The 56,177-nt window shown below is 69.5% G+C and carries 53 protein-coding genes and 4 pseudogenes (1 of these 57 running past the window's edge); 32 read left to right on the forward strand and 25 right to left on the reverse strand.

Going from position 1 to position 56,177, the window contains the following annotated elements; genetic code table 11:
* The first annotated feature begins 209 nt into the window (after positions 1-209).
* The gene (locus ACZ68L_RS27420; protein WP_469581568.1) at positions 210-836 is read left to right on the forward strand and encodes a PadR family transcriptional regulator; all 627 of its coding nucleotides are present in this window, start codon (positions 210-212) and stop codon (positions 834-836) included.
* Between the two features lie 66 nt (positions 837-902).
* On the opposite strand, the gene ACZ68L_RS27425 is transcribed toward ACZ68L_RS27420, so the two are convergent.
* Complete coding sequence (locus ACZ68L_RS27425) at positions 903-1,334, reverse strand: type II toxin-antitoxin system Rv0910 family toxin (RefSeq protein ID WP_469581572.1); 432 nt, start codon at positions 1,332-1,334, stop codon at positions 903-905.
* Positions 1,335-1,418: 84 nt separating this feature from the next.
* Positions 1,419-1,622, reverse strand: coding sequence for a hypothetical protein (locus ACZ68L_RS27430; protein ID WP_469581574.1), 204 nt, complete (start codon positions 1,620-1,622; stop codon positions 1,419-1,421).
* A 240-nt stretch (positions 1,623-1,862) separates the two neighbouring features.
* Here ACZ68L_RS27430 and ACZ68L_RS27435 point away from each other — a divergent pair, with 240 nt between their 5' ends.
* The 3 genes and pseudogenes from ACZ68L_RS27435 to ACZ68L_RS27445 all read left to right on the forward strand — a co-directional run bounded on the left by ACZ68L_RS27435 (position 1,863) and on the right by ACZ68L_RS27445 (position 4,775).
* Positions 1,863-2,432, forward strand: a complete 570-nt coding sequence (locus ACZ68L_RS27435) for a peptidase (protein ID WP_469581577.1) — start codon at positions 1,863-1,865, stop codon at positions 2,430-2,432.
* A 202-nt stretch (positions 2,433-2,634) separates the two neighbouring features.
* The gene (locus ACZ68L_RS27440; RefSeq protein ID WP_469581579.1) at positions 2,635-3,663 is read left to right on the forward strand and encodes an EamA family transporter; all 1,029 of its coding nucleotides are present in this window, start codon (positions 2,635-2,637) and stop codon (positions 3,661-3,663) included.
* 156 nt (positions 3,664-3,819) lie between these two features.
* Positions 3,820-4,775: pseudogene (locus tag ACZ68L_RS27445) on the forward strand (DMT family transporter).
* Between the two features lie 57 nt (positions 4,776-4,832).
* Here the strand turns inward: ACZ68L_RS27445 and ACZ68L_RS27450 are convergent.
* Positions 4,833-5,528 carry a pyridoxamine 5'-phosphate oxidase family protein gene (locus ACZ68L_RS27450; protein WP_469581582.1) on the reverse strand — a complete coding sequence of 232 codons (696 nt, stop codon included), beginning with the start codon at positions 5,526-5,528 and terminating at the stop codon, positions 4,833-4,835.
* Positions 5,529-5,563: 35 nt separating this feature from the next.
* On the opposite strand from ACZ68L_RS27450, the gene ACZ68L_RS27455 reads away from it, so the two are divergent.
* A complete protein-coding gene (locus tag ACZ68L_RS27455; protein ID WP_469581584.1) occupies positions 5,564-6,895 on the forward strand; it encodes an aminotransferase class I/II-fold pyridoxal phosphate-dependent enzyme in 1,332 nt (443 codons plus the stop codon).
* Here the strand turns inward: ACZ68L_RS27455 and ACZ68L_RS27460 are convergent.
* Complete coding sequence (locus tag ACZ68L_RS27460; RefSeq protein ID WP_469581889.1) at positions 6,886-7,914, reverse strand: DMT family transporter; 1,029 nt, start codon at positions 7,912-7,914, stop codon at positions 6,886-6,888. The two genes, ACZ68L_RS27455 and ACZ68L_RS27460, sit on opposite strands and share 10 nt — an antisense overlap.
* A 74-nt stretch (positions 7,915-7,988) precedes the next feature.
* Here ACZ68L_RS27460 and ACZ68L_RS27465 point away from each other — a divergent pair, with 74 nt between their 5' ends.
* Positions 7,989-8,903, forward strand: a complete 915-nt coding sequence (locus ACZ68L_RS27465) for a LysR family transcriptional regulator (RefSeq protein WP_469581586.1) — start codon at positions 7,989-7,991, stop codon at positions 8,901-8,903.
* 64 nt (positions 8,904-8,967) lie between these two features.
* Here ACZ68L_RS27465 and ACZ68L_RS27470 read toward each other — a convergent pair whose 3' ends face one another.
* Positions 8,968-9,444 carry a pyridoxamine 5'-phosphate oxidase family protein gene (locus tag ACZ68L_RS27470; RefSeq protein WP_469581593.1) on the reverse strand — a complete coding sequence of 159 codons (477 nt, stop codon included), beginning with the start codon at positions 9,442-9,444 and terminating at the stop codon, positions 8,968-8,970.
* A 111-nt stretch (positions 9,445-9,555) separates the two neighbouring features.
* Between ACZ68L_RS27470 and ACZ68L_RS27475 the strand changes: the two genes are divergently transcribed.
* Complete coding sequence (locus ACZ68L_RS27475) at positions 9,556-10,209, forward strand: cysteine hydrolase family protein (RefSeq protein ID WP_469581597.1); 654 nt, start codon at positions 9,556-9,558, stop codon at positions 10,207-10,209.
* On the opposite strand, the gene ACZ68L_RS27480 is transcribed toward ACZ68L_RS27475, so the two are convergent.
* The gene (locus ACZ68L_RS27480; RefSeq protein WP_469581892.1) at positions 10,193-10,642 is read right to left on the reverse strand and encodes a Rieske (2Fe-2S) protein; all 450 of its coding nucleotides are present in this window, start codon (positions 10,640-10,642) and stop codon (positions 10,193-10,195) included. The two genes, ACZ68L_RS27475 and ACZ68L_RS27480, sit on opposite strands and share 17 nt — an antisense overlap.
* 98 nt (positions 10,643-10,740) lie before the next feature.
* Positions 10,741-12,963, reverse strand: a complete 2,223-nt coding sequence (locus ACZ68L_RS27485; protein WP_469581600.1) for a S9 family peptidase — start codon at positions 12,961-12,963, stop codon at positions 10,741-10,743.
* A 110-nt stretch (positions 12,964-13,073) separates the two neighbouring features.
* On the opposite strand from ACZ68L_RS27485, the gene ACZ68L_RS27490 reads away from it, so the two are divergent.
* Positions 13,074-13,454 (forward strand): YunG family protein, encoded by a 381-nt coding sequence (locus tag ACZ68L_RS27490; protein ID WP_469581603.1) that lies wholly within the window; start codon positions 13,074-13,076, stop codon positions 13,452-13,454.
* A 603-nt stretch (positions 13,455-14,057) separates the two neighbouring features.
* Here ACZ68L_RS27490 and ACZ68L_RS27495 read toward each other — a convergent pair.
* The 6 genes and pseudogenes from ACZ68L_RS27495 to ACZ68L_RS27520 all read right to left on the reverse strand — a co-directional run bounded on the left by ACZ68L_RS27495 (position 14,058) and on the right by ACZ68L_RS27520 (position 20,626).
* Entirely contained in the window at positions 14,058-14,762 is a 705-nt protein-coding gene (locus ACZ68L_RS27495; protein ID WP_469581607.1) for a TetR/AcrR family transcriptional regulator, read from the reverse strand.
* A 486-nt stretch (positions 14,763-15,248) separates the two neighbouring features.
* On the reverse strand, positions 15,249-16,142 hold the full coding sequence (locus tag ACZ68L_RS27500; RefSeq protein WP_469581610.1) for a geranyl diphosphate 2-C-methyltransferase: 894 nt from the start codon (positions 16,140-16,142) through the stop codon (positions 15,249-15,251).
* A gap of 17 nt (positions 16,143-16,159) precedes the next feature.
* Complete coding sequence (locus ACZ68L_RS27505; protein WP_469581614.1) at positions 16,160-17,488, reverse strand: family 2 encapsulin nanocompartment cargo protein terpene cyclase; 1,329 nt, start codon at positions 17,486-17,488, stop codon at positions 16,160-16,162.
* 55 nt (positions 17,489-17,543) lie between these two features.
* Positions 17,544-18,956, reverse strand: coding sequence for a family 2B encapsulin nanocompartment shell protein (locus tag ACZ68L_RS27510; protein ID WP_469581617.1), 1,413 nt, complete (start codon positions 18,954-18,956; stop codon positions 17,544-17,546).
* A gap of 549 nt (positions 18,957-19,505) precedes the next feature.
* Positions 19,506-20,187, reverse strand: a pseudogene (locus ACZ68L_RS27515) (NADPH-dependent F420 reductase).
* Between the two features lie 67 nt (positions 20,188-20,254).
* Positions 20,255-20,626, reverse strand: coding sequence for a cupin domain-containing protein (locus ACZ68L_RS27520; RefSeq protein WP_469581619.1), 372 nt, complete (start codon positions 20,624-20,626; stop codon positions 20,255-20,257).
* A 108-nt stretch (positions 20,627-20,734) separates the two neighbouring features.
* Here ACZ68L_RS27520 and ACZ68L_RS27525 point away from each other — a divergent pair, with 108 nt between their 5' ends.
* On the forward strand, positions 20,735-21,667 hold the full coding sequence (locus tag ACZ68L_RS27525; RefSeq protein ID WP_469581622.1) for a helix-turn-helix domain-containing protein: 933 nt from the start codon (positions 20,735-20,737) through the stop codon (positions 21,665-21,667).
* 324 nt (positions 21,668-21,991) lie between these two features.
* Here ACZ68L_RS27525 and ACZ68L_RS27530 read toward each other — a convergent pair whose 3' ends face one another.
* Together ACZ68L_RS27530 and ACZ68L_RS27535 are read right to left on the reverse strand one after the other, a co-directional pair.
* A complete protein-coding gene (locus ACZ68L_RS27530; protein ID WP_469581624.1) occupies positions 21,992-23,029 on the reverse strand; it encodes a zinc-dependent alcohol dehydrogenase family protein in 1,038 nt (345 codons plus the stop codon).
* Positions 23,030-23,613: 584 nt separating this feature from the next.
* Positions 23,614-24,582: pseudogene (locus tag ACZ68L_RS27535) on the reverse strand (FAD-dependent monooxygenase); the annotation flags it as partial.
* Between ACZ68L_RS27535 and ACZ68L_RS27540 the strand changes: the two are divergent.
* The 3 genes and pseudogenes from ACZ68L_RS27540 (at position 24,563) to ACZ68L_RS27550 (ending at position 26,674) form a co-directional block, all read left to right on the forward strand.
* The gene (locus ACZ68L_RS27540; protein ID WP_469581627.1) at positions 24,563-24,787 is read left to right on the forward strand and encodes a cytochrome P450; all 225 of its coding nucleotides are present in this window, start codon (positions 24,563-24,565) and stop codon (positions 24,785-24,787) included. The pseudogene ACZ68L_RS27535 and the gene ACZ68L_RS27540 sit on opposite strands and share 20 nt — an antisense overlap.
* Positions 24,788-24,811: 24 nt before the next feature.
* Positions 24,812-25,850, forward strand: a pseudogene (locus ACZ68L_RS27545) (NAD(P)-dependent alcohol dehydrogenase).
* 146 nt (positions 25,851-25,996) lie between these two features.
* On the forward strand, positions 25,997-26,674 hold the full coding sequence (locus ACZ68L_RS27550) for an HdeD family acid-resistance protein (RefSeq protein WP_469581630.1): 678 nt from the start codon (positions 25,997-25,999) through the stop codon (positions 26,672-26,674).
* Between the two features lie 360 nt (positions 26,675-27,034).
* On the opposite strand, the gene ACZ68L_RS27555 is transcribed toward ACZ68L_RS27550, so the two are convergent.
* Positions 27,035-28,150 (reverse strand): AI-2E family transporter, encoded by a 1,116-nt coding sequence (locus tag ACZ68L_RS27555; RefSeq protein WP_469581632.1) that lies wholly within the window; start codon positions 28,148-28,150, stop codon positions 27,035-27,037.
* Between the two features lie 213 nt (positions 28,151-28,363).
* On the opposite strand from ACZ68L_RS27555, the gene ACZ68L_RS27560 reads away from it, so the two are divergent.
* Positions 28,364-29,575 carry a right-handed parallel beta-helix repeat-containing protein gene (locus ACZ68L_RS27560; protein ID WP_469581633.1) on the forward strand — a complete coding sequence of 404 codons (1,212 nt, stop codon included), beginning with the start codon at positions 28,364-28,366 and terminating at the stop codon, positions 29,573-29,575.
* A 7-nt stretch (positions 29,576-29,582) separates the two neighbouring features.
* Here the strand turns inward: ACZ68L_RS27560 and ACZ68L_RS27565 are convergent, their stop codons facing one another.
* From ACZ68L_RS27565 to ACZ68L_RS27575, 3 genes are all read right to left on the reverse strand, one after another.
* Complete coding sequence (locus ACZ68L_RS27565) at positions 29,583-30,263, reverse strand: hypothetical protein (protein ID WP_469581636.1); 681 nt, start codon at positions 30,261-30,263, stop codon at positions 29,583-29,585.
* A 310-nt stretch (positions 30,264-30,573) separates the two neighbouring features.
* Entirely contained in the window at positions 30,574-33,030 is a 2,457-nt protein-coding gene (locus ACZ68L_RS27570; protein ID WP_469581895.1) for an SdrD B-like domain-containing protein, read from the reverse strand.
* A gap of 599 nt (positions 33,031-33,629) precedes the next feature.
* A complete protein-coding gene (locus ACZ68L_RS27575) occupies positions 33,630-34,622 on the reverse strand; it encodes an IS630 family transposase (RefSeq protein ID WP_469581638.1) in 993 nt (330 codons plus the stop codon).
* Positions 34,623-34,819: 197 nt separating this feature from the next.
* Between ACZ68L_RS27575 and ACZ68L_RS27580 the strand changes: the two genes are divergently transcribed.
* The 8 genes from ACZ68L_RS27580 (at position 34,820) to ACZ68L_RS27615 (ending at position 41,857) form a co-directional block, all read left to right on the forward strand.
* Complete coding sequence (locus ACZ68L_RS27580; RefSeq protein ID WP_469581641.1) at positions 34,820-35,680, forward strand: tyrosine-type recombinase/integrase; 861 nt, start codon at positions 34,820-34,822, stop codon at positions 35,678-35,680.
* Between the two features lie 76 nt (positions 35,681-35,756).
* Entirely contained in the window at positions 35,757-36,611 is an 855-nt protein-coding gene (locus ACZ68L_RS27585; protein WP_469581644.1) for a HipA family kinase, read from the forward strand.
* Positions 36,608-36,991, forward strand: coding sequence for a DUF3037 domain-containing protein (locus ACZ68L_RS27590; protein ID WP_469581645.1), 384 nt, complete (start codon positions 36,608-36,610; stop codon positions 36,989-36,991). The genes ACZ68L_RS27585 and ACZ68L_RS27590 overlap by 4 nt, the downstream gene beginning before the upstream one ends.
* A 236-nt stretch (positions 36,992-37,227) precedes the next feature.
* Positions 37,228-37,989: a 3-oxoacyl-ACP reductase FabG gene (gene fabG, locus ACZ68L_RS27595; RefSeq protein ID WP_361453063.1), complete on the forward strand. Its 762-nt coding sequence runs from the start codon at positions 37,228-37,230 to the stop codon at positions 37,987-37,989.
* A gap of 20 nt (positions 37,990-38,009) precedes the next feature.
* Positions 38,010-38,765, forward strand: coding sequence for an SDR family oxidoreductase (locus ACZ68L_RS27600; RefSeq protein WP_469581649.1), 756 nt, complete (start codon positions 38,010-38,012; stop codon positions 38,763-38,765).
* 118 nt (positions 38,766-38,883) lie between these two features.
* Positions 38,884-40,464, forward strand: coding sequence for an ABC transporter substrate-binding protein (locus ACZ68L_RS27605; protein ID WP_469581654.1), 1,581 nt, complete (start codon positions 38,884-38,886; stop codon positions 40,462-40,464).
* A gap of 88 nt (positions 40,465-40,552) precedes the next feature.
* On the forward strand, positions 40,553-41,236 hold the full coding sequence (locus tag ACZ68L_RS27610; RefSeq protein ID WP_469581657.1) for a uracil-DNA glycosylase: 684 nt from the start codon (positions 40,553-40,555) through the stop codon (positions 41,234-41,236).
* Positions 41,237-41,371: 135 nt separating this feature from the next.
* The gene (locus tag ACZ68L_RS27615; RefSeq protein ID WP_469581659.1) at positions 41,372-41,857 is read left to right on the forward strand and encodes a hypothetical protein; all 486 of its coding nucleotides are present in this window, start codon (positions 41,372-41,374) and stop codon (positions 41,855-41,857) included.
* 54 nt (positions 41,858-41,911) lie between these two features.
* Here the strand turns inward: ACZ68L_RS27615 and ACZ68L_RS27620 are convergent, their stop codons facing one another.
* Together ACZ68L_RS27620 and ACZ68L_RS27625 are read right to left on the reverse strand one after the other, a co-directional pair.
* Positions 41,912-42,364, reverse strand: a complete 453-nt coding sequence (locus tag ACZ68L_RS27620; RefSeq protein WP_469581661.1) for a hypothetical protein — start codon at positions 42,362-42,364, stop codon at positions 41,912-41,914.
* Positions 42,365-42,439: 75 nt separating this feature from the next.
* Positions 42,440-43,153, reverse strand: coding sequence for a TetR/AcrR family transcriptional regulator (locus ACZ68L_RS27625; RefSeq protein ID WP_469581663.1), 714 nt, complete (start codon positions 43,151-43,153; stop codon positions 42,440-42,442).
* Positions 43,154-43,235: 82 nt separating this feature from the next.
* On the opposite strand from ACZ68L_RS27625, the gene ACZ68L_RS27630 reads away from it, so the two are divergent.
* From ACZ68L_RS27630 to ACZ68L_RS27640, 3 genes are all read left to right on the forward strand, one after another.
* Positions 43,236-44,447 (forward strand): FAD-dependent monooxygenase, encoded by a 1,212-nt coding sequence (locus ACZ68L_RS27630; protein ID WP_469581666.1) that lies wholly within the window; start codon positions 43,236-43,238, stop codon positions 44,445-44,447.
* An 83-nt stretch (positions 44,448-44,530) separates the two neighbouring features.
* On the forward strand, positions 44,531-45,430 hold the full coding sequence (locus ACZ68L_RS27635; RefSeq protein ID WP_469581669.1) for a Gfo/Idh/MocA family protein: 900 nt from the start codon (positions 44,531-44,533) through the stop codon (positions 45,428-45,430).
* 146 nt (positions 45,431-45,576) lie between these two features.
* Complete coding sequence (locus ACZ68L_RS27640) at positions 45,577-45,924, forward strand: hypothetical protein (protein WP_469581670.1); 348 nt, start codon at positions 45,577-45,579, stop codon at positions 45,922-45,924.
* Here ACZ68L_RS27640 and lnt read toward each other — a convergent pair.
* The 3 genes from lnt to ACZ68L_RS27655 all read right to left on the reverse strand — a co-directional run bounded on the left by lnt (position 45,875) and on the right by ACZ68L_RS27655 (position 49,136).
* Positions 45,875-47,605, reverse strand: a complete 1,731-nt coding sequence (gene lnt, locus ACZ68L_RS27645; RefSeq protein ID WP_469581673.1) for an apolipoprotein N-acyltransferase — start codon at positions 47,603-47,605, stop codon at positions 45,875-45,877. The two genes, ACZ68L_RS27640 and lnt, sit on opposite strands and share 50 nt — an antisense overlap.
* A gap of 100 nt (positions 47,606-47,705) precedes the next feature.
* Complete coding sequence (locus tag ACZ68L_RS27650; protein WP_469581676.1) at positions 47,706-48,203, reverse strand: nuclear transport factor 2 family protein; 498 nt, start codon at positions 48,201-48,203, stop codon at positions 47,706-47,708.
* 69 nt (positions 48,204-48,272) lie between these two features.
* Positions 48,273-49,136, reverse strand: coding sequence for a universal stress protein (locus ACZ68L_RS27655; protein ID WP_469581678.1), 864 nt, complete (start codon positions 49,134-49,136; stop codon positions 48,273-48,275).
* Between the two features lie 579 nt (positions 49,137-49,715).
* On the opposite strand from ACZ68L_RS27655, the gene ACZ68L_RS27660 reads away from it, so the two are divergent.
* The 7 genes from ACZ68L_RS27660 to ACZ68L_RS27690 all read left to right on the forward strand — a co-directional run bounded on the left by ACZ68L_RS27660 (position 49,716) and on the right by ACZ68L_RS27690 (position 55,001).
* The gene (locus ACZ68L_RS27660) at positions 49,716-50,333 is read left to right on the forward strand and encodes an HAD family hydrolase (protein ID WP_469581681.1); all 618 of its coding nucleotides are present in this window, start codon (positions 49,716-49,718) and stop codon (positions 50,331-50,333) included.
* A gap of 106 nt (positions 50,334-50,439) precedes the next feature.
* A complete protein-coding gene (locus tag ACZ68L_RS27665; RefSeq protein WP_469581683.1) occupies positions 50,440-50,694 on the forward strand; it encodes a LapA family protein in 255 nt (84 codons plus the stop codon).
* Between the two features lie 698 nt (positions 50,695-51,392).
* Complete coding sequence (locus ACZ68L_RS27670; protein ID WP_469581685.1) at positions 51,393-51,995, forward strand: fasciclin domain-containing protein; 603 nt, start codon at positions 51,393-51,395, stop codon at positions 51,993-51,995.
* A gap of 354 nt (positions 51,996-52,349) precedes the next feature.
* Positions 52,350-52,721, forward strand: a complete 372-nt coding sequence (locus ACZ68L_RS27675; RefSeq protein WP_469581687.1) for a hypothetical protein — start codon at positions 52,350-52,352, stop codon at positions 52,719-52,721.
* The gene (locus tag ACZ68L_RS27680) at positions 52,718-53,422 is read left to right on the forward strand and encodes a tyrosine-type recombinase/integrase (RefSeq protein ID WP_469581690.1); all 705 of its coding nucleotides are present in this window, start codon (positions 52,718-52,720) and stop codon (positions 53,420-53,422) included. The genes ACZ68L_RS27675 and ACZ68L_RS27680 overlap by 4 nt, the downstream gene beginning before the upstream one ends.
* Positions 53,419-53,742, forward strand: a complete 324-nt coding sequence (locus ACZ68L_RS27685) for a helix-turn-helix domain-containing protein (protein ID WP_469581693.1) — start codon at positions 53,419-53,421, stop codon at positions 53,740-53,742. The genes ACZ68L_RS27680 and ACZ68L_RS27685 overlap by 4 nt, the downstream gene beginning before the upstream one ends.
* Entirely contained in the window at positions 53,739-55,001 is a 1,263-nt protein-coding gene (locus tag ACZ68L_RS27690) for a hypothetical protein (RefSeq protein WP_469581696.1), read from the forward strand. The genes ACZ68L_RS27685 and ACZ68L_RS27690 overlap by 4 nt, the downstream gene beginning before the upstream one ends.
* A 46-nt stretch (positions 55,002-55,047) precedes the next feature.
* Here ACZ68L_RS27690 and ACZ68L_RS27695 read toward each other — a convergent pair whose 3' ends face one another.
* Positions 55,048-55,524, reverse strand: a complete 477-nt coding sequence (locus tag ACZ68L_RS27695) for a DUF6924 domain-containing protein (protein WP_469581699.1) — start codon at positions 55,522-55,524, stop codon at positions 55,048-55,050.
* Between the two features lie 294 nt (positions 55,525-55,818).
* Here ACZ68L_RS27695 and ACZ68L_RS27700 point away from each other — a divergent pair, with 294 nt between their 5' ends.
* Positions 55,819-56,177, forward strand: the start of a protein-coding gene (locus ACZ68L_RS27700) for a DUF4158 domain-containing protein (protein ID WP_469581702.1). Its footprint extends 541 nt past the window's final position; 359 of the gene's 900 nt are visible here — the first part of the coding sequence; its start codon is at positions 55,819-55,821; its stop codon lies off the right edge, out of view.

Consider the following 56,177-nt stretch of genomic DNA (forward strand, 5'->3'; position numbering starts at 1 on the left):
CCGGGTGCATGCGGCGGGCGGCAACATGCCCCGGGACGGACGGTGAACTGAACAACCTCACCTGGGACAGCGACAAGAAGACGAGGGACGGGACAGGTCAGTCGGTACAGCCTCCAGCATCCGGGCCGTGACCGGGGTGTTTGTCGAGCGATCGGTTCCGATATATCGTTGACGCATCGCGACAGGTCAAAAATGAAAGGAATGCAACGATGCGTTCACGTGGACACGAGCATGAGCACGGGCATGGACACGGGCATTGCGGGCCCGGTCATCCGGGTCGGGGCGACTTCGAGGGCCGTCGGGCGGCCTTCGGTCCGTTCGGTCCGCCGTTCGGTGGTGGACCCTTCGGCGGTGGCCCCTTCGGTGGCGGGCGTGGCCGGGGCGGCGGCCGGGGGAGGGCGCGCCGCGGTGACGTGCGTGCGTCGATCCTGGCGCTGCTGAAGGACCGGCCGATGCACGGGTACGAGATGATCCAGGAGATCGGCGAGCGCAGCGGCGGGGCCTGGCGGCCCAGTCCGGGTTCGGTCTACCCGACCCTTCAGCTGCTGGAGGACGAGGGCCTGATCGTCAGCGCGAGCGAGGGCGGCAAGAAGCTGTTCACGCTCACCGACGCCGGTCGCACCGAGGCGGAGTCGGGTCCCGACGCGCCGTGGGAGGAAGCCGGGCGCGGGGTCGACTGGGAAAGCGTCAACGAGATCCGGCAGGCCGGCTTCGGCCTGATGGAGGCGTTCGGCCAGGTCTGGAAGACCGGCTCGGCCGATCAGCGCCAAAAGGCGCTCACGGTCATCAACGACGCCCGGAAGAAGCTCTATCTGATCCTCGCCGACGAGCACTGATCCGTGGGTGGGGTGCCGAGGGCCTCGCGGCCGAGCCGCGAGGCCCTTTCCGTCGTTCCGGTGGTCTCAGGCGGCGACGAGCCCGCCGAGCTTCCGCAGGGACTCGACCAGGGCGGCGGTCGCGGAGTCTTTGAGCTTGCCCGCCATCAAGGAGACCGCGGCGCCGGTGAACTCCCCGTCGATACGTACCGTGGTCGCATCCCCGTCGGGCGTCAGTGAGTAGCGCATGGCCAGGTTGACGCCCATCGGTCCCTTGCCCCTGGTGGTCAGCAGGCGCGCGGTCTCCAGCTCCGCCACCGTCCAGGTCACCTCGGCTGGGAAGCCCATGAGTTTCATGTTCTCCTCGTAGGTGGCCGCGAGTTCGAGTGTCGCCGGGCCGCCCTTGGGGAAGCTGGTGTGGGTGGCGTTCCACTGGTCGTACGCGGTGAAGTCCGTCAGCTGGGCCCAGACCTTCTCGGCCGGTGCTTCGATGCGCGCCTCTGCACTGACTTCGGCCATGCGACCACCCCTTCTCGGCGGGTTACGGTGTCGCGGAACGTAGTCGCACCGACGCGAACATTCAATACTGATGAACCGTCAGATCTACGGACCCCACTCCTTCCCCTCCGCTCCCGCCCGCCAGATCAGAGCCGCGTCGAATCGGTCGCAGGCGCGCGGGTGCGGGCCGTCGTCATGGCAGTGGAACGCGGCCCAGAAGAGATCGGCGCGCAGGGCGTCCGCCGGTGCGTGGACCCGGTACACGTACTCCTGCCCGTCCAGCGCCGGTAGGGCGACCAACCAGGACACGTACGCGTACTCCCTTCCGGCTGCCGTATGGATGGTGTGGGACGTGCGAGGGGCGGTTTCCGGTTGCTCCGGGAGCGCGGCGCAAGGCGGCGCGCGCCGTTTTTCCGGATCGGGTCCCGGAATGGCGAGATCTCATCCGTAAGGAGGAGAGGGCGCTCTGGTGTGCCCAACTTGCGTGGGATGCCTAAATGGGCCCCTCCGGCGATGCTTCGGGGCCGTGGGACTGATGGGGTGAGAGGTGTGCAAAACCGGACGCCGTGGATCCCTCAGCAGCCCGCACCGAACCGTGCTGAGTTCGACGCCAGACTCACTGCGGAGCTGGCCGCGGTGGTGACGGGCGCCCGCAGGCGCGCACTGCGGGACGGCGACCGGCAGATCGACACGGCGCATGTGCTGCACTCCCTCATCGAATCGGATCCCGAGGTGCGGTCGGCCTTCGAGGGCGGACCTCAACTGGCGAAGGTGCTCGGCTATCTCGTCCAGCGCAGTATCGGATACGGGCTCCGCTGGCAGGGCTCGGTGGAGGACTCCGGCGCTGTCCCCGTCGTCAGGGATCCGGACTCCGCCACGCGGGGCGCGGGAGTGGAGGGCTGGTCGCCCTCGGCCGCCTCGGCCATGGCCGAAGCCCACGAGCGAGCGGCGCTGCGCGGCGATGTGCGGGCCGGAGGGCTCGACCTGCTCGCGGCGCTGGCCATGGATCACGAATGCAGGGCCGTCGAGGTGCTGGAGCGGGCCGGTGTCGACGCCGAGCAGCTCGCAGCCCGGATCGTGGGGGCCTCCGGCCAGGGCCGGCACGGGGCCTGGGGCTGACCGCCCGGCATACCGGCGCCGAATGGGCGCGGCAGTTCGTCCAGGAGCCCGCCGTCCGGTCTGATGGCCGGTGGGCTGGGCGCAGAGGTGTGAAGTGCGGGGGCTGCTGGAGGAGGCCGTCATGGAGCCGAGCACCTGACGGAGAGGGTGCGTCAGTGGTCACCGGGGTGACGCTCCTGACCGCAGCTGTCATGATGTGCCGATGCACGCGTCTCAGGGGAGAAGCGCCGGCCTGGGACTCGCCCTGGCCTCGGCGTTCGCATTCGGTGGTTCAGGGGTGGCGGCCAAGCCGCTCATCGAGGCGGGGCTCGATCCGCTCCATGTGGTCTGGCTACGGGTGGCGGGTGCCGCCCTCGTCATGCTGCCTGTCGCCTGGCGCCACCGGGACCTCGTGCGCAGTCGGCCGGTCCTGCTGCTGGGGTTCGGGTTGCTCGCCGTCGCGGGTGTGCAGGCCTGCTACTTCGCCGCGATCTCCCGTGTACCCGTCGGTGTCGCGCTCCTCGTCGAGTATCTGGCGCCCGCGCTCGTCCTGGGCTGGGTCCGCTTCGTCCAGCGCCGTCCGGTCACTCGGGGGGCCGCGGTCGGTGTGGTGCTCGCCGTCGCGGGACTCGCCTGCGTGGTCGAGGTCTGGTCCGGGCTGAGCTTCGACGTGGTCGGGCTGCTGCTCGCGCTCGGTGCCGCCTGCTGTCAGGTCGGCTACTTCGTCCTGTCGGACCAGGGGAGCGCGGACCGGGCGGAAGGCGTCGAACCGCCCCATCCGGTCGGTGTCATCGCGTACGGATTGCTGATCGGTACGGTCGTCCTCACCGCGGTCGCAAGGCCCTGGAAGATGGACTGGACGGTCCTGGGCGGCAGCGCGGTCATGGACGGTACGGATGTTCCCGCCTGGCTGCTGATCGTCTGGATCGTGGTGATGGCGACGGTGGTCGCCTATGTCACCGGGGTGATCTCGGTGCGGCTGCTCTCTCCCGCGGTCGCGGGCGTCGTCGCCTGCCTGGAGGCGGTCATCGCGACCGTGCTCGCCTGGGTGCTGCTCGGCGAGCACCTGTCGGCGCCCCAGCTCATCGGCGGTTCCATGGTGCTGATCGGTGCCTTCATCGCCCAGTCGGCGACGCCGAGGACGCCCTCCGGCCCGGTTGCCTCGGGACCGGGTGAGGGGCGCGCCGAGAGACCGGACGCAGACCGAGCCGCAGCAGAGGGGGAGTTGTCCGCGGGCCGCACTGCGACGTAGCCTGCGGATCATGTACTCGACCGTGCTTTCGCCGCCCGCCGCCTAGCGCGGGCGGCCACTCCTGACGAAGACCGGGCTCGGGCAGTTCCCGAGCGGATCGTCGCTGCCCGTGTGGAGCCGAGCGACCACCGTTGCGTCTTCATCCGGAGAAGTCATATGTCGAATCCTGCTTCCGGCCTGCCCGTCGGGCGGAGCCTCATCTATCTGATCGTCGCCGGTGTGGCCTGGGGTACTGCCGGGGCCGCCGCTTCGCTGATCTTCGAGGTCAGCGACCTGGGGCCGCTGGCCCTGTCCTTCTGGCGCTGTGCGGGCGGCCTCGTACTCCTGCTCGCCGCTCTGGCGCTGCGGCCCCGACGCGCGGCCGTCCCGGCCGAACCACGCGGCCGTCGGATGCTGCGCGTCCTGGGCACCGGCGCGGGCCTCACCGTCTTCCAGAGCGCGTACTTCGCGGCCGTCGAGGCGACCGGACTCGCGGTCGGGACGGTCGCCACTCTCGGGGCGGGCCCCGTGCTCATCGCGGTCGGTGCGCGGCTGACCATGGGGGAACGGCTGGGGCGCGGCGGGTCGGCCGCTGTCGTGGCTGCGCCGGCCGGGCTCGCCGTGCTGGTGCTCGGCGGCGACGGGGCGACGGTACGGCCCGCCGGAGTCGCCCTGGCGCTGCTCTCCGCGGCCGGCTACGCGACGATCACCCTGCTGACCCGATGGCTCGGCCGTGACGGCGGCACCACCGACTCCCTGGCCACGAGCGCCTGGGCCTTCGGTATCGGAGCCGTCGGACTGCTGCCGATGGCCGCGGCAGAGGGGCTCGTACCCCACACCGCTCAGCCCACGCAGGTGGTGACGCTCCTGGTGTACGTGGCGGCGGTGCCGACGGCGCTCGCCTATGCGCTCTACTTCGCGGGCGCCGCCGCGGTGCGTGCCGCGACGGTGTCCGTGATCATGCGCTCGAACCGGTCAGCGCGGCGGTCATCGCCGTCGTGGTGCTCCGTGAGCGGCTCACCGCAGCCACCGTCGTCGGGACGCTGCTGCTCCTCGTGGCCGTGGCGGGGCCGGCGTTCGCCGAGGCGCGCGGCGCCGCGCACGCGCGCCGCCGGGCGGCGGCACCGGCCTGACCGCCGGGGTGGACGTGGACCTCGTCTCCGGCGGCGGGCCCGTCCACCCCGAGCGGCTCAGAGCGCGGTGATGTAGTCCGGCAGCGCGATGGCGGGGTCGAGATCGTCCGAAGGCAGCGGTGTCGCATAGCCGTGGGCGAGCGGGACGACGCCTGCCCAGTGGGGGAGGCCGAGGTCGCGGGGCTCGTCGTTGGGACCGCCGGTGCGGATCTTGGCGGAGACCTCCTGGAGGTCGAGCCGGATCACCGCGGTCGCGGCGAGTTCCTTCTCGTCGGCGGGCCGCGAGTCGGCGGACCGGCCCGGCACCACGTGGTCGACGATCGCATCGAGGGCGGTCCGCCGCTCCCGGGGGTCCGTCACCGTGCGCGCGATGCCGTGGACCACCACGGAGCGGTAGTTGATCGAGTGGTGGAAGGCGGAGCGCGCCAGCACCAGCCCGTCGACATGCGTCACCGTCAGGCAGACGGGCAGTCCGGGGTCGGTCCGGCCGGACTCCCGCAGCGGGCGGGAGCCGGTCGAGCCGTGTACGTAGAGACGCTCGCCGATCCGTCCGAAGAGCGTCGGCAGGACGACCGGCGCGCCGTCACGGACGAAACCGAGATGGCAGACGTACGCCTCGTCGAGTATGGAGTGGACCAGTTCCCGGTCGTACGCCGCGCGGTCGCGGGAACGGGTCGGGACGGTGCGCTCGGTCGGCTGGTATCCGGCCGCGGCGTCCGGGCCCGTGGTCTCTGGCGATGCGGTGTCCGACATTGCGTACTCCATTGCACTAGTGCATAATCTCGTTTGTGCTAGGAGAGTATCGGATCGTCGGGCGGCGTGCATCGGAGATTGCCGCCAGTGTGGAGCGTGGGGTCGGTTCAGGTGACCTCGCGCCCGGACAAGTGCTGCCACCCATGCGGGAGTTGGCGGAACTGCTGGGGGTGAATCCCAATACGGTGGCGGCCGCCTACCGCACGCTCCGGGAGCGCGGGGTGATCGAGACGGCCGGGCGCCGGGGCAGCAGAGTGCGCCCGCGTCCCGCGAGCACGGCGCGCGGTTCGCTCCGGGTCGAGGCCCCGCCCGGAGTGCGGGATCTGGGGGAGGGGAATCCCGATCCGGCGCTGCTGCCCTCGCTGGGAGAGGCGTTCGCGGCGGTCACGGATGAGTACGCGCACCGGCCCGGGATGTACGGACAGGCGCCGGTGGACCCGGAGTTCGCCGCACTCGCCCGTGCCGCGCTGGACGCCGACGGGGTGCCGGCCGGCTCGGTGGTGGCGACCTCCGGATCGCTGGACGCGATCGAGCGGGTGCTGGTCGCGCATCTCAGACCCGGTGACGCGGTGGCCGTCGAGGACCCGGGGTGGGGCAGCCTGCTGGATCTCGTACCGGCGTTGGGGCTGCGTCCCGTCCCCGTGGCGCTCGACGACGAGGGGCCGCTGCCCGATGCCGTCGAGCGCGCGCTGAAGGCCGGTGCCCGCGCCCTCGTGGTCACGGACCGGGCGCAGAATCCGACCGGCGCCGCGATCAGTGGCGGGCGTGCCTTCGAGCTGCGGGGCGTCCTCGCCGGACACCGGGGCGTCCTCCTGATCGAGGACGACCACGGGCACGGCATCGTCGATCTGCCGCTGTACCCGCTGGCGGGCGCCACGGACCGGTGGGCGTTCGTGCGGTCGGTGGCCAAGGCGTACGGGCCGGATCTGCGGGTCGCCGTGCTGACCGGCGACCCGGTCACGGTCGACCGGGTCTCGGGCCGGCAGCGGCTCGGCCCCGGCTGGGTCAGCAGGCTGCTGCAACGAGCCGTGGCGCATCTGTGGACGTCGGGTGCGGTCGACCCGGAAGAAGTGGCGCCGGCGTACGCGCGGCGGCGCGACGCACTCGTGCGGGCGTTGGAGGAGCGGGGAGTGGAGGCGCACGGCCGCAGTGGCATGAACGTGTGGGTGCCGGTCAGCGACGAGACCTGGGCCGTGGCGCGGCTGCTGCGCGCGGGCTGGGCGGTGGCGCCCGGGGCGCGGTTCCGGATGGCCGCGCCCCAGGGGGTCCGGGTCACCGTCTCACCGCTCGCCGACGCCGACATCGGGCCACTGGCCGACGCCGTCGCGGGGGCGGCGGGGCCGGCGAAGCCGCTGAACTACGGCTGAGTCCTGGTTCCGGACCCGGCGCTGCGCCCCCTGCTCTGGGTGAGAGCGGCGCCGGCCAGGACGACGACCGCGCCGACCGGAGTGTTCCAGCTCAGCTGCTCACCGAGCACGACGATGCCGGCCGTGGTGGCGATGACCGGGATGAAGTAGGTGACCATCTGCGCGGTCGTCGGTCCGACCTCCGCCACCAGGCCGTACTGCACCAGCACCGCGAAGCCCGTGCCGAGCGCCCCCAGGGCGACCACGGCCAGGGTCGGGAGCAGCGGGAAGCCGCCGGGGGCCGAGGTGAACACCGGGGTGACCAGGGCGATCTGCACCGTGCCGAGGAAGAGCTGGCCGCCGGTCAGGGAGAGTGTGGACGAACCGCTGCCCGCCAGCGTTCTGCGTACGTAGATCCAGCCGATCGGATAGCTGAGGGCGGCGAGCAGGGCCATGGCCGTACCGCTGAGGTCCAGCCCGGAGAAGCCCTGCCAGGCTCCCAGGACGGTGAGTACGCCGAGGAAGCCGAGCCCGAGCCCGGCCACGCGGCGACGGGTCGGCCGGTCCTCGGAGAGCGCGACGAGCGAGAGCGCCATGCCCCACAGGGGCGATGTCGCATTGCAGATGCCGGCCAGCGTCGACGGGATGCTCAGCTCGGCGTAGGCGAAGAGTGAGAAGGGCAGCGCGTTCAGGAGGAAGGCGGCGACGGCCAGATGCCCCCAGGTGCTGGCGTCGCGCGGCAGCCGTTCCCGCCGTACCGCCATCGCGACCGCCAGTACCGCCGTGCCCGACAGGAGGCGGCCGAGAGTGACCTGGAACGGTGCGTATCCCTCGGTGCCGACCTTGATCAGAAGGAAGCTGAAGCCCCAGATGAGGGAGAGCGCTCCGAAACGGATCCGCCAGTCCAGCCTCGGGCGCGCCGTGGACGCCGGGTCCGGGGGCGGATTCGGAGTGGTCCGCTCGGCCGGCCGGGCGGCGGACGGCTCGGCGGGAGGAGTGGTTGTCGACGGGGTGCTTCTCGATGTCGCGGGCGCGCTCATGGAGTCCACGATGACCAAGAGAATCAAGTAGGACAAGTGAGATTTTATATGGTGGTCCGCGTAGCATTGCTTACATGTTGAATCTGGAGCGCCTGCGCACCCTGGACGCCCTCGCCCGGCACGGTTCGGTCGGCGGAGCCGCCGAGGGGCTGCATGTCACCACCTCGGCGGTCTCCCAGCAGATGTCGAAGCTGGAGCGGGAGGTGGGTCAGCAGCTCCTCGCCAAGAACGGTCGCGGGGTCCGGCTCACCGACGCCGGCCGGCTGCTCGCCGATCACGCCGCCAGGATCCTGTCCCAGGTCGAGCTCGCCCAGGCCGACATCGAGGCGCAGCGCGGTGAGGTGGTGGGCGAGATCCGGCTTTCCGCCTTTCCGACCGCGGCGCGCGGGCTCTTCCCCGCGGCGCTCGCCGCACTCCACGCCGACCACCCGGAACTGCGCGTGTTCACACGGGAAATGGAACCCGAGGACGGGATCCGTGCGGTCATCAGGGGCGACATCGACCTGGCGGTGGTGCTGGACTGGAGCAACAAGCGGCTGCCCGTCCCCGGCGGCCTGGCCGTGGCCGAACTGCTGGACGACGCACCGGACATCGCGATGCCGGCCGGTCACCGACTCGCGGACCGGGCGGAGGTGGACCTGGAGGACTTCGCCGAAGACGACTGGGTGTCCTGGCCAGAGGGAGAGTTCTGCTACGACTGGCTGATGTTCACCCTGCGCTCCAAGGGCATCGAACCGCGCATCGCGCATCTGGCGGGCGAGCACCACACCCAACTCGCCCTGATCGCCGCCGGACTGGGCGTTTGCGTGGCGCCCCGGCTGGGTCGCGGGCCGGTGCCCGACGGGGTGCGGCTCGTACCCGTGCGGCAGAAGATGCGGCGGCACGTCCACGCCGTATGGCGTACCGACGCGGACCGGCGCCCGTCCATCAGGGCGGCGGTGGCGGCGCTCCGGGTGGTCGGTCGGGAGATGGACGTGCCCTTGGCGTAGGGTCTCTCGTTCGGATCGAGCCCGGCGTGATCCAACGAGAGACCCTGGGCCGGGAGGGGGCTGCTCAGGTCGCGGACGGTCCTGACAACTTGCGGAAGTCCCAGGACGTGATGGCCTCCGGAGCGAGCCGCAGCCAGGCGTGCCGGCCGTCGTGCGGCATGGTGTCCATCCCGAAGTACTTCGCCGCGAACAGCCTTTCCGGAGCGTCGAGTTCGGGGCACGGTTCGCCGATGCGGGGCGCCTCGCCGACGGTGACGGCCCGGCCGTAGATCTCCACGCCGCGCAGCTCCGCGTATTCCACCCCGTCGTCCACGACCACCGCGACCCTCGGGTCCGCGCGCAGCTGGGACCAGCGCAGGCTGCGGGTGATCGAGTACAGCCAGAGCGAGGAGCCGTCCCAGGTGAACCAGAGGGCACCGACATGCGGGCGGCCGTCCGTGGACACGGTGGCGACGCGGCAGGTGCGCTGCTCGGCGAGATAGGTGTCGCGTTCGATGTCCGTCATCATGATCCGACGGCCCCGTCGTTGAATGGCGGCCATGGGGCACCCCTCCCGATAGCTGACTATGTGTCAGAAATCATGGGGCCTCTTCCCCCGCCACGCAATGGCGGCTAGCCTCGCGCGCCCGATCCGCCACCGAAAGGGGCCGCCGTGCCGTCGAAGGAACAACTCGCCGAGCAGCTCGATCCGGCCACCACCGTGCTGCTGACGGTCGAATGTCAGCAAGGTGTGGTGGGCCCCGAGAGCGCGCTGCCGGAACTGGCTGCGGAGGCCAGGTCCTCCGGGGCGCTCCACCGTGTCGCCCGGCTGGTCGCGGCCGCCCACGAGGCCGGGGTCCAGGTGTTGCACGCGGTGGCCGAACGACGCCCCGACGGGCGCGGCGCCAACCACAACGCCCGCCTCTTCCGGGCTGCCGGACGGCTGCCCGTGCAGCAGCACTCCGGCACCACGGCCGTACGGATCGCCGAGCCCATCGAGGTGGCGGACGAGGACCTCGTCGTGCGCAGGCTGCACGGCCTTTCGCCCATCGCCGGTACGGATGTGGACGCGCTGCTGCGCAACCTCGGCTGCCGGACGCTCGTCGTCACCGGAGTCTCGGCCAATGTCGCCGTCCCCAACACCGTGTTCGACGCGGTGAATCTCGGATACACGGCGGTGGTGCCGTCCGACGCCATCGCGGGAGTGCCGGCCGACTACACGCCCGCGATGATCCGCAACACCCTGTCCCTCGTCGCCACCGTCACGACCACCGATGATGTGCTCGGCTGCTGGCGGAACCGGGGGAGGGCTAGGACGCGAGCGTGATCGAGCCGTCCTTCACCGTGATCGATTTGGCGGGCAGGGGCCGGCTGGCCGGACCCGCCGCCACCTCGCCCGTCGCCATGTCGAACTTGCTTCCATGACAAGGACAGTTGATGGTGCCCTCCGACACGCTCGACACCGCACAGCCCTGATGGGTGCACTTCGACGAGAACGCCTTGAACGCGCCTGCCTCGGGCTGCGTCACCACGACACCCCGCTCGGCGAAGATCTTCCCGCCGCCCTCCGGGATGTCGGTGGTCCTCGCCAGCGCGCCGCCGCCGTCCGTTCCGTCATCGGCCGGTTTGACCGTACCCGAACCGTCGGAATCCTTCTGGCCGCCGCACGCGGTGAGTACGGCGGCCACCGAGGCGGCCCCGGCCGCCGCGACCACGGCCCGCCGCCCGGGACGGACCTCCTGGTCCTGCGAAGCGCTCATGCCGGCCTTCCCTTCCGTGATGTTCACGACGTCGATGTTCCCGATGCCGATGTTCCCGACTTCGGTGCTCACGACCTATTTGTTCATGACTGCGGTGTTCACGCCTTCTGTGCCCGACCGGGGTACGCGCGGCGGCCTCCCCGATCTCCACGTCCGAGGGACTTCTTGAAGAAGTCCCTCTCCAGCAGCAACAGATTGCTCGCCGTCTCCTCCTGGGTGACCAGATGACCGGCCCCGGAGAGCGGCAGCACCGTGTGCGGCCGGCCCGCGGCCAGCAGCGCGGCGGAGAAACGCAGCATGTGGGCGATGGCGACATTGTCATCGGCAAGTCCGTGCACCAGCATGAGCGGGCGGGTGAGACCGGCCGCCTCCGACAGCAGTGAACTGCGCTCGTAGTTCTCCGGAATTACCTCCGGGTGGCCGAGGAACCGTTCCTCCCAATGGGTGTCGTAGAGCCGCCGGTCGGTCGGTGCGCCGCCGGCCACCGCCGCGTGGAACACCTCCGGATGACGCAGCACAGCGGCAGCCGCGAGATACCCGCTGAAGGACCAGCCGCGAATCGCGACCCGCGTCGGGTCCAGCGCCGGAAACCGGGCGGCGGCCGCCCGCAGTGCGTCGATCTGGTCCTCCAGCACGGCCGTCAGCCGGTCCCCGTACACCGACTTCTCCCAGGCCTCCCCACGCCCCGGAGTGCCGCGACCATCCGTGACGAGCACGGCGAAACCCTGCTCGGCGAACCACTGGGCGACCGCGACCCACCAGGTGCGTACCTTCAGGACGACCTGCATGCCATGGCCGGCGTACGGGCTGAGCAGCACGGGCAGTGGGGCGTCGCCCGGCCGGTGCCAGGACGGCAGATACAGCCTGCTGCGCAGCTCACGGATCCCGAGGCTCAGCTCGGTCGGCCGTGGGGTGACCAGCGGAGTCTCGGCGAGGACCGCGATCCGCCCCACAGGTGCCCCGCCACGCAGCACGGTCACCGACTGGCCGTCCGGGGTCATGCTGACCAGCACCACGGTCGAGCCGCCGACCGACGCCGTGTGCACACCGGGTGCCGTGCTGACACGTACGGGTCCGTCGAGCCCGTCGCCACGGGTCCCGCTCGCACAGGACCAGACGTGGATCTCGGTCGGTTCCTCGCTCGCGGTGAAGAACACCCTGTCACCTGTGGAGCCGATCACCTCACGGACCTCAAGTCCCTGAGGTGTCGGCAGGCCGCCGATCGTCAGCCCCTGGGTGTCGCCGCCCGGCCGCGCGGGGACGACGAGCGCCCCCGAGGAGAGCCGCAACGGCGTGCCCGGCCGCAGGGCGACCCATGCCCGGTCGTCGGCGCGGCTCAGGGTTCGCGTCTCTCCCGTGCCGGCGTCCACTCCGAGCACCCGCACCGAACGCTGGTCACGCGTCTGCACGGAAACCAACGGGCCGTGCCCGTCCCACGCCGCCGACGTCACGTACTCGAACGACCGGTCCGTCCACGCGCCCTCGGGGTGCTCCTCGCCCGCGGCCTCGGGCAACCGGACCGCCAGTCGCTCCCCGGACACCCGCACCAGATGCAACGACACATCCGCGTTCGCCGTGCCCGCCGCCGGATACGCCATCTCGCGCGGCGGTCGCTCCGGGTGGGCGGGATCGCTGATGTAGTGGCGTCGCACCATCGAGGTGTCCACCCGCGCCACCAGGAGCGCATCGCTCTCCGGCGACCACCAGTGGCCGCGCGGCCGTCCGATCGACTCGGCCGACACGTGATCGGACAGTCCATAGGTCACCTGTGGGCCGTCCGGGGCGGCGAGAGCGCGGTCGTCCGTCCCCGCCGCCGTCACGATCCGCAGCGCACCCCCGGACACGTACGCGATCAGGGCGCCGTCCGGGGAAGGCCGGGGATCGACCACCGGACCGGCGGTGACGATCCTGCGCGGAGCGCCCCCGTCCGTACCTACCACCCAGAGTTCGCCGCTCAGCGCGAACGCCACGAGCAGTACCCGTGCGTCGGTGGCGTAGGAGACCACGCCCGACGAGGTCTCCCTGGCCCGTTCGCGGCGCACCAGCTCCTCCGGCGGCACCGTGCCGGACGTCTCCGCGGCGTGATTCACCCCGAGTGGGTCGGCGAGCATCCGCTCCACGCCGTTCTCGTACAGCCAGAGCCGGCTCACCGGATCCGTCCCCGAGGTGGTCCTGACGAAGAGGACCCGCGCACCGTCCGGTGAGACGGTGAACTGCCGGGGCACTCCGAGGGAGAAGCGGCGGGTGCGGGCGAACTGCCGGGGAAAGCGCCGTGTGTTGTGCGGGGCGTAGTCCGTCGTGGAGTCGAGTGGGGGAGTCATGAAGACACCATGACAGGCGGAATCCGGGCCGGTCACCGGTCCCGGGCACCCGCCCGGCGGAGGCCATGCCTCGCGCGTGATTGTCAGAGGCGTCTGCGAGGCTGACAGACATGACACCGAGCAACCTCAACGATCTCGAGCAGGCCATTCGCGGTGCCTGGGGCGCGGACACCACGACGCCGGAGCACCGACCGAACTGGACCGTGGACAACCCGGCGCGCGACCAGTGCGGTGTCACTGCGCTGGTGGTGCACGATCTGTTGGGCGGGGTGCTGATCCGCGGCGAGGTCCATGCCAACGGTGAGCGAGTGGACTACCACTGGTGGAACCGTCTGGGCATGGGGATAGAAGTCGACCTCACACGCGAGCAGTTCGGCCCCCACGAGACGGTCGTCGGCGGCGATGTGATCGAACGGCCGGCGCAGATCGTGCGGCTCCGTGAGGAGTACGAGCTGCTCCGCAGCCGGGTCCTGGCAGTGCTGCGTCCCTAAGGGCTGTCCCGTAATCCGTGGTGGATCAGCGCGCGGCGTCAGATGCGGTGCATCGCAAGGCGGAGGGACGTCCGCATACTGGATGTATGCGGATGTTCCGACAACGCGGCGAGGTGCCGTAGCTGTCGTCGCGCGCCCGTCAGGGATTACGGGACAGCCCTTCGGCCGTGTCCGACGAATTGCCACGTCCGCCCACGGGGCGGGATCTGTCGGACACCACCTGGGCGCTTTGTCGCCGGGCCGTCCCGCGTGGTGATGACGCGGGGTCAGCGGGCTGTCGTGCCGCTCGTGCGAAAGACTGGCGCCCCCTCACGCTGCCGGGCGAAGAGCCGTGTTCGGTCAAGCTGTTCCTCGTCCTCGTCCCCCTCGTTGCCGGACACCTCGAGCGTCTGGTCGTCGTAGTGACCGTAGGCGACCTCGGCCCCGAAGCCGCCGCCGGGGGACATCGCGCCGTCGGGGTCGGTTCGGTACGGGCGGTCCGGTCGGTCGGGTCTGGAGGCCGGTCGAACCGCTCGGTCCGGTGCTGGTCGGCCCGACGCGCCGCGGCGACGGCTACGACCCACTGCCCGCCGCAGGGCTGCCGGGACCGCGGACCGTACCGGCTCAGTCCCCAGGACCGGTGTCGGCGTCGGCGGCGTCGGTCCCGGATACCGGACGCCCCTGGGCCCCGAGCGCAGCCGCGTGGTCCAGGAGCGTGCCGCTCTCCAGACCGAGTTCGCGTTCGGCCGTGCTCACGGCCATCTCCGTCACCGCGTCGGGGCGGTCACCGGTGTGAGTATTGGCGTGCGCGCCGAGACCGTCGATGACCACCAGAATCTGAATGGTCGTCACGTACGAGTCGTCGGTGCGGAACTCCCCGCCGTCGACGCCCTCACGGATGAGACTCTCCAGGCGGCCACGCCACATCGCCTCCTGATGGCCGACCCTGTCGCGCAGGGCGGGGCGGTAGCGACTGAGGTGCCGGGCGTTGATCCAGAGGCGGCTGATGTCGTCGTACGCGGCCCCCGTCGCGAGTGCGAAGAAGCGTGCGAGGTATTCGGTGGGCGTTCCCGCCGCCCGATCCGTCGGTAGGAGAGTGTCCAGTTCGGCCCCTGCCGCAGTGCCGAACGCCTCGGCCACGAGGTCTTCCACCGCGGGGAAGTAGTGGCTGATGAGGCCCGGTCGGACGCCGAGCTGTTCGCCGATCCGGCGCAGGGTGATGCCCTCCAGGCCTTCGGTCAGAGCAATGGCGGCAGCCGCGTCGACGATCTCCACACGCCGGTCCGACGGCGACTTTCGAACGCGCTTCCGCTGGATGCTTGTCGACATGATGCCGATGTTATTGAGTGTGCGACCAATAATCAAACGAGCGGGTGCGCCCGGCGCCCGGACGGCTTCATGGCCTCCGCGGTTCCCGCCCCGCGCGCGGCTGCGTCCGCGGTCGAGCCGGTCTTCGACCGGGTCGGGTGCGTCGAGGCCCCGGCATCGACCACATTCCCGAGTGTGAACAGCATGGCCGGGGCCCGGGACGGGTCGCCGTCCGGGCGGCGGCCGATGTCGACCACCGGAGCCTGTTGGCCGGTGCCGAACCCGGATCGCCACACTCCCTTCGGGGCGGCTTCCCGCGCCACCCGCACCGTCACCACTGGAGCCGCCCCGTTCCTGCGGCCGCATCGATATCGACACCGTCCCCGTACGGCGACATCGGTCCTCAAGACCACAACCACGTCTTGAGGGCCCCGATGTCACGCCAGGAGCCGGATCGACCGACTGCGTCCGTCAGGGACGGGCCCGGCTCCCGCAGTCGGCGGGCGGTCAGATGCGGTCGGCTGCGATCAGGAGGTACTGGAAGGAGCCGTCCTTGTAGGAGTTGATGAACGCTTCCTCAATGCCTGTCACCAGTGAGGACGTGGCCCGCAGCTCCCAGTAGGGCAGGGTTGCGGGAGTGAGGTCGATGACGGCCTGCGGTACGAGGCGATTGTCCGCCATAGCGCGCAGGTACTCCCGGCGGGAGTGGATGTTGCACTCGAAGTGCGCGTTGATCTGAGAGACCCACTTCGAGGGCTGACCGTAACGCGGGTTCCAGCAGCCGGTGATGGTCACGTAGCGGCCACCGACCGCGAGGACGCGGGAGTGCTCGGCGAAGAGGTCGTGCAGGTCGACGTACATGCTCGACTCGTTGTTCCACGAGGCCGCGGCCTGCCCGGTCTCGAAAGGCGTACCGAGCATGTTGCAGACCCGGGCGTGGACGTGGTCCTCGATGCCGAGTTCGCGGGCACGCTGGTTGGCGAAATCGGCCTGCTTGGCCGACAGCGTGACACCCTCGGCCTTGCACCCGAAGCGCTGGTGGGCCATCACCATCGAGCCGCCGCGGCCGCAGCCGGCGTCCACGACCATGTCGTCGCGCCCAATGGGGCCGAGGTGGTCCAGGAGGAGTTCGGCCTGGGCGGACTCCAGGCGGTGGAGCTCGGCGATCAGCTTCTTCTCGTGTTCGCTGTCGTCGGCGTCGCCGAGGGCGGAGTGGTCGATGTCGCCGATGCCGTAGTGGTGGTGGTAGAGGCCGTCGACGTCGCCCAGACGCAGGTTCACGGGCCTGGCCTCGCCGTCCCAGTAGCGGGCGATGTCCCCCTGGTAGGGCGTCGCCGGGGCGGGGATGAACACGGGGCTGCTGGTGGGGGTGGCGATGGTGGTGAGCTCGTTGCTGGTCACAGATAAATCCGTTCTTCTTACCAGAATTCGGGCAGGCTGTAGCGATAGGTATTGGTCTGGTGCCAGTAGTGGTTGCCGTCGACCCACACGGCCACGCCCCGTAGAAAGCGCTGCACGTTCGGGACGGGGCAGGCGGCGGCCAGGGCTGCGGCTTCGGCCTCGAAGTCGTGCATGAGGTCGTTGTGGACCTCGACCGCCTTCAGGTAGGCCTCACGGTCGGAGATGCCCTCACGTTCGGCGATCACCACGGGCAGGTTCAGGTGCCGGCCAGGGGCGGCGAGCTCCTTGGTGTACGAGTAGAGGTCGTTCACGATGGTGGTGGCGTTGCCCGCGAGCGCGATGACCCGTTGCATGGCGGGCTGAGCGTGCAGATCAGCCGGGAGTTCGTAGCCGCCGACGGTGTCGGTGATGGTGGGGCAGGGACGGAAGTTGTTGAACTGGCGCATTGCCAGGTACTCCCACACCTCGGGGACGTGGTCCGCCTGGGCCCAGGCGGCCTCGGCGAGGTACCCCATGTGCAGACGGGCCATGTCGTGCCGGAACCGGTCGGCCTGGGAGGGGCTGGCCTGCTGGAGGAAGTACTCCATGGCGGAGCGGTAGGCGCGTCGAGGCGCATCCGAATGGAGCGACTTCGCCCACTGCGGCTGGTACTCCTCCGTCGTGTGCAGGGGGTCGAGGGCGGTGTGAGCCAGCAGAAGCCGTTCACCGAGGCCGACGGGAGAGCCTCCGTGGTCCTCGCAGTAGCAGTCGTCGACCGCGTTCTCCGCGACCATCAGGCGCGTGGCGAGCATCAGGTGGTCGACGCTGGGAGCGTCCGGATGGCAGACGACCATGTACCGCCCCACGGAGAAGCCGTCGAACTGGTCCTCCCAGTCATCGGGATACAGGTCGACCTCGTCCAGCGCCCAGGCCTTGATCCTGCGGCTGACCTCCTCCACCCGCCCGGGGTCGGGCTCCGGCACCGGGTGGTGGTAGAGGCCCGGGATCGGGTTGCCTTCCGCCGGAGCCGCCGACGGCTCCAGCGGCGTCGGCGGCCTCTCGCGCCGGGCCAGGTGCAGACTCGCCGTGCCCAGGCCGCTGGGGCCACGAAGGATCCGTTCCAGGTCGGGGCTCGGCGTCCGCACCTCGGCGGCAGGGACGTCGACAGGAGACGGAGCGGGCAAGGAAGGCAGGACGGGCCGGCCGCAGGTAGCGGCCCCGATGTCGTAGGCACGGGCGGCGTCGGCGAGAACGTACGTCCCGAAGTGGGAAGTGGACGCAGGCAGGCTCGACTGCGCAGGGGAAAGCTCAGGGGCGGGCATCCATGGCTCCTTGGTGGGATGGGCGGCTGTCCCGGATCCAGGCATGCTCGGCCGGCCCGGACGGTCCGGGCTGTCGTAGCCGCCGGGCAGGGCAGATCCTCTAGTCGCGCCCGCGGGCGATCTGCACGTTCTCCAACACGCCGAGCGCGTCCGGCACAAGGACGGCGGCGGAGTAGTAGGTGGTGACGAGGTAGGAGATGATCGACCGCTCGTCGATGCCCATGAAGCGCACCGACAGGCCCGGTTCGTACTCCTCCGGCAGACCGGTCTGGTGCAGGCCGATGACGCCCTGGTTGTCCTCGCCGGTGCGCATGACGAGGATGGAACTGGTGTTCTCCTTGGTGATGGGGATCTTGTTGCAGGGCAGGATCGGGACCCCGCGCCAGGCCGGGACCTGCTGTCCGCCGAGGTCGACGTGGTCCGGATAGAGCCCGCGGGAGTTGAACTCGCGCCCGATCGCCGCGATCGTCCTGGGGTGGGCGAGGAAGAGCTTGGAGCCGCGGCGGCGGCAGAGCAACTCGTCGAGGTCGTCCGGGGTGGGCGGGCCGGAGTGGGTCTGGATGCGCTGCTTGAAGTCGGCGTTGTGGAGCAGACCGAACTCCCGGTTGTTGATCAGCTCGTGCTCCTGGCGCTCGCGCAGCGCCTCGATGGTGAGCCTGAGCTGCTCCTCGGTCTGGTTCATCGGCCCGTTGTAGAGGTCGGCGACCCTCGTGTGGACCCGCAGAATGGTCTGCGCGACGGAGAGTTCGTACTCGCGCGGTTTCAGTTCGTAGTCAACGAACGCGCCGGGCAGTTCGGGCTCGCCGGTGTGGTCGGCCGACATCGCGATCTCGGCCTCGCCGTGACGGTTCTGCCGCTGGAGGGGCAGTGCGCTGAACTGCTGGATATGGGCCTGGAGGCTCGGTGCGGTGGACAGCACGGCGGCGAAGTCGCCGCGGGACAGGGTGAGCAGGGTGCCGGCGGTATCGGCGGTGGCCGTGTAGTCCCACCGGGCGTCCGCGTCCAGCAGGGCGTTCTCACCGAACCGGTCGCCGTCGGCGAGTACGGCGACGGCGACCTCGTCCCCGTACTTGCCGACGGAGCTCTGGCTGATGCGGCCGTGGGCGATCAGGTGGATCTGCTCTGCGGGCGTACCGCGCTCGACCAGCGTTTCGCCGGCCCGGAAGTCGCGTTGGACGCACCGGCCGGCGATCGCGGTCAGCACCTCCAGGTCCTCGAAGTCGCGCAGCAGGGCCAGTTCGCCGAGCTCGCGGGGGATCACCCGGACGTCGGCACCGTCCTGAACGAAGTCCACGCGTCCGTCGCCGACGGTGTAGCTCAGCCGGCGGTTCACCCGGTAGGCGCCGCCCTTGGCCTCCACCCAGGGAAGTGTCCGCAGCAGCCAGCGAGAGGTGATCTCCTGCATCTGCGGGGCGGACTTGGTCGTGGTGGCGAGGTTGCGGGCAGCCCTCGTGCTCAGGCTGGACTGCTGCGGCGGCTCCAGCGGTGCTTCCGGGCTGGTGTCAACAGACATCGGGCAGGCTCTCCTTCGTATGGGCTGTGGATGGCGCTGCGTGCGCGTCACAGGGAAAGAGGAAAAGTGGGGGCAAACATCCGGGAATCCGTCCAGATCCCGGGAAACAGTAACGGCCGGTGTACCCAATCGGCCCTGAGAAGCCGTTGACATTAGCTCGATGCGATGATCTTGCCTACGAAGAGGTTTGCCCGGGTGGCCGGCGGTGTTCGGACGCGATCGGGCAGCGTGCCCGCTGTGCCATCGGCGTCCGGGGCAGCAACGGCCGCACGAACTCTCACTCGACATCGCGCAGTTCATGGCGACGTGTCCCCGATCGTGACTGCATCAGCCGCGCTCCGAGTGACGGCAGCCCCCGGGGCAATCGGCAGCGCCAGGAGCGCTGTTGCGTCACTGCGGATCCAGAGCACCCGTTAGCTGCCCGGTTCGGCCGAGCTGTGTCGATGGATACCTGGACGGGATCGATGCCGGGCGACGCCTACGCCGCGCTCGGCCTGGCAGACGGGTGAACACCCTTGTGATCGGTACGCCTGCGGCTGCTCGAAACGCTCAGCGTGCAGCCCTTCCGCCACCTCCTGATTGTTCCTGACTCGGTCCGGCCGCACAGGTCGGCGGAGGTGCGATCGCTTGTGCGTCCGCCCCCTCGCCGACCCACCGCGAGATGAACAGCGCGGCCGTCGCCTCCAGGAGCCCTGCCCCTTCGAGACCTCCACCGGCCACGGGTTTTGCAGCCTGCGTTCCGTACCAACTCGTGTACGCGAGCGAGAGCTGCCCGGTCGTCCCCGCAGACCGGAACGGCCAGGGGCCACCCGTCGAAGACGGATGGCCGCATGCGCCACACGTCCTCGTGGAGATTGAACGCCTTGACCACGTGGGCTCCCGGTGCCGCCACGGCCGGCTCCTGCGCGGCCGAGGGACCTCCCTTCGTCAGCGGCCGGAAGCCCGGCCCGACCGGATGGGAACAGTCGAGCAGCAACCTGCCGACCAGGGCCGTCTGCAGCTCCCGTGCCACGGAGGCACCCGCGCCGAAGGGCAGCGCGGCCAGTTCCACCTGACCGAACTCGGCTGCCGCACGCACACCGGCAGGCTTCGCGCTGCCCCCGATGCGCGTCGCGAGCTACTTCGCCCCGCGTGCGTCCCGTCCGCCGATGACCACCTCGTGCCGGGCCTGCGGCCAGTGGGTGGCCAGTGCGTCGGCCATGTTGCCCGTTCGCAGCACGCCGATTCTCATTACGCGTTCCCTCTCGTACCTGGTCCGGCCGTTCGGGACGCCGCACCCCGACCTCGCGCCCTCCAGGTCAGCCGAGGTTCTCGGCGGGCTTGGTCATCGGCCCACCTGCGTCACCGGTGTTGATCGTTCCCGCCGGTTCGAACAACAGGATCGCGGTCTCCTCGGCCGCTGTGGGGCAGTGCTCGACCCCGCGGGGAACCACGAACAACTCGCCGGGCTCCAGCACAACATCGGCATCCCTGAGCTGGATGGTGAGCCGCCCGCTGATGACCAGGAACAGTTCATCAGTGTCCTCGTGGGTGTGCCAGACGAATTCCCCTTTCAGTTTGGCCAGTTTGACCTCGTAGTCGTTGAGTACAGCCACTTTCTTCTGCGACCACAGCTCGCTGAACTGCGACAGCTTCTCGCTGAGGTTGACAGGAACGACGGACTTGGACATCGAGCATCCTTCCTCAAGGCCGGTCGACCCGGAGCGGCTTCTCAGGCTCTCCGGCATGCGTCACGAGCGTGTCGCGCTCGGACTCCACCGGTCTTGTACGTTCCTGGCATGACCGGAGACCGACCCCGCACGTCCATCAACGCCTGGAGGCCGTCGGTCCCGGGGGTCGCCGAGGTCTTCCACGCGCACTTCACCGACCACGCGTACCCGGCCCACACTCACGACACGTGGGACCTGATGATCCTCGACGACGGCTCGGTCGACTTCGCACTCGACCGCCGCCGCCATGGGGCGACCGGTACCGCCAGCGTCCTCCTGCTGCCTCCCGGCGTCCCCCACGACGGTCGGACCGTCACGGCGTCAGGCTTCCGTCAGCGCGTCCTCTACCTCGACGACTCCGTACTCCCGCAGCGTTTGGCCGGCCGTGCGGTGGACGCTCCGGCCGTCAACGACGGCCTGCTGCGCCATCGGATCCATCAGTTGCACGCTGCACTCATCCATGCCGGAGACGGGTTCGAAGCCGAGTCCCGGCTCTCGTTCATCCGTGAACGGCTCCATTTCCATCTCGACGCGCTCCAGCCCTGCACGCCGAGGCGCGAGGCAAACCGGCTCGCCGCCGAGCTGCGGGAACTGTTGGACTCACGGATAGATGCCGGTATAGCCCTGGGCGAGGCCGCCGCCCTCCTGCACGCCCACCCCACCCACCTGATCCGCTGCTTCAAGCAGACGTACGGCTTGCCCCCGCACACCTACCTCACCGGCAAACGCATCGATCAGGCACGTCGACTTCTCCTCGACGGTCACCGGCCCGCCGACGTCGCCACCGCCGTCGGATTCCATGATCAGGCCCACTTGAACCGACACTTCACGCGCCACGTGGGCACCACCCCCGCGCGTTACAAGAGGGCTCGCACCGTCTCTGCCGCAACCTCTGCTGAAGCAAAGTCTCCTGACGTCGCGTCGGACGCTCGCATTCCACCGCCTCCGCAACCCCGTCTCGGCCATCAACCCGGCGAACCCGTGCGGTCGGAGACGCATTGACGATCACCCCTGTGAACGGGAATCTCCGGGGCGATTACGGGCCCGGCGCGCCGACGAACAGGTCTCCTCTGCTGCTCGCCACGCGCTCATCCGGCAGGGACTACGGGACAGTCCTCGGCCCGGCGCGCCTGGGGTACGGGCCGCCGGCCGGAGTTTCCCCTGATATTCCCCGGGGGTGACCGTGGCGATTTCACGGTCTGTGGGGGTTCGCAATATTCCATTGATCACAAGGCCCTTAAGCCGTATAGCCTGGGAAAATGCTTATGCCCTGGCATGGCGTGGCCGCACCGGCAGGGCCGCTTCCTACCCACCATCTTGGTCCCGTCAGTCTTCGAAGACGAAGAGTGGTTTGGTGCCGTGTGCGGGTGCTTCGGCGAGCGCGACGGCTTCGGTGAATGCCTCGAGCGGGAACGGTCGGCCCTGGGGAATGCTCAGCACCTCATCGGCGACGAGACCGCGTACCTGGGCCAGCGCGTGCAGCGAGTCCTCCGGCGGGGCGGTGCCGAACCAGCGGTTCAGCCAGAAGCCACGGACTGTTTTGGCCTCGTAGATGACCGAGCGCGCCTGAAGCGGGATCGTCAGCGCCGCCGGGTTGGTCTGCCGGTGGGTGGAGAGTGCGCCGTAGACCACCAGCTCTCCTCCCGGAGCCAGTGCCTGGGACACCTGGGCACCCACGGGCCCCGCGACACAGTCGATGGCCTTTCGCACGCCGGTCGGTCCCACTGTCTCGGCGACACGCTGCACCAGGTCCTCATCCTCCGTGCAGATGACCTCATCCCCACCGATCGCCTTGATCTCCTCAACGGCATCACGTCGCCGCACCACATTGATCGTGTGAATACCCAGATGTCTGCACAACTGGATGACAAGCCGGCCGACGGTGGAACCAGCGGCCGTCTGCACCAGCCATTCGCTCGGCTGTACGGCGAGTTCGCGCGTCACGAGCAGCAGCGCGGTCAACGGGTTGACGGCAAGTTGGCAGGCGCTGGAGTCGCTCAGACGGTCGGGGACTGACAGCAGCCTGTGTACGTCGGCCACGAGGTATTCCTGCCAGGTGCCGGCCACAGGGGGCCCGGGTACGGCCGGGATCGCGGCGGCGACCACGCGCTCACCGACCTTCAGCCCCTCGGTTTCCGGGCCCAGGGCCGCGATACGGCCCACGCACTCCATGTTGCCCCCGACAGCGGGAAACTCCGGGGAGAAGCCGTAGCGGCCGCGCAGCACGTGCAGATCGCTCGCGTGAACCGGGGTCGCCTTCACCCGGATCAACGCCTGACCGGCACCCGGCTCGGGAACTGGCCGGGAATCCAGCCGCAGGACATCCGTGGGCTCGCCAGCCGCTACAGCTACGAGCGCGCGCATGGATCGAGGCATAAGTGGCCTTTCGTCTCCCAGTCCGCGAGGAGCCGGCGGGCGCTCCGGGCAGACCTGGGCCGCCGCTCACGCCGGTGCCGAGGCTGTAATCGGCATCGGACTCCTCCAGACCCTCACCGACTCGCAAGAGGTAATCATGTAAGTGCCCTGTGCTCATACGGCCTGCCAAGGCCAGGGCCCAGGACCGCTCGCTGAGCACGAGTTCAGACAGGTATCCGTCACTTCACGCTACGCCCAGCTTGGGGAAGGTTCTCGGCGCGGACCATGCGCCATGGCGAGAACGCCCGCTGCGCGGGTCCGGGAGTCAGAAGGCCACCAACGGGTGACGTGTCGGGTGCCCGGCTCGGGGGGCACCATCTCAACGACGACGAGGTCCCCCTTGCGTGTCGCCGGCGCCAGGCACCGCAGGGGATATGCCGTTGGTCGATGAGGGCGGCGGCGAAGTTGAGCAGCGTATCGGCGAAGCCACCCTCGTGCGGACCGAGCCGGTCGTCCGGTCCCGGCTGGAGGCGAGACGGTGAGGACACGCAGAGAAGCGGCAGGTGAGAGGCGGGTTCCTCGGGGAAGGTCAGGGTGCCGGCCAGCACGCGGCCCGTCAGCCGGGGGCGGCGCCGTACGTGTGGGCCGGCGGTCAGGGCGGGGCTGAGGTCACGGCTCACCGCCGCGGTTACACCGGGAAGGCGACACGCCGTGCTCACGACGGCCCGGCGCAACGCCGCACCGCGGTCCTGCCCGCCGGTCGGCCCAGCCGACGGCGACCGCGACACGGATCAGATGGCGGGCGTGCGGCTTGCGCTCCCGCTCGTGGGTGTCCAACAGCCCATCATCTGCGCCCTGTCGGAGAACGCGGGCCAGTTTCCAGAGGTTGTAGGCATCGCGCAGGCCGGCGCACAGACCCTGCCCGACGAAGGGCGGGGTGAGGTGTGCGGCGTTGCCCAGCAGGAAGACGCGCCCTTGACACCACCGGTCGGCGAGCCGGGCCCGGAAGGTGTACTGCGCCTGCCGGATCACCTCGAAGTCGTCGTCCTCCGACCCGTCGGACGGCAGGTCCACCCACCCAGGGGGCGACCAGCTCGCGCAGGCGCTCCCGCCCCGCAGGGCCGTCCAGGCGCTCGTCCTCGGACAGCCGAAACTCCCAGCGGTAGCGGTCCTCGCCGACCCGCATGTAGGTGGCCGGACGGGTGGCGCAGCAGATCTGCTCGGCGCCGTCCCAGCTGTGAACTGGGCGGCTGCCAAACGGCGCCGATGGCTTCACGGGTGATGCTGCCTGCGCCGTCGCAGCCGAGAACGGCATCGGCCCACAGGTGCTCCTCCTCGTCACTGCCGTCGCGGCGGAAGGTCACCCGCATCGGAGCCGTCCTGTCGGCGGGCTGTGTGATGGACACCGCTTCCACGCCGCCCCACAGCTCGCACTCGGGGTGGCGCGCCAAGGCGCTGCGCAGCAGCCGTTCCAGTTCCGGCTGGTCGAACATGTTGGTCTGTGCGAAGCCGTGGTGGCCGCGTGGGGAGCGCGGGAACTCGGTGATCACGCGGCGCCGCGACAACCAGCACCTCGGATTCAGCCAGGGCATCCACTTCTGCTTCGGCGCCCCGCTCGCCCGACTCGAAGTCCAAGTGGCGGTCGCCGAGTTCGTCCGCCGGGTGCAGAACCCTCGGCTCGTCCAGGACACGCCACCGTACCGGCACAACCAGATCTTCCGGGGGCCGCGGCACGTCCTGGTCGACATCGACGGCATCCGCGACTGACCAGTGTGTGCGTGAGGGATCGCTATGCGGGCTTTTCAACTCGTCGGTTGGCGGCAATCGCCAGAGCTGCACGAGGTGCCGGTGCCCGAGCCCGGCGCGGGGCAGGTCCTGGTGAAGGTCGCAGGTGCCGGTGCCTGTCACTCCGATCTGCACATCATGCAGACACCCGCACCGCTACCCGGCTTCACGAAGATGCCCTTCACGCTCGGCCATGAGAACGCGGGATGGGTGGAACGGCTGGGACCGGGCGCCACCGGGTTCGAGCCCGGAGACCCTGTGATCGTCTACGGCTCCTGGGGCTGTGGCATCTGCGCCAACTGCCGTCACGGCTGGGAGAACTACTGCCAGCACCTCGGTGGCCAGGGCCCGGGCCTGGGCGGTGGTCACGACTGCGGCATGGCCGAGTACCTGCTGGTCCCGGCAGCGCGCTACCTGATTCCGCTCGGCACCCTCGATCCCCGCCGGGCCGCCCCGCTCAGCGACGCCGGACTGACCAGCTATCACGCCGTCAAACGGTCGCTGCACCTGCTGGGACCGGGCTCGACCGCGGTCGTGATCGGGGCCGGCGGCCTGGGCCAGATGACCATCCAGATCCTGCGCGCGCTGAGCGCGGCGACCACCGTCGTCGCCGTGGACACCGACGCCGGCAAGCTGGAGACCGCCAAGCGCATGGGCGCCGACGAGGCTCTGCTCTCGGGCGACGAGGCGATCGCGCGCATCAAGGACATGACGGCGCAGCAGGGCGCTCAGCTCGTGCTGGACATGGTCGGCACGGACCCGACGCTGCGGATGGCTGCCCAGGTGGCCAGGATGCTCGGCCACCTGACCATCGTCGGCCTCGGCGGCGGAGCCCTGCCTGTCGATTTCTCCAGCCCGCCGCACGAGTGCTCGGTCGCCCTACTGGGGCTCCCTCACCGAACTGATGGACGTGATCACGCTCGCCCGGCAGGAAAAGATCAGGGTGCTGGTCGAGCACTTCCCCCTGCGACGCGCGCACGAGGCTTACCAGCTCCTGCACAACGGCAGGATCCAAGGACGTGCCGTCATCAGCCCCCACACATGACTGCCGTCGCCAACCCGAAGGGGACACTCGGAATGCCTCTTGGGCCACGGACCCCTGGCCCTTCCCACCGAGCGGCATGAGGCTGATCGGGTGACGATGGACATGTACGGACGTGACCACGCTGCTCCCAGTAGGAGACAGGTGCCATGACATCCCCTTCCGATTCCCCCGGCCCCGTTCCGCCACGCGGCACCGAACCACAAGAGGGTCGCCTGACCGAAGGCATGGCCGCCCCGGCGAACATGGGCTGGCAGATCTTGCTCACCATGGGCCTCGCCACCATGGCCCTGGGCGTCATCGCCCTGGTCTGGCCGGGCGAGACGCTCCGTGTCGTCGGGGTGCTCTTCGGTGTGTACCTGCTGGCCACCGGTGTCTTCCAACTCGCTGCCGCCTTCGGCACACACGTCCCCCGGCATCTTCGGGTACTGCACTTCGTCACCGGCGCGGCCTCCGTCCTGCTGGGACTGATCTGCTTCCGGGGCCCCCTGGAGTCGATCTTTCTGCTTGCCCTGTGGATCGGCTTCAGCTGGCTGATGCGAGGCACCCTGGAGACGGTCGCTGCGGCCTCCGATCAGGCCATGCCCGCCCGCGGCTGGCACGTGGCCTTCGGCATCATCGGCACTATGGCCGGCATCGTGATGATCATCATGCCGTTCGCCTCCATCGCGACACTCACCCTGGTAGTGGGCGTCATGGCCATAGTTCTGGGCCTGACCGAGGTGGTACGCGCCATCATGACACGCGTCGCGATCGGCCATCTGGCTGTCGGCACGCCCACCCAGCGGCGCCCCCTGTTCCACGCACGTCCGCACCCCCAGCACTGATCGGTGGGCGGATCGGCCGGACGCGGCAAGTGGCGACATCGCGCAACCTCCGCGGGTCGTCGGCCGGCGAGCGGTCCTTCACGTTCATCGCAGTAGCGCGCGGTTGTGATGGTGGTCCTGGCGTCGCGCGTCGCGCCCGATCTGCCGGGGCAGTCTCGGGCACTCGCCCATCAGGGCCGCACTCAGGTTCCGCCCGAGCCAGAGAAGTGGAGAAGCCTTTCACGGCGTGACCACGTAGCCGCAGCCGAGGTGTTCGGTCAGCTCGACGACCAGGGCCCGCTCGACCGCTGCCCGTAAGGCGGAGTCGTCGACCTGGGCGAACTCCTCGCTGCGCTTTTGGAGCCCGGATTCATGCGGCGGTCATTCGGGATCGTCGGACCGGTCGGCGTTCTGGGGGCTGTTGTCTGCCCGCGTCGGCAGCCCCGGTGACCGATCGTCGCGGTGAGTCCAGATGTCTTTGAGGACGATTTGAATGATGCCGGTGACGGGAATCGCCAGGAGGGCACCGAGGATCCCGGCGACTTCGGCGGCGATCAGGATGGCCAGCAGCACGGTGAGGGGGTTGAGTTTCACCGTCCGGGACAGGATGACCGGTTGCAGGAGGTGGTTTTCGGCCTGCTGATAGACGATGAAGAAGATGATGGCTGCGATGCCGGCTGGCAAGGAGTGGACGAAAGCCACCGTGGAGGCGAGGACAGCCCCTATGGTGGTCCCCATCAGGGGAATGAGGTCGGTCAGGGCGACGAAGAGTGCCAGCAGGCCGGCGAACGGCACTCCGGAAACCAGCAGCACGACGTAGGCGCGTTGTTGTTCGGCGGTCGTGTGCGGGCCCACGATGCCATCGATGAAACCGAGCGGGTTGCGTGGCGCGGTAAGGCCGTTGCCGACGGACACGTTCGTACCGCGGCGTGCGGACTGGCGCCAGCGTTCGCGGATGCGGTCACCGGCCTGGTCCAGAAGCGCGGCGGCGACGACCGGTAAGAGCAGCGAGCCGCTGGCGCAGATCTGTATCAGCAGGTCGCCGCCGAGTGCTTGCGGGGCGATCCGCTCGCGGGAGAATCGCGGGAGGTCGGCCGCGCCGGGCAGCGAGGCACCGGCCGTGCGCACCAGCCGGGGGCCCACGCCGACGGTCACGGTGAGATCGCCCGGCGGCAGGCCCAGCAGCCGCGTGTCGGTCCCCGCTGTGAGTGTGCGGATGGCCTGGCCAAGTTCGGCCAGTAACGGGCCGGGAGCCACGGTGGCGCCGAGGTCGGCCACCACGGCGAGCAGGTTGGGCTGGACCGGCTGGGGGAGCGTGATGCCTGCCTGATGACGGCCCGTCGCCACAACCGGCATTGGCGTGGCCCCTGGGGCAGGGGCGTGCCGGCCTGGCTGGGCGGAGACCGATGTGCACCCGGCGGTCAGACCGGCGGCCATCATGGCGCCGGTGACATCGAGGAACGTGCGGCGTGACGGGTGGTGATCGGCTCGGCGCATGGGGTGCAGAGTGCCACACCCGAATCGCACGTGCCGGTCAACCTCGCGATTCTGGCGTGGAATTGGGCGTCATGCCAGAATGGGATCATGCCTCGATTAGCTCTTCGCGTGTTGGCGGCGGTAGTGGGCACGCTGACACTGGTGGCCGGCTGCGGCGGCGATGGCGGATCGGGCAAAGGCCGGCGTCCGGCCGGTGCGCATGTGACGATCCGAGTGCCTGCCGATGCCCCGACGATCTCGGATGCGGTGTCCTTGGCTCAACCCGGTGACCTGGTGCTGGTCGCGCCGGGCGTGTACCACGAGTCGGTGAAGATCGACACGGCGCGCATCACTCTTCGCGGTTTGTCCCGGGACAAGGTTGTCATCGACGGGCGGTTGCAGCAGCCGAACGGCGTCGTCGTCTCGGCGCCCGGGGTGGCCGTGGAGAACCTGACCGTGGAGAACAACACGCAGAACGGGGTTCTGGTCACCGGTTCGGCAAAGGCGGCCGTCGGCTTGCCGGGGGGAAGCGGCGGCTACGACACCGGCGACGAGCCCGTCACCTTCCTGAAGTCGTTCCTGGTCTCCCACGTGACCGCGACCCGCAACGGTCTGTACGGCATCTACGCGTTCTCCGCGCAGAACGGTGTCATCGAGCACTCGTACGCGTCGGGCGGCGCCGACTCGGGGATCTATGTCGGCCAGTGCAAGCCCTGCAACATCGTGGTGCGGGACAACGTCGCCGAACTCAACGCGGTCGGTTACGAAGGCACCAACGCCAGCGAGGACATGTACGTGGTCGGCAACCGCTTGGTCGGCAACCGGGTCGGACTCACCACCAACTCCGACCACCAGGAGAAACTGCTCCCGCAGAAGGGCTCCGTCATCGCGGGCAATCTGATCGCCGCCAACCAGCAGACGGCCACCCCGGAGCAGGCCGACGGCGGGTGGGGCATCGGCGCCGGCATCGACGGCGGCAGCGACAACCGGTTCATCCGCAACCGCATCGCCGGCAACCGCAACGCCGGGCTGGTGATCAGCGCGACCGCCGACATACCTCCGGTCGGCAACCAGATCCTGGACAACACGTTCACCGGCAACGGCGTCGACGTCGGCTGGACGTTCCCCACCGCCACGCGGGGACGGGGCAACTGCCTGCGGGGCAACGATCTGCGCACCACCGTGCCCGCCCGGCTTGCGACGACTGCGGCCTGCCCGCTTCCGGCCGGGTCGTCCTCGCCGACCGGCACGTGGGCGGCGCCGTCGGCACCCGGTGGCATCCCGTTCACCGAGGTCGCGGCGCCTGCTCCGCAGCCGCAGTTCCCCGACGCCGCCACCGCGGGCGCCACCGCTGTCCCGCCCGTCCCGGCCCTGCCGAAGACGGAGGGCATCCGGCTGCCGCCGGCGTCCCTGCTCGCCGCGAACGCGCGGGTGCAGACGTCCTGAACAGCGGCTACCGGGTCGGGGTGGTTCCGGGGACCGGCTCGACCGGAACGTACTTGTGGGTGTCGAAATCGATGACTACCGGCTCCGGCTGCGAACCCACGCTGACGCGGACCCGGTACATGGTGCCGTCGGAGCCGATCCAGTAGCGCACGTTGCCCGCCGTACCGGAGCGGTCAGGGGAGGACGGCCCGGTCATGACGTCCACCTGATGCCCGTCCACCTGGTCTCGTCCCCACCAGGCGGCGCCGTTCTGCGGCAGCAGTTCGGCGTTGTCCGGCCGGTCGCCGCCAAGACCGAGCGCGATGGACAGGGAGGTGTCCAGCGCGCTGCCGGACGACAGCAGCGGGCGGTCGTACCAGCCCGAACGGGATGGCGACGCGGGTGCGTGCGCCGGGGCATCCGTCATCGGGCGGACGTGCACCGAGGTGGGCGTCCACTGGATCAGCCCGTCGCTGGACTTGTCGCGCCCGGTGCCGTGCACCATGCCGTAACCGACCTTGCGCCGATAGTCGACGGACCCGGTGACGGTCAGCCCGCCGGCAGTGCCCGGCACGGTGATCGTCACCGCGCGGCCCTGCGCCTGGTAGTTACGGAATCGCGTGATCGCCAGGCGGCTCGCCTCATCCGTCGTCAGCGGGCGCGGACCGCCGGCGCCGGAGCCGCCGTCGGCGACCAGGAACGCGGCCACCGCGGCCACCGCGGCGGCCGCGATGCCGATGACGGCCGCGGCCCGACGCGATCGCGGCCATCGGCGCCGGTTAGCCGGACGACCCGGTGGGGCTTGCCGGATTATCACGCTCCGCGCGCGGTTCGACGCTGACACTCTCCGATTCATCCTTTCGATCACCACACCGTCCGGTCGCCGCGGGCTCGCGGCGGCACTCGGCAGTCCGGTGGCAGACCAGGCCCAGGCGGGCCCTCGTGGACCGGCCGAGACGTGATCTGCCCGTCCGTGCCGTCCGGATCGCGGACGGGCAGATCACCGTTGTGCGGTTCGTTCAGTGTTGCCGGGCGCGACGATTCCGGGTCACGAACGCGATGACCAGGCCCGCACCCACCAGCAGACCGACGATGCCGATCAACTCCGCCAGCCCCGGCGTACCGGTGTTCGCCAGCAAACCCCCGCCTCCACCGGCCGGGTCCGGGTGGTTGGCAGGCGGCGCGGGCGACGGCGGCGTGGAGGCCGCAGGCGGCGTCGGAGTCGGTGTCGGTGTCGGTGTGGAAGTCGGCGTCGGGGTCGGCGTTTCCTTGGGGATGTACACCCCGGCGTCGATCGTGTGATCGACCCCGCCCGGCTTGTCCGGCGCCGTGACAGGCGCGTAGCCGTTGCACAACGGTCCGGAGGTCGGCGGGGTCACATTGGAGTCGTGCGCACGGTTGGCACCGGCCCGCGGGAGCGTGAACCTCAACTCGCCCGCCGGGGGCTGCTCGGGCACCTGGCTGGTGTCCGCGGTGCACACGTCGAACTGCACCGTGTACTTCGCGCCCGGCGTGAGCTCGTACGCGGCGCCGACACCACCGAAGTAGTACTCGCCGGCGGCATCGGTCCTGGTTGTGGCGACCTGCTTGCCGTCCGCGTCCAGCAGGTTGATCGTCGCCCCCGGCAGCAGCACTTCCGCCGGGTCCTGGATCCCGTTGTGGTCACCGTCGAACCACACGACGTTGCCGATCTGGATCGGCGCGTTCGCCGCGGCGTACGCGATGTCACCGAGCCCGCCGGCCTTGCCGAACCCGTTCTGTTCCTGACCGATGAACTGGTACGCGTTGGCGGCCGGATCGTTGCCTGGGCCCTGACCGGTCGTGATGTCGTAGTAACCGGTCCCGGCGGTTTCAATGTTGACGGTCGGGTCGAACTCCGTGCTGACGACCCACTGCTGCTGCGGAATGTAGGCCACCGACCCCAGCGCGGTTTCCTGGTGCCCGCCAGCGAAGAAGTCGCCCGGGAAGTATTCGACGACTCCGTTGTCCTGGCCGCCGTCGGTGGCGGGGGTGGCGTGGTTGGGGCAGTTTCCGGTGCCTTCCCACGCGTATCCGCCGGTGGGACTGGCGCAGGCCATGGTGATGTCACCACCGGACATGCCGAGTTCCGGCGTGTTGTTCCCCGGGCGAGGGTCCAGCCCCTTCGCACTGAGAACGTCCATGAACCGGTCGCGGAAACCCAGGATCATCGAACCGTCGCGGGCGAAGGCGAGGGAGGCGAGCTCCGGCTGCGGATCGATGAACGCTCCGCCCGCCTTCCGCTCGTCCCACGTGGCCAGAGTGGTGTTCCACGGGTTCCAGTGGGTGGCCTGGTCGACGTCGCCGGCACCGACGAAGACGCTGCCACGCTTGTCCGTGAGCGGGTGGTCCAGCACCGTGGTGAACCGCGTGCCGTCGTAGGAGTAGACGACGGCCTTCAGGTCCGCACGCTGCTGCGTGCTCTCCGCATTGCACACGCCGCCGACGTACAGCGTGTTGTTGTGGACGGAGAGACCGAACGGCCGCCAGTCGCTGGGCTTCGCGCACCCCGGGTCCGGGATCCGCACCGTCGCCTCGGGCGCCGAGGCGGTGGCCCCTGTCGCGTCGAAGCTCACCAGGCTGCGGGTCAGCAGGTTCACCGCGTACAGCGTGGAGCCGTCCTCCGACAGGGCCAGGCCACCGATGCTCTCCTTGCCCGGTGCGTCGGTGAAGCCGGGATCCTTGTTCATGTCGGCGGTGTCGTGCTGCGTCACCGCGGCGTCCGGCACCTCTGCGAACAGCTGCGGCGCACCCGAGCCGCTGACCGGCACCGTATAGATCGCGCCGGCGCCCTGCGGCCCGTACGGGGCGTATCGGCGGGCGAACGCGCTCTGGAACAGCCGGCTCCGATACTTGTCGTACGCCAACCCGAACGTCGTGCCCACCTGGTCCTGCGTGGCCAGCGTGGCCGGGCACGACACATTGGTAGGACACGTGCCTCGGGTCTTCGTCCCGAACGCCACCAATGCCCGGGTGTCGGTTCCGCCGGCGCCATTCTGGACTGGTACGAAGTACCGCGAGTCCGGCAGCGTGTAGTCGGCCGGATCCCATACCCCCGTCACCACCGAGGCGTTCTTTCCGTCCGACACATCCACGAACGACGTGAAGCTGTCGAAGTGGTTCTCCGCCGTCGATGCAGGCGCCGCCTGCAAATAGTCGCTGTACGGTGCCGGGATGCTGACGTCGACGCGGTATCGGCCGCCGCTCAGTGCCGTCGACCGCGACACCATGACCTTTCCCGTGGCATCCGTGACGCCGGTGACGTGGTGCCCAGCGGGGTCGGAGATCTCCACCTTCATGCCCCGTTGTGGCACGTCCATCGTCGCGTTGATCACGCCGGTGCCGAAGAAGTCGCGCAGCACCTCAACCGTCAGCTTGCCGTCGGCGGTCGAAGCGGCGGCAGGTCCGGCTGTCGCTCCCACGGCGCCGCCTGCCAGTAAGAGAACGGATAACCCCATGCGCGCCAGCGGCTCCGCAAGCCTGCGGGCCGACCGACGCGAGTCTCTGCCGACTCGGTTCATGGCATCACACTCCACACTTCTCTTGTCTGAAAACAGAAGCCCTGCTTCTCGCTGCGCGTCCACTTCGTGGCCCCCGGTGCAGGCGCCGGTCGCGGACGCCGCGGAAAAGAAAAAGGGCCCATTGCTGTTGCCTGGACCGCTTTGTGATGATCGTCTGAGGATATTGTGGGTACGTCGTAAGCGCCGCAGGCCAGGAAAAGCGAACGCGTGCTCAGGGCTTCGGGCGGAACCGCCCCGGGTTGCGTGTTTTTCCAGCTCAATCACGGCACCCTCGCCCCCACCGCCGACCTCACCGACCGCCATCGCGAGCAGCGCGAGATATCCTATCCGCTGGAGTCTCGCCGTCACCAGCAGAACCCCTGGCATCCATCGGGATCTGATAGCCCCAGAGCGCCCAGAGAATGGCGACCGAAAGAATGTGCGACAGTTAACCTCGCCGTTTCGCTTGAGGCGGGGCCGGTTGGCGCCGCGAACGTGAAAGTGCCTTCCTGGGCTGGGACGATGAACCTTGTCTATTGAGCAGAAACTCATTGGGTTCACTCGTCGAGGATGTATCGGACGTGCGGGGCTTTGAAGTAGCCGGTGACGATGTGGGGCTGGCGCTGTCGGCGGTGGAAGAACCTGCGGGTTTCAGCAGCGAGTTCGGCCCGGTTCCTGGCCCGGTGGGTGTGGGGCAGGCTGCGTTTGAGGTCGGCGTTAACCAGCTCGTCCGGGTTCAGCTCGGGTGAGTACGGGGGCAGGAAGTGCAGCTCGATCTCGTCCTGGTGGTCGGCGAGCTGGGCCCGGACGGTTTTCGAGCGGTGGGCCGAGTGCCGGTCGACGATCAGGTGGACCTTGTGGTCGAAGTGTCCGACGAGCCGGGTGAGGAAGTGGCACATGACCTTCGCGTCGAACGACTCGGTGAAGACCATGAAGTGCATCCGGCCGCGGGTGCTGATCGCGGACATCGCGTTTACGGAGAACCGGTTCCCGGTGCGGCGGACGACCGGCGTCCGCCCCTGCGCACCCCAGGTACGGCCGGTGACCTGGTCCGAGCGGATGCCGACCTGGTCGGCGAAGAGGACTTCACCTTTCTCTGCCTTCGCCCTGGCCCGGATGGCCGGCCAGGTCTCCTCGTGCCAGAGGCGGACCGCTTCCGGATCCTGCTCGACGGCCCGTTTGTCGGGACGTTGGAAGGTCAGGCCCCAGCGTTTGAGGTACTTGCCCACGCCGGGCTCGGTGAAGCGGACCCGGTACAGCTTGAAGATCAGCTCGCCTATCTGCCCGCGTGTCCACAGCTGACCGGAAAGCCCCAGGTCGCAGGGAGTGTGGTCGAGCACGGCCTGCCGGATGGCGGCCTGCTCGGCCTCGGACAGGACCTGGTGTTCCCCCACGCGACGACCTCGGGTGCGGGACAGCAGTGCGTCCCGTCCACCGGCCTGCCACTTGGCCCACCAGTTGTCCACTGCCCTGGCCGACACCTTGAACAGAGCGGCGACCTCCACACGGTCCCGGCCCTCCACCAGCGCGGACACCGCAAGCAACCGCACAGCCTCCTGCGCGTCCGGCGACCAGGCCCGCGCATCCCCCACCAAATCACTCACACACCGTCAACGAGTCTGCACCCAAAGCGTTTCGGATCAATAGAACGCGTCTCCATATCGTCCCGTACCTGGGTCAGCTTCCGCTCAGGAGTATCGCCGCAACGGATCTGCGGGCGTTCATAACCAAGCTGGAGTCGACAGTCTTGTCGGTCGACTACCAGCGCGGCATCCTGTCCGAGCTTTCCTCCATTCTGGAAGCGGCCGTCGACGACAAGCGCCTCGTGCGCAACCCTATGCACGCGAAATCTGTGCGGTGGCCCAAGTCGCCGCGGGAGCGGCGCGACGCGTGGTCGATGGCGACGGCACTGCGGGTCCGCGATGCCATCAACGAGCGGAACAGGATCGCTGTCGTGGTCGGCCTGGAGTGCGGGCTCCGCCAGGGCGAGGTGTTCGGGCTGAGTCCGGAGGACGTCGACTATGTACGCGGCATGCTTCACGTTCGGCGCCAAGTGCAGGCGATTCACGGAAGGCTGTACTTCGCCCTGCCGAAGGGGAAGAAGATCCGCACGGTGGATCTGCCCCCCTCGGTAGCCGAGGAACTCAAGCGTCACATCGAAGCGTTCCCGCCGGTAGAGGTGGAGCTGCCGTGGGGGAAGCCGGAGGGGGAGAGGAAGAAGTTCTCCCTGCTGCTCACCACGCGCTTCGGCAACGCCGTGGCGGTGAACACATGGAACGCCTATACCTGGAAGCCCGCCTTGGCCAAGGCGGGAGTCATCCCGCCACGTGCCGAGGGGGCGAAAGCCTGGCAGCGCGCGGCGGCCCCGAAGGACGGTTTCCACGTGCTTCGGCACACCTACGCCTCGATCATGTTGGAAGCCGGAGAGTCCGTCGTGACCCTGGCTCGGTGGCTCGGACACTCCTCGCCGGCGATCACCCTCGGTTACTATGCTCACTTCATGCCGGAAGCTGGCAGCAAGGGGCGCGGCACCATCGACGGTCTGCTTGGGGAGCGGGGAGACCGGCTCGCCAGCCGAAACTCCCCAGATTCTCCCCAGCGCCGTTGACCGGTGATTCCTGCCTCTACGCCCCGGAGAAGTCGTCCGTGGATTGTAACGCTGAAGAGATAGGTGGCTTGGGAAAGTGTTGGAAGAAGTCGTAGCGACCCGCTATGTCACGCCCCTGCGTGAGGGCGGCTCGCTCCCCGGCATCGTCGAGGCCGACGATCTCGGCACGTACGTCATGAAATTCACCGGCGCCGGACAGGGCCGCAAGACCCTGGTCGCGGAGGTGATCTGCGGACAACTCGGCCGTCGGCTCGGCCTGCGCGTCCCCGACCTCGTGCAGATCCAGCTCGACCCGGTCATCGGGCTCGCCGAGCCCGACCAGGAGGTGCAGGAACTCCTGAAGGCCAGCGGTGGGCTCAACCTGGGGATGGACTTCCTGCCGGGTTCGATCGGCTTCGACTCGCTGGCCTACCAGGTGGACTCCCGCGAAGCCGGACGGGTCGTCTGGTTCGATGCCTTGATCAACAACGTCGACCGTTCCTGGCGCAATCCGAACATGCTGATCTGGCACGGCGACCTGTGGCTCATCGATCACGGTGCCACCATGATCTGGCACCACAACTGGCCCGGAGCCCAGGCCTCCGCCGCCAAGCCGTACAACGCCTCGGACCACGCGCTCGCCCCCTTCGCCCCCGATGTCGCGGCGGCGGCCGCCGAGCTCGCTCCGCTGGTCACGGAGGAACTGCTCACCGAGGTCACGGCCGACGTCCCCGACGAGTGGCTGGTGGACGAGCCCGGCTTCGATTCCACGGACGAGCTGCGCCGCGCCTATGTGGAGGCGCTGCTGCCGCGCGCCGCGACCATCCATGAGCGGATCACGATGGAGGGCCCCACCGAACCCAAGCCCTCGCAGGCCCCCGGCTGGCTCACCGAGCACCTCACCCCGTGGCCGCATCCCACCAAGAAGAACGACAAGGACGGCCAGCGGTGAGTGAGCGCGATGTCTTCGAGTACGCGCTGCTGCGCGTGGTGCCGCGGGTGCAGCGCGGGGAGTTCTTCAACGCGGGCGTGGTCGTCTACTGCCGCGCACGGGGTTTCGTCGCCGCCCGCACCCATCTCGACGAGGCCAAGCTGAAGGCCCTGGACCCCAACGCCGACGTGGTCGGTGTACGGGCCGCCCTGCGTGCGGTGGAGGGGGTCTGCCGCGGCGGCACGGACGCGGGCCAGGCGGCCCGTGACGACGCCGGCCGCCGCTTCCGCTGGCTGATCGCGCCCCGCTCCACCGTCATCCAGCCGAGCCCCGTGCACAGCGGCCTCACGAACGACCCGGAAGCCGAGCTCGCGCGACTGCTCGACCTGCTGGTCCGCTGATCCTCCGGCCCCGCGGCGCCGCACCCGACCACCGAGGCGGCGGCGCCGTCGGGTGTGACATGCGCCCCTGCGGCCGTGGGCCGTTGACACCGGGTGCCGGGGCTTCTAGCGTCTCGTCTGCTGAAGGTACTAAGCGGTTGCTCAGCTATCGGGAAGGTTCCGCGCACACGAGGGTTCCGTGCCGGGGGTGCCCCGACGTCCGCTGAGCGGCGATCCAAGGGCGAGGAGAACCAAGCATGTCCACCACCGAGCAGCGCGTCGCCATCGTGACCGGAGCGGCGCGGGGCATTGGCGCCGCCACCGCGGTACGCCTGGCGGCCGAGGGCCGTGCCGTCGCCGTACTCGACCTCGACGAGGCGGCCTGCAAGGACACCGTCGAGAAGATCACCGCCGCCGGGGGCACCGCCCTCGCCGTCGGCTGCGATGTGTCGGACAGTGCCCAGGTGGAAGCCGCGGTCGCGCGGGTGGCCGCCGAGCTCGGCGCTCCGACGATCCTCGTCAACAACGCGGGCGTACTCCGCGACAACCTGCTCTTCAAGATGAGCGAGTCCGACTGGGACACCGTCATGAACGTGCACCTCAAGGGCGCGTTCCTGATGGCCAAGGCCGTCCAGAAGCACATGGTGGACGCCGGATTCGGCCGCATCGTCTCGCTCTCCTCCTCCTCGGCGCTCGGCAACCGCGGCCAGGCCAACTACTCCGCCGTCAAGGCCGGTCTGCAGGGCTTCACGAAGACCCTCGCCAAGGAGCTCGGCAAGTTCGGCATCACCGCCAACGCCGTTGCCCCCGGCTTCATCGTCACCGAGATGACCGCGCAGACTGCCGCCCGCATCGGCATGGGCTTCGAGGAGTTCCAGGCCGCTGCCGCCACGCAGATCCCGGTGCAGCGCGTCGGCCGCCCCGAGGACATCGCCAACGCCATCGCCTTCTTCACGGGCGACGCGGCGGGCTTCGTCTCCGGCCAGGTGATGTACGTCGCCGGCGGACCGCTCAACTGAACCGAAGGGATACGGACGTCATGACTGTGCAGGACAGTGGGAAGGTCGCGCTCATCACGGGCGCGAGCCGGGGCATCGGCTACGGCGTCGCCGAGGCGCTCGTGGCCCGCGGTGACCGGGTGTGCATCACCGGACGCGGCGAGGAGGCCCTCAAGGAGGCCGTCGAGCGGCTCGGCTCCGACCGGGTCATCGGCGTGGCGGGCAAGGCACACGACGAGGCGCACCAGGCGGTGGCCGTCGAGCGCACCATGGAGGCGTTCGGCCGGGTCGACTTCCTGGTCAACAACGCGGGGACGAATCCGGTCTTCGGTCCGATCGCGGACCTCGATCTCAATGTCGCCCGCAAGGTGTTCGAGACCAATGTGATCTCGGCGCTCGGATTTGCCCAGCAGACCTGGAAGGCCTGGCAGAAGGAGAACGGCGGGGCGATCGTCAACATCGCCTCGGTCGCCGGGATCTCCGCCTCACCGTTCGTCGGCGCGTACGGCATGAGCAAGGCCGCCATGGTCAATCTGACCCTCCAGCTGGCGCACGAGTTCGCGCCGGGCGTCCGGGTCAACGCGATCGCTCCCGCGGTGGTGAAGACGAAGTTCGCCCGGGCGCTGTACGAGGGCCGTGAGGCGGAGGCCGCCGCCGCCTATCCGCTCGGCCGGCTGGGCGCTCCCGAGGACGTCGGCGGCGCCGCCGCGTTCCTCACGTCGAGCCAGGCCGAATGGATCACCGGACAAACCCTGGTCGTCGACGGCGGGATGTTCCTGAATGCCGGCGTGAGCTGAGCACGGCCTGAGCGGTTTTGGCCCTGATTGACTCAAGTGCCCTGTCGGGCCTGCGGATTGACCCGACGGGGCACTGCGGTAAGGTCTGCCGACCCATGGCTGATCGAGGAGCGTTCACGTGTTCTACCGGGCCAGTGTGCAGGCCGCTGCAGTCCTTGCTTCCCTTTCTCTGCTGGCAGGCTGCGGACTTCTCTCCGACGGCAGCTCGAAAGGGGAAAAGGAGATAGTTGTCGGTACGACCAGTGAGCCCTCCACCCTCGATCCGGCGGCGGCGTGGGACAACTCCTGGGAGCTGATGCGGAATGTCTTCCAGACCCTGGTGAGCTTTCCCACGGGCAGCACCAGTCCCGAGCCCGATGCCGCGGAATCGTGCACGTTCACCGATGCCAGCAGCACGGCCTACCGGTGCAAACTCCGCGAGGGCCTGAAGTTCTCCAATGGCGACACACTCGACGCCGAGGCCGTGAAGTACTCCATCGACCGGATCAGGGACATCAAGGTCAAGGGCGGCCCCGTCGGCATGCTCGGCTCGCTCGACCGGGTCGAGACCAAGGGGGACGATGTCGTCGTCTTTCATCTGACCAAGCCGGACGCCACATTCCCCTTCATCCTCGCCACCCCCGCGATGTCGCTGGTGGCCCCCGGTGACTATGCGAAGCGCAAGATCCGCAGCGACGGAAAGGTCACCGGTTCCGGACCCTACCTGCTGGATTCGTACAAGCCGGGGGATCGGGCCGAGCTGGTGAAGAACCCGGACTACAAGGGCTTCGCCAACCGTAAGAACGACGCCGTGACCATTCGGTACTTCAAGGAATCGGCGCCCGTGGTCGCGGCACTGAAGAAGAACGAGATCGACGCGATCTACCGAGGCGTCACCGCCGGGGAGGTCGTCAATCTCGAAGACAACAAGGATCCGGACAGCAATCTGCAGATCGTGGAGACGGTCGGCGCGGACATTCGATTCCTGGTCTTCAACCCCGAGGACCCGGCCGCCGGGAACGTGGCCGTACGGCGGGCCATCGCCCAGCTCGTCGATCGTGACGCGCTGGTGGCCAAGGTCTACCAGGGCACGGCCGAGCCTCTGTACTCCATGGTCCCCAAGGGTATCGCCGGTCACACCACCAGCTTCTTCGACGCCTACGGCGAACCGGACAAGGACAAGGCGAAGCAGATCCTCGCCAAGGCCGGTATCACCAGGCCCGTCGCGATGACGTTCTGGTTCACGACCGACCGATACGGCTCCTCCACGGCACCCGAGTTCGACGAGCTCAAGCGTCAGCTGGAAGCCTCCGGACTGTTCAGGATCACGCTGCGGAGCAAGCCCTGGAAGGAGTTCCAGGAAGGCTTCACCAAGGGCCAGTACCCCGTCTTCGGTCGCGGCTGGTTCCCGGACTTCCCGGACCCGGACAACTTCATCGCCCCCTTCGTGGGCAAGGACAGCATCACCGGCATGCCGTACGTGAAGAACGAGATCACCCAGCAGCTGCTGCCGCAGACCCGCAAGGAGAGCGACCGGGGAGCGGTCAGCAAGCAGTTCGAACGGGCCCAGCAGATCCTGGTCGACGACGTACGGCTGCTGCCGCTGTGGCAGGGCAAGCTGTATGTCGCCGCCGGCGAGGACGTCGGCGGCGGGGAGCGCGCGCTCGACCCGCAGACGGTGATGCAGATGTGGGAGCTGTACCGCAAGGCCAGCTGGTAGGCCGGCGGCAGGGCTCGCAGGGTCCGTTGTCAGTGGCCCCCGGTAGGTTCTCGGGTGAAGAACGTATTACTTACCGGAGGTTGTTGACGTGACCGACACCGACCTGCTGCCCGAATCGTGGCGCGGCGTCCTCGGCGAAGAGCTGCAGAAGCCCTACTTCAAGGAGCTCACCGAGTTCGTCGAGGAGGAGCGGGCCAAGGGGCCGGTCTATCCGCCGCGCGACCAGGTGTTCGCCGCCCTAGAGGCCACGCCCTACGACAAGGTGAAGGTCCTCGTCCTCGGTCAGGACCCGTATCACGGCGAGGGGCAGGGGCACGGCCTGTGCTTCTCGGTACGGCCGGGTGTGAAGACGCCGCCCTCCCTGCGGAACATCTACAAGGAGATGAAGGAGGAGCTCGGCCTGCCCGTCCCGGACAACGGCTATCTGATGCCGTGGGCCGAGCAGGGCGTGCTCCTGCTCAACGCCGTGCTGACGGTGCGCGCGGGCGAGGCCAACTCGCACAAGGGCAAGGGCTGGGAGAAGTTCACCGACGCGGTGATCCGCGCGGTCGCCTCGCGGCCCGATCCGGCGGTCTTCGTGCTCTGGGGCAACTACGCCCAGAAGAAGCTCCCGCTGATCGACGAGGAACGGCATGTGGTGGTGAAGGGCGCGCACCCGTCACCGCTCTCCGCCAAGAAGTTCTTCGGCTCCCGTCCGTTCACGCAGATCAACGAGGCGGTGGCGGCGCAGGGGCACCTAGCCATCGACTGGCGCATCCCCGATCTGGGCTGACGCCGGGGTTCCGGCCCCGTCGGCGGCGGGCGCCCGGAGGACAGACCCGGGGCGCCCGCCCGAGCCTCAGCGGGATTGACCCCGGCTGCGGCTAGCGTCGATCGGGAACGGGTGGACAGGAACAGGGAGGCCGCGGTGACGGAGCAGCGGGAGGCGTCGAAGGACGCCGTCATGACCAGGATCGGCCAGGCGGTCATGCTGCTGCACGGCGGTGACCGGGAGGAGGCCCGCAATCGCTTCGGCGGCCTCTGGTCGGAGATCGGCGAGGACGGTGACGCCCTGCACCGCTGCACCCTCGCGCACTACATGGCCGACACCCAGGACGACCCCGGCGATGAACTGGCTTGGGACCTGCGAGCGTTGACCGCGGCGGACGGCCTGACCGACGAGCGTGCGGCACAACACGCCGACGCGCTCGCGATGCGGGTGTTCTACCCCTCGCTCCATCTCAATCTCGCGGCGGACTATGTGAAGCTCCAGCGCCCCGAGGCGGCCCGGATCCATCTGGACCGGGCGCGCGCCGCCTCCGATGTGCTCGCGGACGACGGGGCGGACGACGGATACGGGGGAGGGGTCCGCGCGGCGATCGCGCGGCTGGAGCTGAGGCTGCGGGAGCTGTGAGGGGTGGCCCGTCCGTGACGGACGGGCCACCCACCCGGCACTCTCCTGCCGGGCTCAGTGACCGTAGGTGTTCTCACAGATCCGGGACTGCGGGCTGCCCGCGGGCCAGTGCCCGTACCCCCGTCCCAGCGCGCAGACGTCCGTCCTTGAGGCGGGGGCCGGCAGGGCCGGTGCGGGCACGGTCACGGCGGGCGGTTCGTGACGCGGTCGGGGCCGCGCCGCTCCGGGGTGGTTGCGTTGTCGCGGCGCGTGGGGCGCGGCGCGCTGGGTGTCCGGCGACGTGCCGGTGGTCGGGGTGGACGCGGAGACGGACGTCCCCGGGCCCGGTAGGGCTTCCAGGCTGTCGTGGGCGGGTGGCGGCACGATCTGCGGTGCCAGGTCCTCGCCGGGCCTGCTGTTCCCGGGCCGGGCCGGAACGTCCGCCTGCGGGGCCACGGACACGCAGCCGGACAGCGTCGTGACGGCCACGCCGACCAGGAGCTTCACGGTGATTCTGGTTCGTTGCACCTGACCAACTCTGCTGTGCGGACCCGGTTTCGAGTGAGCCCGGAAGCGGTGATTGGCCCGCACGAGTGACGCCGGTCAGCGCAACGTCCAATCGGGACCCAGCATTCCGCGCAGCAGTTCGGTGAAGCCGGTGCGCAGTTCCTCCTCGGTCGGCACCGAGCGGTGGAACGATCCCGCGGCACACGAGAACATCAGCCCCTCGCACCAGGCGACCAGGGACAGGGTGTGCCGCTCGGGCTCGGTCGATCCGGCCGCGGTCATCAGCGCCGTCAGCGGCTCGCGGAACTGCCGCCCCGTCGCGTCGAAGAACTCCCGCAGCTCCGGGCGCCGGGTCGCCTCAAGAGCGAGCTCGTACCGGCAGACGAGCAGTTCGGGATGGCGGGTGAGATAGCGGTGCAGAGCCCGCGCGAGACCGTCGATCATTGCTTGCGCGCCAGTGCGCGGCCCGTGTGTCGCGTCGCCGCCGGTGTCGTGTTCCGGGCCCTGAGCCGTACCACCGTCTGTGCCGTGCCCCGCGCCGGCGCGTGAAGCGTCCGCCGGCCCGATGCCCGGAACCGGAAGTTCACCGGGCGCGAGCACCCGGGCCTCGCGCTCCGCCAGCCGTCGGACCGTCGCCTCCAGCAGGGACTGCCGGGTGCGCGCGTAATTGGATGTCGAGCCCTGGGGGAGTCCGGCGCGTTCGTCCACCGCTCGGTGGGTCAGCCCGCGCATCCCGCGTTCGGCGAGGAGCGCGAGGGCGGCATCGGTGACGAGATCGGCCCGGGAAGTGCCGGTGGTGCGTGTGGCCATGGGGTCAACCTACCTTTCTCACTACACCTGTAGTACGGTGAAGGCGTCACTACAGATGTAGTTTCATTGTCGAGGAGGAGTGATGGACCATCCCCACGCCGTCGTCATAGGCAGCGGAATCGGCGGACTCACCACGGCGGTGGCCCTGCACGGGTGCGGTTGGCGGGTGACTGTTCTGGAGCGCGCCGCCTCCCTGGAACCCGTCGGCGCCGGTATCGCCCTCGCCCCCAATTCCCAGCGTGCCCTGGACGTCATCGGCCTCGGCGACGAGATCAGGTCACTGGCCGCCTGGCAGGGCGAGGGCGGCATGCGCACCCCGAGCGGCCGCTGGCTCTCCCGTACGAACAGCGCCGCCGCGGCCGCGCGGTTCGGTGGCCCGCTCGTCCTGCTGCACCGGGCCGCCTTCGTCGACCGCCTGGTGGCCCGGCTTCCCGGCTCCGCCGTCCGTACCGATGTCGCGGCGGAACTGCTGGACCCGGGCGTGGCGGACGGGGCGCGAGCCGTGGTCACAACGGCGTCCGGGGACATCGAGGCCGACCTCGTGATCGGCGCCGACGGCATCAACTCCGGCGTGCGCCGGGCACTCTTCCCGGCCCACCCCGGACCCTCGTACGCCGGATTCACCACCTGGCGCATCATCGTCCCCGCGCCCGAGCGGCCCTTCGTCCCGCACGAGACCTGGGGGCGTGGCGCCCTCTGGGGCACCCAGCCGCTCAAGGACGGCCGGATCTACGCCTACGGGGCCGCCGTGGCCCCCGCCGGAGTCCGCGCCGCCGACGACGAGAAGGAAGAGATGATGCGGCGGTTCGGCAGCTGGCACGACCCGATCCCCTCGCTCATCGCCGCCGCCGAGCCCGGCCAGGTGCTCCGCAACGACGTGCACCAGTTGATCGACCCCCTGCCGTCCTTCCACCGGGGGCGTGCCGTCCTCGTCGGCGACTGTGCCCATGCCATGGCCCCCAGCCTGGGACAGGGCGGCAACCAGGCCGTCGAGGACGCGATCGTGCTCGCCCACCACGTGACGCCGGAGGGGGACCTCGGCGCGGGTCTGGCGGCGTACACCGCCGACCGGCTGCCCCGTACGTCCGCCGTCGTCCGCAAGGCCGCGCAGGCCTCCCGGCTCATGCGCCTGACGAGCGGTCCGGCCGTGGCACTGCGCGACGCGCTGATGTCCGTCGTTTCGCGGCTCGGGCCCACGCTGGTCCTGCGGACCTTCGACGGCATCGCGGACTGGCAGCCACCGCAGCACACGTATGCTGCCCGGACGAAGGAGGCGCGCAGGTCACCGCGGTAGACATCGGTCCGAAGGGCTCTACGGGGCACCCTCGTCCGGTAGCACCGCAGCGGCCCGCGCCGGACAGTGAGAGGGAGACCCCCGTGAAGGTCGGCTGCATCGGACTCGGTGACATCGCGAAGAAGGCGTATCTGCCGGTTCTGACCACTCGGCCCGGGGTCGAACTCCATCTGCAGACCCGTACCCCCGCCACCCTGACCGCGGTCGCCGAGTCCCACCGGATCCCGTCCGGGCAGTGTCACACCGACCTGGAATCGCTGCTCGCCCAGGGGCTGGACGCCGCCTTCGTCCACGCGCCCACGGCCGTGCACCCGAAGATCGTGGCCCGGCTGCTGGACGCGGGCGTCGCCACGTACGTGGACAAGCCGCTGGCCTATGAACTCGCCGATTCCGAAAGGCTGGTGAGTCTCGCCGAAGAGCGCGGGGTGAGCCTTGCCGTAGGTTTCAACCGCAGGGTCGCGCCCGGCTACGCGCAGTGCGCCGAGCACCCGCGCGAGCTGATCCTCATGCAGAAGAACCGGGTGGGCCTGCCCGAGGACCCACGCACCATGGTGCTCGACGACTTCATCCATGTCGTCGACACCCTGCGCTTCCTGGTGCCGGGGCCGGTCGAGCACACCGCTGTACAGGCCAGGATCCGCGACGGGCTGATGCACCATGTCGTGCTGCAGCTGTCCGGCGACGGATTCACCGCCATCGGCATGATGAACCGGCTCAGCGGCTCGACCGAGGAGCGGCTGGAGGTCTCGGGGCAGGACTCCAAGCGAGAGGTCGTCAACCTCGCCGAGGTGATCGACCACAAGGGGCAGCCGAGCGTACGGCGGCGCGGCGACTGGGTACCCGTGGCCCGGCAGCGCGGCATCGAGCAGAGCGTGCTGTCCTTCCTGGAAGCCGTGCGGGCCGGAAAGGTGCTCAGCGCCGGGGACGCCCTGCGCACGCACGAGCTGTGCGAGCGCATCCTGCGCGACCTGGACGTGGCCTAGGGTCTCTCGTTCGGAACAGCCCGGCATGATCCGAACGGGAGGCCCCGGGACCGTGCGCCTCCCCGGGCCCACCGGCCCCGGGATGCGTCGGGCCCCACCCCGATGCAGGCTGGGGTGATGGACCACCGGCCCGTGGAGGTGACCTCGTGAGGCCCCGCGACGAGCCAAAGGGCTGGGGAGCGCTCCAGCCGCCGCCCGGCTACTACTCGGCAGACGGGCGGCCGCCCGACGCCACGCAGCGCGGGCTGATCCTCGACTGGGCGGTCAATCAGCGGATCGCGAGCGGCTGGCGTGTGGAGTCCCGTTCCGAGACCCAGGTCGTCATGGTCCGGGGCCGGCCGCTGAACCATGTGCTGCACGCCATCCTGATGGCCGTCACCTGCTTTCTCTGGGGCGCCGTGTGGCTGGTACTGGCCGTGACGAACAAGGTCGAGCGCGTCTCGCTCACCGTCGACGCCCAGGGCCACATCGTCTCCGTGCACGGCCCGGGATAGTCCGAGGGGCGGTCCCCGGTCCAGCCGGAGCCGAACCCGTCGGCCCGGCGGTCCCGTCGCGTGCGGAATCCACCGGACCGGAGGAGTCCACCGGAACCGCCGCGGTCCTCGCCCCGGACGGTCCGCCCCGGTCACACCGCCGCAACGACCGCACCCCTTCGAATGCGCAGAACACGGCCAGCACCGCCGCCGCCCCCTGCACGGGCCAGTCGCCCAGCCGCACATAGAGCGTCGTACCGGACGCCAGCGGTACGTCGTACACGACCGCCCCGCTCGTACCCGTACCGAGTGGCTCACCGACACGGGCCCCCTGCGGGCCGTACACCGCGCTGATGCCGGTGAGCGTGGCATGCACCATCGGGCGGCCGTTCTCGGCGGCACGCAGCGCCCCGAGCGAGGCGTGCTGCGCGGGAGCCCAGCTGTGCTGGAACGTCGACGTCGACGACTGGTCGATCAGCACCTGCGCGCCGTCCAGGGTCAGCCGCCGGCTCATGTCGGGGAACGCGGACTCGAAGCAGATCAGCGGACCGATGCGCAGTCCCTTCCCGCCGAGCGCCGAGGGCAGCCTCATCGTCACCGGGTGGGTACCCCGCAGCCGGTCCTCGCCCGCGGCCTTGCCCAGGGAGGTGACCCACCCGAGCACCGATCGGGCCGGGATGTACTCACCGAACGGCACCAGTCGCATCTTGTCGTACCGGTCCCCGGTCAGCCCGTCCGGACCCACCAGCACCGCGGACTTGAAGATCCCGGTCCGCCCCGATCCGCCGGTGCGCCGGGCGTCCATGTTGACCAGCACATCCGCGCCCAGCCGGCGCGAGAGGGCCGCGATCCGGGCAGTGATGTCCGGGTGCCGGGAGAGGTCCGTACCGACACTGCTCTCGCCCCACACCACCAGATCGAGATCGCGTCCCACCAGAGAGCCGGTCAGCCGCTCACTGACTGCCAGCCGGCGCTCTACGCTCCGCGGACCCGCGATCACTCCCGGCTGCACGACGGCGATCCTGGCCACGCCCGACTGCTCGGGCCGCGGCGCCCACTGCGCCATCGCCCCCACGGCCAAAGCGCACACCGCGAGGCCGACGACGGCGACCGTACGGGCGGCGGCGGTCACGAACAGCAGGGCCACCGCGGTGTTCACCGCCACCAGCAGAAGGCTCACCAGCCACACCCCGCCGACGGACGCTACCCGGAGTGCCGGAGCCACCTCCCACTGGCTGGCTCCGAGCAGCCCCCAGGGGCCGCCGAGACCCTGCCAGGAACGGACCAGCTCGATCATCAGCCAGCCGCACGGCACCACGACGACCGCGGCCGCGGCGGTCGCGGCGGACACCGGCCCGCGCAGCACCCGGAAGACCAGCAGCCCCCAGGGCGCCCACAGCAGACCGAGCAGAGCCGCCAGGATCACGAGGAAGACATGGAGGCTCGGCAACAGCCATTGGTGCACGGCGAGCAGATAGCCCATCCCGCCGAGCCAACCGTCGAGCGCCGCTCTGCGCCCCGTACCGGCGGAGCGGATCAGCAGCAGCCACGGCACCAGTCCGACCGGCGCGAGCCACCACAGGGAGGGGGCGGGGAACGCGAGCGCGGGCAGCGCACCGGCGAGCAGTGCGAGACAGCCGCGCCACCGGCCGGACCGCAGTATCCGCTCCCACTGCTCGCGCCGACCGGCCGGAATCCGCATGCCGCGCCTCCTCGTCCCGCCTGATCAGCAGTCTCCCCCCTGGCTCCCCGTTCCGCAGTTCTTCCCCCGCGCAGGGGAGCCGAAGCCCCGATGGACCGGATCAGCCCGGCGTGAGCGAGTCCGCAGCGCCGCGCCACTTCTCGTGGACGGTGACGGTGAGAATTCGCCAGCCGGTTCCCGTGCGCGACAGCGTGAAGGTGTACCGCCCGCCGGAGACGAAGTTCGGCGCGCCCGTCCGCGTCCCGAAGCCGCCCCTGTCCCCTTCCGCGGCCTCCAGGCGCATCGGGTTGGCGTAGTCGGCCCGCACCTCGGCGCGGTCGCCCGGACTGCCGTCCAGGTCCTGGAGGCGGACCAGCCGGTTGACGATCAGATGCTGGCGTACAGGGAAGAGCCGCATGGTCTCCGCGAGCCACCGGGCGACCTCGGCCGCGGGCCCCTCGATACCGCCCGCGCTGCGGTAGTCTGCGCGGCCGTCCTCGCTGAACAGGGCGCGGTAGTCCGCCCACGCGCCGTCGTCCACCGCCCTCGCATAGCCGGTGATCACTGCATCGATGGACAGCCGGTCCATCACGGTCGCGAGATCCACGCGCTGCGTCATCGGGCCAGTGTCCGCCCGCCGGCGTGCGAGGCCAAGGGGCGTGCACGCACGGCGGGCCGGGCGATGCCGTCAGCAGGGCACCACCGCCACCGGGCCGAGCGCGTGCGTGAGTGTGGTCTGCGCGACCGGGGAGAGCCCGAGCCCGAGGGACTCACCGCCCTTGCGCCGCCCGATCACGGTCAGTGCCGCGGTGGCCGAGGCCGTGACCAGGGTGCGTGAGGCGGAGCCGCCGACGGGTTCCCTGACGACCTCGACCTGCGGGTACTTCTCCCGCCAGCCCGCGGTGACTTCGGCGAGACTCCGTTCGGCCGCACCTGCCGCCGCGTCCCGGTCGAAGACGGGTCCGCCCGACAGCATCGAGGAGAACATCGTCCAGCCGTGCACGATCCGCAGCCGCGCACCGGGCCGGGAGGCGGCCGTTGAGAAGGCGAACTCCAGCACCGCTTCACTGCTCTCATCGGCGGCGACGCCCGCGACGACGTCGGGGAAGGCCTCCTTCGACTCCTCCTCGTGCTCGTCCGACGGTCCGCCGTGGATGACGACGACGGGACACCCGGCCATGGAGGCGATCGCCAGGCTGTTGGAGCCGAGCATCAGCGACCGGAAACCTCCCAGACCGCGCGAGCCGACGACGACCAGCGAGGCCTCGTTGCTGAGCGAGGTCAGCGCCGCCGCGGGAAAGTCCAGCGGCGCGAGCGTCCTCGGGTGCAGATCGGGAGCGATCCCGGCGACCCGTCGCACGGACCGGGTGAGCAACTCCTCCGCCTCGCGCTGCTGCGTTTCCGGGACGGCGCGGCGAGTCGGCGTGCGGGCATGCACGATGACCAGCGGGAGCCTCCGGCGGACGGCTTCGTGGGCGGCCCAGTCGAGCGCCTCACGGCTGTGCGACGAGCCATCGACGGCTGCGATCACGGGAAGCTCGGTGGCGGTCATGATTTCCCTCCAGGTTCCGGCGGTACATGTCCCACACTGGTACGCGCGCACGTGGTGCGGCAGGGACTTTCGGCCCCATCTGCCCGGGGATCCGGACGGATGCCACCACTGGTGTACGGCCGCCGCACGCCGCGTAGGGGCCGCACGCCGCGTAAGGTACGGCCGCTCGGCGTCCGGTGCTTCGCTCGGCGTACCGCGACCGTCTCCGCCGGTACGACGTCAAGGGAGAACCAGTCCGCGGTGACGACGGCCGTGCCGGACCCGGTGAGCACCGGCCGGCCCTCGGCACCGGGTGGCGGAAGCCGCACCGGTCGATGCGATGTGTTGCGCGACGGGAGCGGTGCTCGTCGGCTCCGGGCTGTGTCATGGTGCGGGCCGCCACGGGGTGCTGTACGGCGGTTGTCGTCGGGGCACCGGCGTGGGCGATCGTCGCCTACTGACGGGGGGGGTACGCCCCCACCGGCCGGGGGCACCAGCCGCTCCTTGACGTCCCCCCGGGCAACACCCAGTGTGTGCCTGTCGGAAGCGCCGGGGCGGACACCCGCCCCGGCGCCGGGAGCGGAAGCGGGAGAGGTCCGGATGGAATCGTGCTGCGTCGTCCTCGACATAGGCGGAGTGCTGGAGATGACTCCGGCCACGGGGTGGGAGGGGGCGTGGGAGCGGCGACTCGGCCTCCCGCCCGGGGCCGTGCACGAGCGGCTGGGTGACGTCTGGGAAGCGGGGAGCGTCGGGACGGTCGGCGAGTCAGGGGTCCGGGCACGGGTCTCGGCGGACCTCGGGCTGGACCCTGTGCAGACGGAGGCGTTCATGGCCGACCTGTGGGACGAGTACCTCGGCAGTCCCAACGAAGAGCTGATCGATTACGTACGGACCCTGGCCTCCCGTTGCAGGCTCGGCATCCTGAGCAACAGCTTCGTCGGCGCCCGGGAACGCGAGGAGAAGCGGTACGGCTTCGGCGATCTGGTGGACGACATCGTCTACTCGCACGAGATCGGCATCCTCAAGCCCGCGGCGGGCGCGTTCGAAGTGACGTGCGCCCGGCTCGGGGTGAGGCCCGCGGACTGCCTCTTCATCGACGACGTCATGGTCAACGTCACCGCGGCGCGTGCAGCCGGCATGCGGGGGCTCCTCTTCGAGTCCAACGCGGAGACGATCAGCGCCATCGAGAGGCACCTGACGCCGACGCGACCGGCCTGAGCGCGCACCCCGGCCGCGCTCTCCTGCCTCATGGCCCGGTGCGGAAAGGATGAGGATGAATCCGACTTGTCAGGACTAATCATCTAGGCCGCTCGATACTGGGACCATGGCACAGAAAACCTCTCGGCCACACGCCCCGCCGACCCTTTCCGTCAAGGGCCGCGACGTACGGCTACGCACCATCGGGCTCTTGGTGCTGGCGGGACTCGCGATCTGGTTCATCGCCGTGAACACCGAATCGATCGGCATCCGGTTGTGGGTCACCACGGTCACGTTGCCGCTCTGGGCGGTACTGACAGTCACCCTGCTGGTCGGGCTGGTCATGGGCGCGATCCTGACCCACCGCCGTGCGAAGCGCTGAGTCCCCGAACAGCCGATCCGTTTGGGGGCTCAGGGGGTCTTCGGAGTGCCCGTCTGCCGCGGTACCGTGCTGCGGCTGGTCGTCGTACTGCCCGTGCCGGGTGTGCCGGGCTCCGCGTGCGGTGGGCGTCGATGGCTACGGCCGCCCGCAGCCCGGCGCCTCGCCCTCCACGTCGCCGGCGGGGTGGTTGTGGCTGAGCGCTTCGGTCGGCCTTTCTGCGCTGGGAAGTTGGTCACTCCTCCCCAGAGGCGGGAGCCCGGCCGGCGGGCCGGTCAGTGGGACCCGGAGAACAGCGCGTTGAGTTCCGGGAAGGCCATGCCGTCGGCGAGCGAGTCGTATGCGCCGGTGGCGAAGAGCTCCTGCGAGAGAGCGGTCATTGACGTTGCCCCTCCGCCCGCCGCATTGGGACGGACCGTGGACGACTGATCGGGGCACTCCTTCCCCCGGAGTGTGTCCGCTCGGCTGCTCGTGCCCGCCGTTAATCAGGTGGCTCCGGGGGTGGTGGGCGAGTGGCGCAACCGGCCGATTTTTCTCGGGGTGCGCCCCGCACTGAATGCTGTCTAGGCTTGATTCGGTGGTCCACGAGGCATGCCGGAGCGGTGCAGACGACATCCGGGCCAGGTCGGCCACAGTCCTCGTCCTATGAGGGTCGCCATCGACACCTCACGGACCTCCGCCTAGAGGGAAGAGGTATCGGTATGAGGTCACATCGCATCCGCACGAGCGCCGCAGCGATCACCGCTGTGGTGGCCCTCCCGCTCTCGCTCGGCGCGTTCGCCCCGCAAGCGTTCGCCGGTGACGCGGCGTCCAGCCCGTCCAGCACACCGAGCCCGTTCGGCCCGGGATGCTCCCAGCTGCCGCACAGCGGCAAGGGCAGTGCCACCGGCATGTCCAAGGAACGCGTGGCCACGGCGGCGGCCAACAACCCGAAACTGACCAAGCTGGCACTCGCGTTGAAGGACGCCGGGCTCACCACCAAGCTCAATGACGCGAAGCACATCACGGTCTTCGCTCCCACGAACGCGGCCTTCGACAAGATCTCCAAGATGCAGCTTTCCAGCCTGCTCAAGGACAAGGCGCAGCTGAAGAAGGTCTTGACCTACCACGTCGTGGACAAGACCATCACCCCGAACGACCTTCCCAACGGCAGCTTCAAGACGCGGGAGGGCTCCATGCTCAAGACCTCCGGGTCGGGCACGTCGTTCAAGGTCAACGACACCGCCAAGATCGTCTGTGGGGACATCAAGACGGCCAACGCCACCGTCTACCTCGTCGACAAGGTGCTCATGCCCCCGTCCTAGGAGCAGCCCTGCTCCGGCTTCGATCGGCCGGTAGCAGGTGTACGGTTCCGCCTCCCGCCTCTCGCTTCCCGGGGAGGCGGGACCGTCAGCCCCAGGCAGAGGCAGCCGAGACCGGTGTCCGGCCGCGGGGATCTGTGCGTTGCTGCGCGGCGGATTCTCTCCAAAAAGGGTGAGCAATAGTCCCCGAGTTCCGCGTTTGCCCGCAGCTCCCGGGCACCACTGAGAGTGCCTGGACCTGGGCCTGTTACCTCGTTCGGGTGGCCGCAGGCCGTTCTGACCCAACCTCACCTGTAGTACGCAACCCTCATCCCTGTCGGGATTCCTTCAGCCTGGGTGAAGTCATGGAGGCGTGGGTTGGCTCTGGCCGTAGTACGCGATCTACGCGAGTACCGGGCACCGGTGAGCGAGGAGGATCTCGCCGAGTTCGAGACCGATGTGCTGGCGGGGTTCGTGCTCGCGCGGGCGTCGGCCGGTCTGGTCGACAGCACGATCCGCAACGACACCAACCACCTGGAGCTGATCCGGGACTGGTTCGGCCATCCGCTGTGGGAGATGGAGCCGGCCGACGCCGACGTCTATTTCGGCAAGGTGCTCCGCGACGCCAAGCCCTCGACGCGGACCGGGCGGGCCGGTGCGCTGACGGTGTACTTCCAGTTCCTCTGCGGCACAAGGTCCAGCTGCACAACCTCACCGGCCGTGTGGCCGAGTGCCCGCTGGATGAGATGAACCGGCCGCGGGCCTCGGTGGAACCGCAACTGCGGATCCCGCCCAGCGAAGCGGAAATCGAGACGCTGTTCTCTGGATGGCGCGAGGAGCTGGTGACCTGCCGCAAGTTCGGCCCGGCCGCCCGCAACTACGCGGTCGCCCGGCTGGCGGCGGACGTGGGGCTGCGGATCAACGAGGCACGGATGCTCGACCTGGACGACGTCCGGTGGGAACTGGGCCGTTTCGGCAAGCTCAACGTCCGGCACGGCAAGGGATCCCGAAGGCGGGGACCGAAGCCACGGCTGGTGCCGCTGATCAACGGAGCCGCCCGCAGCCTGCGGTGGTTCATCGAAGACGTGTGGGGCCACTTCGACGCCGACCACACCAGACCGGGCGCCCCGCTGTTCCCCTCCGAGCGCAAGAATCGGGACGGCTCCTGCTCACGGGCGACCGCCGATGTCTTCCGCCGGTCGCTGGCCGATGCCGCAGCTCAGCACCTGCCCACCTGGGCCGGGAAGCTCACCCCGCATGTGCTGCGGCATTTTTGTGCCTCCCAGCTCTATCTCGCCGGCATGGCCTTGTTCGCCATCCAGGAGCTACTTGGACATGCCTGGACCGGCACCACGGCCCGGTACATCCACGTCCACGGCACCCATGTCGAAGACGCCTGGGTCGCCGGCCAACAGCGCGCCACCGACCGGTGGAAAGGACTGGCCCAGTGAAGTGGAACCTTCGCCTGGCGGCCGCCAACCGCGGCATCTGGAAGGCCAGCGAACTCCAGCGGATGCTCGCCGAACGCGGCGTGGTGATCAGCATGGGCAAGATGTCGGGCCTGTGGTCCGGCCAGCCGAACACCGTCAAGCTCGACGAGCTGGACGTCATCTGCGCCGTGCTCGGCTGCGGCGTCGAGGAACTGCTCCTGCCCGAGCCGGAGCGAGTGCCGGAGCCAACACCGGCGACCGACTCGCAGGCCACCGTGGTGGGCCAGCCGCGCGCCATCACCCCGCGCCCCCGCACCGGCAGGTCCCTGCCTCCTCGATGAACTGCGTGCACTGCGGCAAGCCGCTGCCCGAAGGATCGCGGCGAGACCGGGCCTACTGCGACCATAAATGCCGTGCCCTGGCCTCCTACCACCGACGCAAAGCAGGCATCCCACCCCCGCCACGCTGGCAGCACCCCGCCCTGACCTCGAACAACTCCCTGCTCCGGTCGGCTGCCGCCCACGCCAAGCAGATCGGCGAGGCCAACGGATGGTCCGCGTCACTCCTCCGGTGCGCGATGGACGGCCTGACGGCGGTGCTGGAGGACCGCCCGCCCGGCAAACCCGTGAAGCTCACCGAAGTCCGTACGCGAGTACCGCGACATGCTTCCAGCCATCGGGTCGCCGAGGTCCTCACCGACCTCGAACTGCTCGAAGACGACAGCGTGTTGGCGATCCGCTCCTGGATCGAGGACCGCACCACCGAGTTACCCGCCAGCCTTGCTAGTGACGTTCGCGCCTGGCTGCTGGTCCTGCTCGACGGTGACAGCCGTGCCAAGCCCCGGTCCCACACCTGCCTCTACGTCTATTTCGGCTGCGTCCGCCCCCTGCTGGAGAACTGGGCGACGACCCATGGGCACCTGCGCGAGATCACCGCCGCCGACGTCACGGCTGCGCTGTCACCCCTACGCGGATGGCAGCGACGCAACGCCATCGCCGCACTACGCTCACTGTTCCGCTTCGCCAAGAAGCGCGGCCTGATCTTCGCCAACCCCACCACCCGCCTCAAGACCGAAGACATCCCTCGCAGCCTGCTGCCGATGACCGACGCCGAGGTCCTCGCCGTCCAGCGGATCGCCGTCACCCCAGCACAACGGCTGATCGTCGCCTTCGCCGCCGTCCACGCCGCCCGGGCTACGGCCATCCGACGCCTCACCTTGGACGACCTCGACCTGCCCAACCGCCGGATCACCATCGTCGGACACGCCCAACGGCTCGGCGAACTGCCTCACCAGACCCTGCTGGCCTGGCTCGCCCAGCGACGCATCACCTGGCCGAAGACTCCCAACCGGCACGTATTTATCAACGCGAAGACCGCCCACCGGGCCTGTCAGTGCCGAATACCTCAAGCGGCACCTGCTGCACCAGGGCATCTACCTCGAACGCATCCGCGGCGACCGGGTACTGCACGAGGCGCTGACCGTCGGCGCCGACCCGCTACACCTCGCCCTGGTCTTCAACCTGTCCCACACCACCGCGAGCCGCTACGCGGCAATCGCCCAGAACCTGCTCGACGACCAGATCGAGCAGACCGCCGATGATGAAGATTCTTGATTTTGGCTCTGGCCGCAGTTTCGTGAGCCCCGCTCAGAAGGACCGGTAGATCCCCTCGGGATCACCGTGAGCCCATGCCGCGTACTCCTCGAAGCCCAGGTTGCCGATGCTCAGGTTCGCGTGGACGTCGTGGACCCCTGCGGGGATGGTGCGGAAATCGCGGCCGAACTCGGTTAGCTGTTCGTAGTCCTCATCGTTCACGCACTCCTCCCGCGTCAGCGTGGTGACAGCCAGCAGCGCGTGGCTTTCGGCCTGCATGGTTATACGGTCGGCGAGGAAGACAACGGCTAGGTCGTCATCAGCGCAGACCGCAGTCAGCACCTTGTCAACGGTCGCCCCTGCCCAGGCCAGATGGTCGATGAAGTGGACGTGCGCCTCGTACTGCCTGTCTCCCCAGGGCTTCATCAGCGCCGCCGCCACGTCCTGCCACGCCTGGTCGTCGTGGTAGTCGGTTCTGACGACCAGGGCATCGAACTCATCACGGCCGGTGACGGCGGGCAACGCTCTCATGGATCCTTCTCCTCGGTGACGATCGGTGAGCCGTGCCCGACTGTCTCATGGGCCGTTTTCAAGAATCCTCATCACCGAGGGCGCATGGGCATCCTGCCGATTCAGCAGCGACGAACCCACTGCACCTTCGAGCCTGCCAGCCGAAGACGCCGTGGGTTCCCAGTAAAAGCACCACAGTCACGCCGAACCCACGGCCGACGTGCCGGTAAGAACGCTGTCACCAGCCGCAATCGGCGGTGATCTTGCAACGGTGTCACCCATGTGGGTGAGTCCTGGGCCGTACGGCTGCGGTGAGTGAAGCTCTGCGAGGACGGTCGGCGATCGTGGCCCGTACCCCCGTTGGACCTGGATGACCTCGTCGAGCACTGGACGCTGCTGAAGGACGAGCAGGCACTCGTGTCCGGCAAGCGCGGTGCGACGCGACTGGGCTTCGCCGTGCTGCTGAAGTTCTACACGCAGTACGGCCGGTTTCCCCGAAACCGGGCAGAGCTGCCCGGTGAAGCCGTGGAGTTCGTCGCCCGGCAGGTGCAGGTTCCCGCCTCGGAACTGGAGTCCTACGACTGGACGGGCCGCACGGTCGAGTACCACCGTGCACAGATCCGGCAGCACCTGGGCTTCCGTGAGTGCAGCGTCGCGGACGCGGAGAAGCTGAC

The organism is Streptomyces sp. NPDC104309, assembly GCF_055584025.1.

Excerpts from the sequence above, each read along its gene's own strand:
- ACZ68L_RS27420 (WP_469581568.1), top strand. The coding sequence starts at position 210 with ATGCGTTCACGTGGACACGAGCATGAGCACGGGCATGGACACGGGCAT.
- ACZ68L_RS27425 (WP_469581572.1), bottom strand. The coding sequence starts at position 1,334 with ATGGCCGAAGTCAGTGCAGAGGCGCGCATCGAAGCACCGGCCGAGAAG.
- ACZ68L_RS27440 (WP_469581579.1), top strand. The coding sequence starts at position 2,635 with ATGCACGCGTCTCAGGGGAGAAGCGCCGGCCTGGGACTCGCCCTGGCC.
- ACZ68L_RS27450 (WP_469581582.1), bottom strand. The coding sequence starts at position 5,528 with ATGTCGGACACCGCATCGCCAGAGACCACGGGCCCGGACGCCGCGGCC.
- ACZ68L_RS27460 (WP_469581889.1), bottom strand. The coding sequence starts at position 7,914 with ATGAGCGCGCCCGCGACATCGAGAAGCACCCCGTCGACAACCACTCCT.
- ACZ68L_RS27465 (WP_469581586.1), top strand. The coding sequence starts at position 7,989 with ATGTTGAATCTGGAGCGCCTGCGCACCCTGGACGCCCTCGCCCGGCAC.
- ACZ68L_RS27470 (WP_469581593.1), bottom strand. The coding sequence starts at position 9,444 with ATGGCCGCCATTCAACGACGGGGCCGTCGGATCATGATGACGGACATC.
- ACZ68L_RS27480 (WP_469581892.1), bottom strand. The coding sequence starts at position 10,642 with ATGAGCGCTTCGCAGGACCAGGAGGTCCGTCCCGGGCGGCGGGCCGTG.
- ACZ68L_RS27485 (WP_469581600.1), bottom strand. The coding sequence starts at position 12,963 with ATGACTCCCCCACTCGACTCCACGACGGACTACGCCCCGCACAACACA.
- ACZ68L_RS27490 (WP_469581603.1), top strand. The coding sequence starts at position 13,074 with ATGACACCGAGCAACCTCAACGATCTCGAGCAGGCCATTCGCGGTGCC.
- ACZ68L_RS27495 (WP_469581607.1), bottom strand. The coding sequence starts at position 14,762 with ATGTCGACAAGCATCCAGCGGAAGCGCGTTCGAAAGTCGCCGTCGGAC.
- ACZ68L_RS27505 (WP_469581614.1), bottom strand. The coding sequence starts at position 17,488 with ATGCCTGGATCCGGGACAGCCGCCCATCCCACCAAGGAGCCATGGATG.
- ACZ68L_RS27510 (WP_469581617.1), bottom strand. The coding sequence starts at position 18,956 with ATGTCTGTTGACACCAGCCCGGAAGCACCGCTGGAGCCGCCGCAGCAG.
- ACZ68L_RS27520 (WP_469581619.1), bottom strand. The coding sequence starts at position 20,626 with ATGTCCAAGTCCGTCGTTCCTGTCAACCTCAGCGAGAAGCTGTCGCAG.
- ACZ68L_RS27525 (WP_469581622.1), top strand. The coding sequence starts at position 20,735 with ATGACCGGAGACCGACCCCGCACGTCCATCAACGCCTGGAGGCCGTCG.
- ACZ68L_RS27530 (WP_469581624.1), bottom strand. The coding sequence starts at position 23,029 with ATGCGCGCGCTCGTAGCTGTAGCGGCTGGCGAGCCCACGGATGTCCTG.
- ACZ68L_RS27550 (WP_469581630.1), top strand. The coding sequence starts at position 25,997 with ATGACATCCCCTTCCGATTCCCCCGGCCCCGTTCCGCCACGCGGCACC.
- ACZ68L_RS27555 (WP_469581632.1), bottom strand. The coding sequence starts at position 28,150 with ATGCGCCGAGCCGATCACCACCCGTCACGCCGCACGTTCCTCGATGTC.
- ACZ68L_RS27570 (WP_469581895.1), bottom strand. The coding sequence starts at position 33,030 with ATGGGGTTATCCGTTCTCTTACTGGCAGGCGGCGCCGTGGGAGCGACA.
- fabG (WP_361453063.1), top strand. The coding sequence starts at position 37,228 with ATGTCCACCACCGAGCAGCGCGTCGCCATCGTGACCGGAGCGGCGCGG.
- ACZ68L_RS27600 (WP_469581649.1), top strand. The coding sequence starts at position 38,010 with ATGACTGTGCAGGACAGTGGGAAGGTCGCGCTCATCACGGGCGCGAGC.
- ACZ68L_RS27625 (WP_469581663.1), bottom strand. The coding sequence starts at position 43,153 with ATGGCCACACGCACCACCGGCACTTCCCGGGCCGATCTCGTCACCGAT.
- ACZ68L_RS27630 (WP_469581666.1), top strand. The coding sequence starts at position 43,236 with ATGGACCATCCCCACGCCGTCGTCATAGGCAGCGGAATCGGCGGACTC.
- lnt (WP_469581673.1), bottom strand. The coding sequence starts at position 47,605 with ATGCGGATTCCGGCCGGTCGGCGCGAGCAGTGGGAGCGGATACTGCGG.
- ACZ68L_RS27650 (WP_469581676.1), bottom strand. The coding sequence starts at position 48,203 with ATGACGCAGCGCGTGGATCTCGCGACCGTGATGGACCGGCTGTCCATC.
- ACZ68L_RS27655 (WP_469581678.1), bottom strand. The coding sequence starts at position 49,136 with ATGACCGCCACCGAGCTTCCCGTGATCGCAGCCGTCGATGGCTCGTCG.
- ACZ68L_RS27660 (WP_469581681.1), top strand. The coding sequence starts at position 49,716 with ATGGAATCGTGCTGCGTCGTCCTCGACATAGGCGGAGTGCTGGAGATG.
- ACZ68L_RS27665 (WP_469581683.1), top strand. The coding sequence starts at position 50,440 with ATGGCACAGAAAACCTCTCGGCCACACGCCCCGCCGACCCTTTCCGTC.
- ACZ68L_RS27670 (WP_469581685.1), top strand. The coding sequence starts at position 51,393 with ATGAGGTCACATCGCATCCGCACGAGCGCCGCAGCGATCACCGCTGTG.
- ACZ68L_RS27680 (WP_469581690.1), top strand. The coding sequence starts at position 52,718 with ATGAACCGGCCGCGGGCCTCGGTGGAACCGCAACTGCGGATCCCGCCC.
- ACZ68L_RS27690 (WP_469581696.1), top strand. The coding sequence starts at position 53,739 with ATGAACTGCGTGCACTGCGGCAAGCCGCTGCCCGAAGGATCGCGGCGA.
- ACZ68L_RS27695 (WP_469581699.1), bottom strand. The coding sequence starts at position 55,524 with ATGAGAGCGTTGCCCGCCGTCACCGGCCGTGATGAGTTCGATGCCCTG.